Annotated in this window: 52 protein-coding genes, 1 tRNA gene and 1 riboswitch; of the genes, 28 read left to right on the top strand and 25 right to left on the bottom strand. The window is 72.3% G+C overall.

Translation table 11 applies throughout. The features are described 5' to 3' along the window. Positions 1-9 precede the first annotated feature (9 nt). The 3 genes from ABZ860_RS24595 to ABZ860_RS24585 form a co-directional block, all read right to left on the bottom strand. Positions 10-675: a response regulator transcription factor gene (locus ABZ860_RS24595; protein WP_357224216.1), complete on the bottom strand. Its 666-nt coding sequence runs from the start codon at positions 673-675 to the stop codon at positions 10-12. Positions 676-838: 163 nt separating this feature from the next. Beyond that, the gene (locus ABZ860_RS24590; RefSeq protein ID WP_357224215.1) at positions 839-2020 is read right to left on the bottom strand and encodes a histidine kinase; all 1182 of its coding nucleotides are present in this window, start codon (positions 2018-2020) and stop codon (positions 839-841) included. A gap of 174 nt (positions 2021-2194) precedes the next feature. Next, on the bottom strand, positions 2195-2482 hold the full coding sequence (locus ABZ860_RS24585; RefSeq protein ID WP_357224212.1) for a hypothetical protein: 288 nt from the start codon (positions 2480-2482) through the stop codon (positions 2195-2197). A 151-nt stretch (positions 2483-2633) separates the two neighbouring features. On the opposite strand from ABZ860_RS24585, the gene ABZ860_RS24580 reads away from it, so the two are divergent. Beyond that, positions 2634-3089 carry a hypothetical protein gene (locus tag ABZ860_RS24580; protein ID WP_357224209.1) on the top strand — a complete coding sequence of 152 codons (456 nt, stop codon included), beginning with the start codon at positions 2634-2636 and terminating at the stop codon, positions 3087-3089. 154 nt (positions 3090-3243) lie between these two features. On the opposite strand, the gene ABZ860_RS24575 is transcribed toward ABZ860_RS24580, so the two are convergent. From ABZ860_RS24575 to bcp, 3 genes are all read right to left on the bottom strand, one after another. Then, a complete protein-coding gene (locus tag ABZ860_RS24575; protein WP_357224208.1) occupies positions 3244-4452 on the bottom strand; it encodes an esterase-like activity of phytase family protein in 1209 nt (402 codons plus the stop codon). Positions 4453-4767: 315 nt separating this feature from the next. After that, positions 4768-4841: transfer RNA gene (locus ABZ860_RS24570), tRNA-Leu, on the bottom strand. Between the two features lie 528 nt (positions 4842-5369). Further along, the gene (bcp, locus tag ABZ860_RS24565; protein ID WP_357224205.1) at positions 5370-5837 is read right to left on the bottom strand and encodes a thioredoxin-dependent thiol peroxidase; all 468 of its coding nucleotides are present in this window, start codon (positions 5835-5837) and stop codon (positions 5370-5372) included. A 134-nt stretch (positions 5838-5971) separates the two neighbouring features. On the opposite strand from bcp, the gene ABZ860_RS24560 reads away from it, so the two are divergent. Continuing rightward, positions 5972-6298, top strand: a complete 327-nt coding sequence (locus tag ABZ860_RS24560) for a DUF3618 domain-containing protein (protein ID WP_183535463.1) — start codon at positions 5972-5974, stop codon at positions 6296-6298. 94 nt (positions 6299-6392) lie between these two features. Here ABZ860_RS24560 and ABZ860_RS24555 read toward each other — a convergent pair whose 3' ends face one another. Next, a complete protein-coding gene (locus ABZ860_RS24555) occupies positions 6393-7568 on the bottom strand; it encodes an amino acid deaminase/aldolase (protein WP_357224204.1) in 1176 nt (391 codons plus the stop codon). 201 nt (positions 7569-7769) lie between these two features. Here ABZ860_RS24555 and ABZ860_RS24550 point away from each other — a divergent pair, with 201 nt between their 5' ends. Further along, complete coding sequence (locus ABZ860_RS24550; protein ID WP_357224201.1) at positions 7770-8453, top strand: DUF6286 domain-containing protein; 684 nt, start codon at positions 7770-7772, stop codon at positions 8451-8453. Position 8454: 1 nt separating this feature from the next. After that, complete coding sequence (locus ABZ860_RS24545; RefSeq protein ID WP_357224199.1) at positions 8455-8946, top strand: hypothetical protein; 492 nt, start codon at positions 8455-8457, stop codon at positions 8944-8946. On the opposite strand, the gene ABZ860_RS24540 is transcribed toward ABZ860_RS24545, so the two are convergent. The 5 genes from ABZ860_RS24540 to ABZ860_RS24520 form a co-directional block, all read right to left on the bottom strand. After that, entirely contained in the window at positions 8875-10302 is a 1428-nt protein-coding gene (locus ABZ860_RS24540; RefSeq protein WP_357224196.1) for a hypothetical protein, read from the bottom strand. The two genes, ABZ860_RS24545 and ABZ860_RS24540, sit on opposite strands and share 72 nt — an antisense overlap. 98 nt (positions 10303-10400) lie before the next feature. Further along, a complete protein-coding gene (locus tag ABZ860_RS24535; RefSeq protein ID WP_357224193.1) occupies positions 10401-11774 on the bottom strand; it encodes an L-serine ammonia-lyase in 1374 nt (457 codons plus the stop codon). Between the two features lie 24 nt (positions 11775-11798). Next, complete coding sequence (gene gcvH / locus ABZ860_RS24530) at positions 11799-12191, bottom strand: glycine cleavage system protein GcvH (protein WP_357224191.1); 393 nt, start codon at positions 12189-12191, stop codon at positions 11799-11801. After that, on the bottom strand, positions 12188-13279 hold the full coding sequence (gene gcvT, locus ABZ860_RS24525; RefSeq protein ID WP_357224189.1) for a glycine cleavage system aminomethyltransferase GcvT: 1092 nt from the start codon (positions 13277-13279) through the stop codon (positions 12188-12190). Before gcvT ends, gcvH begins: the two co-directional genes overlap by 4 nt. Before the next feature lie 138 nt (positions 13280-13417). Continuing rightward, positions 13418-13515, bottom strand: a riboswitch (glycine riboswitch). A 98-nt stretch (positions 13516-13613) separates the two neighbouring features. Then, the gene (locus tag ABZ860_RS24520) at positions 13614-14396 is read right to left on the bottom strand and encodes an AfsR/SARP family transcriptional regulator (protein WP_357224511.1); all 783 of its coding nucleotides are present in this window, start codon (positions 14394-14396) and stop codon (positions 13614-13616) included. 508 nt (positions 14397-14904) lie between these two features. Between ABZ860_RS24520 and ABZ860_RS24515 the strand changes: the two genes are divergently transcribed. Continuing rightward, entirely contained in the window at positions 14905-15711 is an 807-nt protein-coding gene (locus tag ABZ860_RS24515) for a DUF4240 domain-containing protein (RefSeq protein ID WP_357224187.1), read from the top strand. A 49-nt stretch (positions 15712-15760) separates the two neighbouring features. On the opposite strand, the gene ABZ860_RS24510 is transcribed toward ABZ860_RS24515, so the two are convergent. The 9 genes from ABZ860_RS24510 to ABZ860_RS24470 form a co-directional block, all read right to left on the bottom strand. Then, the gene (locus ABZ860_RS24510) at positions 15761-16855 is read right to left on the bottom strand and encodes a TIGR04500 family putative peptide maturation system protein (RefSeq protein ID WP_357224185.1); all 1095 of its coding nucleotides are present in this window, start codon (positions 16853-16855) and stop codon (positions 15761-15763) included. A 49-nt stretch (positions 16856-16904) separates the two neighbouring features. Beyond that, complete coding sequence (locus ABZ860_RS24505) at positions 16905-17891, bottom strand: MvdC/MvdD family ATP grasp protein (protein WP_357224183.1); 987 nt, start codon at positions 17889-17891, stop codon at positions 16905-16907. Between the two features lie 201 nt (positions 17892-18092). Beyond that, positions 18093-18257 carry a hypothetical protein gene (locus ABZ860_RS24500; RefSeq protein WP_357224181.1) on the bottom strand — a complete coding sequence of 55 codons (165 nt, stop codon included), beginning with the start codon at positions 18255-18257 and terminating at the stop codon, positions 18093-18095. Between the two features lie 10 nt (positions 18258-18267). Then, positions 18268-18420 (bottom strand): hypothetical protein, encoded by a 153-nt coding sequence (locus ABZ860_RS24495; RefSeq protein ID WP_357224178.1) that lies wholly within the window; start codon positions 18418-18420, stop codon positions 18268-18270. A 135-nt stretch (positions 18421-18555) separates the two neighbouring features. Then, positions 18556-20721: a peptidase domain-containing ABC transporter gene (locus ABZ860_RS24490; protein WP_357224175.1), complete on the bottom strand. Its 2166-nt coding sequence runs from the start codon at positions 20719-20721 to the stop codon at positions 18556-18558. Positions 20722-20787: 66 nt separating this feature from the next. Beyond that, positions 20788-21477: a gamma-glutamyl-gamma-aminobutyrate hydrolase family protein gene (locus ABZ860_RS24485; RefSeq protein WP_357224173.1), complete on the bottom strand. Its 690-nt coding sequence runs from the start codon at positions 21475-21477 to the stop codon at positions 20788-20790. A gap of 10 nt (positions 21478-21487) precedes the next feature. Beyond that, positions 21488-22252 carry a 3-oxoacyl-ACP reductase gene (locus tag ABZ860_RS24480; RefSeq protein WP_357224171.1) on the bottom strand — a complete coding sequence of 255 codons (765 nt, stop codon included), beginning with the start codon at positions 22250-22252 and terminating at the stop codon, positions 21488-21490. A 4-nt stretch (positions 22253-22256) separates the two neighbouring features. Further along, positions 22257-23564: an aldehyde dehydrogenase family protein gene (locus ABZ860_RS24475; RefSeq protein WP_357224510.1), complete on the bottom strand. Its 1308-nt coding sequence runs from the start codon at positions 23562-23564 to the stop codon at positions 22257-22259. 44 nt (positions 23565-23608) lie between these two features. Continuing rightward, a complete protein-coding gene (locus tag ABZ860_RS24470; protein ID WP_357224168.1) occupies positions 23609-24946 on the bottom strand; it encodes a glutamine synthetase family protein in 1338 nt (445 codons plus the stop codon). Between the two features lie 146 nt (positions 24947-25092). On the opposite strand from ABZ860_RS24470, the gene ABZ860_RS24465 reads away from it, so the two are divergent. The 7 genes from ABZ860_RS24465 to ABZ860_RS24435 all read left to right on the top strand — a co-directional run bounded on the left by ABZ860_RS24465 (position 25093) and on the right by ABZ860_RS24435 (position 34520). Further along, positions 25093-25896, top strand: a complete 804-nt coding sequence (locus tag ABZ860_RS24465; protein WP_357224166.1) for an FCD domain-containing protein — start codon at positions 25093-25095, stop codon at positions 25894-25896. Between the two features lie 44 nt (positions 25897-25940). After that, entirely contained in the window at positions 25941-26810 is an 870-nt protein-coding gene (locus ABZ860_RS24460; RefSeq protein WP_357224163.1) for a hypothetical protein, read from the top strand. Positions 26811-26979: 169 nt separating this feature from the next. Then, positions 26980-30513, top strand: a complete 3534-nt coding sequence (locus ABZ860_RS24455) for a protein kinase (RefSeq protein WP_357224160.1) — start codon at positions 26980-26982, stop codon at positions 30511-30513. Positions 30514-30591: 78 nt separating this feature from the next. Continuing rightward, positions 30592-30786 carry a hypothetical protein gene (locus ABZ860_RS24450; RefSeq protein ID WP_357224157.1) on the top strand — a complete coding sequence of 65 codons (195 nt, stop codon included), beginning with the start codon at positions 30592-30594 and terminating at the stop codon, positions 30784-30786. 38 nt (positions 30787-30824) lie between these two features. Next, complete coding sequence (locus ABZ860_RS24445) at positions 30825-31526, top strand: hypothetical protein (RefSeq protein ID WP_357224154.1); 702 nt, start codon at positions 30825-30827, stop codon at positions 31524-31526. Between the two features lie 92 nt (positions 31527-31618). Next, positions 31619-33406: an ABC transporter ATP-binding protein gene (locus ABZ860_RS24440; RefSeq protein WP_357224152.1), complete on the top strand. Its 1788-nt coding sequence runs from the start codon at positions 31619-31621 to the stop codon at positions 33404-33406. A gap of 295 nt (positions 33407-33701) precedes the next feature. Beyond that, the gene (locus ABZ860_RS24435; protein ID WP_357224150.1) at positions 33702-34520 is read left to right on the top strand and encodes an alpha/beta hydrolase; all 819 of its coding nucleotides are present in this window, start codon (positions 33702-33704) and stop codon (positions 34518-34520) included. A gap of 13 nt (positions 34521-34533) precedes the next feature. On the opposite strand, the gene ABZ860_RS24430 is transcribed toward ABZ860_RS24435, so the two are convergent. The 3 genes from ABZ860_RS24430 to ABZ860_RS24420 are packed head-to-tail and all read right to left on the bottom strand — an operon-like array spanning position 34534 to position 36834. Then, positions 34534-35283, bottom strand: coding sequence for an ABC transporter permease (locus ABZ860_RS24430; protein ID WP_357224147.1), 750 nt, complete (start codon positions 35281-35283; stop codon positions 34534-34536). A 19-nt stretch (positions 35284-35302) separates the two neighbouring features. Continuing rightward, on the bottom strand, positions 35303-36268 hold the full coding sequence (locus ABZ860_RS24425) for an ATP-binding cassette domain-containing protein (RefSeq protein ID WP_357224144.1): 966 nt from the start codon (positions 36266-36268) through the stop codon (positions 35303-35305). Positions 36269-36285: 17 nt separating this feature from the next. Beyond that, positions 36286-36834, bottom strand: a complete 549-nt coding sequence (locus tag ABZ860_RS24420; protein WP_357224141.1) for a PadR family transcriptional regulator — start codon at positions 36832-36834, stop codon at positions 36286-36288. Positions 36835-36873: 39 nt separating this feature from the next. Between ABZ860_RS24420 and ABZ860_RS24415 the strand changes: the two genes are divergently transcribed. The 5 genes from ABZ860_RS24415 (at position 36874) to ABZ860_RS24395 (ending at position 41724) form a co-directional block, all read left to right on the top strand. Then, entirely contained in the window at positions 36874-37221 is a 348-nt protein-coding gene (locus ABZ860_RS24415) for a hypothetical protein (protein ID WP_357224138.1), read from the top strand. 40 nt (positions 37222-37261) lie between these two features. Then, a complete protein-coding gene (locus tag ABZ860_RS24410; RefSeq protein WP_357224136.1) occupies positions 37262-37948 on the top strand; it encodes an SDR family oxidoreductase in 687 nt (228 codons plus the stop codon). Positions 37949-38021: 73 nt separating this feature from the next. After that, entirely contained in the window at positions 38022-39365 is a 1344-nt protein-coding gene (locus tag ABZ860_RS24405; protein ID WP_357224133.1) for a formimidoylglutamate deiminase, read from the top strand. A gap of 53 nt (positions 39366-39418) precedes the next feature. After that, positions 39419-40567, top strand: a complete 1149-nt coding sequence (gene hutI, locus ABZ860_RS24400) for an imidazolonepropionase (protein WP_357224130.1) — start codon at positions 39419-39421, stop codon at positions 40565-40567. Between the two features lie 224 nt (positions 40568-40791). After that, positions 40792-41724: a sigma-70 family RNA polymerase sigma factor gene (locus ABZ860_RS24395; protein WP_357224128.1), complete on the top strand. Its 933-nt coding sequence runs from the start codon at positions 40792-40794 to the stop codon at positions 41722-41724. A 107-nt stretch (positions 41725-41831) separates the two neighbouring features. On the opposite strand, the gene ABZ860_RS24390 is transcribed toward ABZ860_RS24395, so the two are convergent. Next, entirely contained in the window at positions 41832-42698 is an 867-nt protein-coding gene (locus tag ABZ860_RS24390; protein ID WP_357224126.1) for an SDR family oxidoreductase, read from the bottom strand. 97 nt (positions 42699-42795) lie between these two features. Between ABZ860_RS24390 and ABZ860_RS24385 the strand changes: the two genes are divergently transcribed. From ABZ860_RS24385 to ABZ860_RS24335, 11 genes are all read left to right on the top strand, one after another. Continuing rightward, positions 42796-43215, top strand: coding sequence for a MarR family winged helix-turn-helix transcriptional regulator (locus ABZ860_RS24385; protein ID WP_357224123.1), 420 nt, complete (start codon positions 42796-42798; stop codon positions 43213-43215). A gap of 352 nt (positions 43216-43567) precedes the next feature. After that, the gene (locus ABZ860_RS24380; RefSeq protein WP_357224120.1) at positions 43568-44884 is read left to right on the top strand and encodes an ammonium transporter; all 1317 of its coding nucleotides are present in this window, start codon (positions 43568-43570) and stop codon (positions 44882-44884) included. After that, positions 44881-45219, top strand: a complete 339-nt coding sequence (locus ABZ860_RS24375; protein ID WP_030510869.1) for a P-II family nitrogen regulator — start codon at positions 44881-44883, stop codon at positions 45217-45219. Before ABZ860_RS24380 ends, ABZ860_RS24375 begins: the two co-directional genes overlap by 4 nt. 4 nt (positions 45220-45223) lie before the next feature. Then, positions 45224-47590, top strand: a complete 2367-nt coding sequence (locus ABZ860_RS24370) for a [protein-PII] uridylyltransferase (RefSeq protein WP_357224117.1) — start codon at positions 45224-45226, stop codon at positions 47588-47590. A 230-nt stretch (positions 47591-47820) separates the two neighbouring features. Next, positions 47821-51099 carry a nitrate- and nitrite sensing domain-containing protein gene (locus ABZ860_RS24365; RefSeq protein WP_357224115.1) on the top strand — a complete coding sequence of 1093 codons (3279 nt, stop codon included), beginning with the start codon at positions 47821-47823 and terminating at the stop codon, positions 51097-51099. 5 nt (positions 51100-51104) lie between these two features. Next, entirely contained in the window at positions 51105-51515 is a 411-nt protein-coding gene (locus ABZ860_RS24360; RefSeq protein WP_198167377.1) for a roadblock/LC7 domain-containing protein, read from the top strand. 15 nt (positions 51516-51530) lie between these two features. Continuing rightward, positions 51531-51890, top strand: a complete 360-nt coding sequence (locus ABZ860_RS24355) for a DUF742 domain-containing protein (RefSeq protein WP_030510865.1) — start codon at positions 51531-51533, stop codon at positions 51888-51890. 28 nt (positions 51891-51918) lie between these two features. Further along, on the top strand, positions 51919-52455 hold the full coding sequence (locus ABZ860_RS24350) for an ATP/GTP-binding protein (protein ID WP_260617195.1): 537 nt from the start codon (positions 51919-51921) through the stop codon (positions 52453-52455). 382 nt (positions 52456-52837) lie between these two features. Further along, complete coding sequence (locus ABZ860_RS24345; RefSeq protein WP_357224112.1) at positions 52838-56095, top strand: nitrate- and nitrite sensing domain-containing protein; 3258 nt, start codon at positions 52838-52840, stop codon at positions 56093-56095. Positions 56096-56103: 8 nt separating this feature from the next. Beyond that, a complete protein-coding gene (locus ABZ860_RS24340; protein WP_205825907.1) occupies positions 56104-56517 on the top strand; it encodes a roadblock/LC7 domain-containing protein in 414 nt (137 codons plus the stop codon). A 118-nt stretch (positions 56518-56635) separates the two neighbouring features. Further along, on the top strand, positions 56636-57006 hold a 371-nt coding region (locus ABZ860_RS24335), incomplete at its 3' end, for a DUF742 domain-containing protein (RefSeq protein WP_357224110.1).

Below are 57006 nucleotides of genomic sequence, written 5' to 3'. Positions count from 1 at the left end.
AGTCCGGACTCAGCCCCGCGGATGATCGGGGGAGACCACGCCCGTCTCGTACGCGTAGACGACCACCTGGGCCCGGTCGCGCAGCCCCAGCTTGGCCAGGATGCGGCCGAGGTGGGTCTTCACGGTCGCCTCCGCGAGATGCAGCCGCGCCGCGATCTCGGAGTTGGACAGGCCACGGGCCACGTGGACCATCACCTCCCGTTCCCGCGCCGTCAGCACGCCCGCGTCCTGCCGCCGCGCGTCCCCCTCCGGCAGGAGCACGGCGAAGCGGTCGAGCAGGCGGCGGGTCGTGCTCGGCGCGACCACCGCGTCCCCGGAGTGGACCGACCGGATCGCGTTGATCAGCTCGGCCGGCGGCACGTCCTTCAGCAGGAACCCCGCCGCGCCCGCCTTGATCGCGGCGAACGCGTACTCGTCGAGGTCGAACGTCGTCAGGATCAGCACCTTGGGGCCGTCCGGCGCCGCGCAGATGACCCGGGCCGCCTCCACGCCGTCCATCCGCGGCATGCGGACGTCCATGAGGACCACGTCCGCCTCGAGCGTCCGCAGCACCTCGACGGCGGCCAGCCCGTCCGCCGCCTCGCCCACGACCTCGATGTCCGGCTGCGCCCCGAGGACCATCCGGAACCCGGTCCGCACCAGTTCCTGGTCGTCGACCAGCATGACGCGTATCACTGCCGCTCCGCTCCGCTCGTCATCGCCGCGATCCCCGTAACCGTACGCGGTGGGGGACCAGCCGGGTCACCGCGGTCCGGGGACGACCGGTCGCCGGGGTCCTGGGACGGCCGGTCTCGGCGGCCGGGGAACGGCCGGTCGCCACGGCCGGGGGACGGCCGGGTCATGCGGCCAGCCCGACGGGAATCCGGACGACCACCCGGAACCCGCCGCCCGGCCGGGGGGCCGCCTCGACGCTTCCGCCGTACATCGCGGCCCTCTCCCGCATGCCGATCAGCCCGTGCCCGCCGGCCAGGCGCGGGGCCGCGGCGCCCCTGCCGTCGTCGCTGATCTTCAGCTCGATCTCGCCCCTGCCGTACGTCATCTCCACCCAGGCCCGCGCGCCCGGGCCGCCGTGCTTGAGCGCGTTCGTCAGCGCCTCCTGCACGATCCGGTAGACGGCGAGTTGCTCGCCTTCGGGCAGCGTCCGCGCGGTGCCGGACACGGTGAACTCGGTCGGCAGCCCCGAGTCCCTGACCTGCCTGATCAGGTCGCCGAGCTGGGCGACGCCGGGTTGCGGCGCGTACTCCTCCGCCGGGCTGCCGGCGTCCTGCCGCAGCACGCCCACCAGCCTGCGCATCTCGGCCAGCGCCTGCCGCCCGGTGGCCGAGATCGCCTGCATCGCGCGCCGCGCCTGCTCGGGGTCGCCGTCGATGGCGTATCCCGCGCCGTCGGCCTGGACGACCATCACGCTGACGTTGTGCGCGACCACGTCGTGCAGCTCGCGGGCGATGCGGGCGCGCTCGGCCGCGGCGGCGATCCGCGCCTGCTGGTCGCGTTCCCGCTCGGCCCGTTCGGCCCGTTCGACCAGGCCCTCCACGTAGCGGCGGCGGGTGTTGGCGTAGATCCCGGCGATCCAGACGGCGACGATGAAGGCCGAAGACGACGGCCACGCCTGCCCGGCGTCGGGCGACCAGCGCAGCATCGCCAGCAGCAGCCCGAACTCGGCGACCGCCCCGGCGGCCAGCGCCCACCGGAGCGTGCAGCGGGAGGCGACGCCGTACAGCGCGACGAGCACCGCGATGTTGGCGGGCAGGACGACGACGTCGAGCAGCCACTGGACGAAGCTGACGGCGGCGACCACCGCGAACACCTCACGGGGGTGGTCGCGGCGCCAGGTCAGCGGAACGATGAGCGCGGCCGACAACAGCAGCAGCCCGGGCACGTCGACCTGCCGCGCACCGAACGAGCCGGTCCGGCTGAACGTCTCGACGGTGATCAGGCTCAACAGCGCCAGCGGGGAGACCGTGAGCGCGTCCACGAGCTTGCTGTGGCGCCGGGTCCAGGCGCGCAGTCTGCCGAACACGTACCCAACCCTATGTATCGGCTGCTCAGGAAGGTCTCACCCTTGCGGCGGATACGGCGGTACGACTCAGGTCGCAGCCGGCCCGCCCGCTTACGCCGTTCTTACGGATCACGACGCATCCTTGTCCACGGGAACGCTTCTGTGAAGCGGGTAAAGGGAGATCGGGATGGCGGATCAGGACGCGGGGTCGCGCGGCGCAGGGGACGAGCCGCGCGGCCCGCGCCCGGAGCCGGAAACCGGGCCGGCCGGGTCGAGTGAGCCGACGGCGACCAGCGGATCGGCCGAGCCCGCTGCGCCGGGCGCGCCGATCGGGCCGGCCGGCACCGGGGTGGCCGCGTCACCAGCGGCGAGCGGGTCCACTTCGTCGACCGGGCCGACCGGGCCCAACGATCCGAACGGGCCGACCGCGCCGCCGCCGCCTCGGCCGAGTTTTGCACCACCCTGGACCAGCCCGGCGAACACGCCCGGGGCGGCAGGGCCCGGTTCGCACTGGATCGGCCCGGGAAACACGCCCGGGGCCGCAGGGCCGGGTTCCCCGTGGGCCGGCCCCGGGAACATGCCTGGCGGGGCAGGGCCGGGTTCGCCTTGGTCCGGTTCGGGCAGCACGCCCGGGGTGGCAGGGCCGTATTCGACCTGGGCAGGCTCCGCGAGGCCGGGCCGGCCAGGACCGGGACCCGCGGGCGCGCCCGGCAGCGGGTATGCCTTCGGCCCCGGCGGCGCGGGATGGAACGCCCCGGGCTGGCAGGATCCGCGGCCACGGGTCGCGTCCGCCCCGCGGCCCGGCTTCCCGCCGCGCCTGGCGGGCCGGCTTCCCCGCGGACACGCGGGGCAACTCGTCGCCGTCGGCGTCGCGTCCGCGATCGTCGGAGCGCTCCTCGGCGGTGGCATCGTGGCCGTCACCAGCATGGTCTGGGACCGGGCGGGCGCGGGGACGAGCTGGGACGGCGGAGGCGACCGGCAGCGCTTCTTCCCTCGCGGCTACGGGCAGGACGCGCCGCAGGCCCAGGACGGCCTGCCCCCCTGGTGCAGGCAGACCGACGCCGGGGTGCGCTGCCAGGCGCCCGGCTGAGGCGTGGCTTCCCGGTAGGCGCGCGCCGGCGGAGGGGCCGGCGCGCGCCTACGGGTTTTCCGCGCATTTTCACGGCGCCTACGGGATCGCCGCGTTCACGGGATCCGGGTGGTCACCGGATGGACGACGTGCCCGGTGTTCGTCGCCCGGCCGATCACTGGAGCGCGCGTCGATCGGCGTGCAGGTGACGCGCGAGCCGTACGGTGATGAACTCGTCGTCGTCGGCCTTGCCCGCCGTGCGGCCGGACGAGAACGGGAAGTTGTTGTCGTTCAGCACCGCGAGAGTGCGGTCGTCGAGCAGGGCCACGTCCTCGATCGTCTGGAACGGGAAGCGGAACGTCCGGCCGAAGCCGCCGACGCCCTTCGGGTCGGCGAGGTTCAGCAGGTCGGCGACGAGGGTCTTGTCCATGCGGCCGTCGTGGTCCCGGTCGGCGGCGTCGGCCAGGTAGATGCGCTTGAAGGCGGCGGCGTCGCCCTGCTCGTTGTCCCGCTCGATGACCAGGAACCGGTGCTCGTCGACCGCGATCGCGTCTCCGATGGCGTTCGAGGGCGACTCCAGCCGGTAGGTCCACCAGGTCGCGCCGTACCTGCCTGTACGCAGGTCGAAGTCGTACATGCGCAGGTCGCCGGGGGTGTCGCCGTCCACAGTCCCCTCAAGCAGCGGGTGGAGGCGGCGGCCGTCGACCGAGCGGGCCATGCCCTCGAACCCCTTGCTGCTGCGGGTGTTGGGCTGCCCGCCGTTCAGGTTCGGGTTCTCCGGCGCCATCACGCCGGGCAGCGGGATCGGGGCCTGGAGAAGCCGCCCGGAGGACGAGAAGTGCAGCAGGAACGGGCCGAACTCGTCGCCGATCCAGTAGGTGCCGTCGGACGACCGCACGATCGACTCCACGTCGAAGTCGGCGCCGGTGAGCACCCGATCCGCCCGGGTCAGGGCGAACGGCACGCGTCCGTCCGGGTCGCTCAGGCCGAACCCGCCGAGCACCTCAAGCTTCCCGGTCCGGAGATCGGGCTTGACGTGGTGGACGCGCAGCAGGAAGTCGGCGCTGTTGGCCTTGTTTCCATAGCCGTTGTCGGACAGCACGTCGTAGGTGCCGTCACCTCTTTTGACGACACCGCTGAAGCCCTGGACGGGCTGCCCCGGGAAAGGCGCGGTAATGCCGTTGAACGGTCCGGCCCCGATGGCCGAACCCGAGGGCTCGCTGCCGGGAACGAAGGTCTGGGCAGGCAGGACGGCGAAACCCGTGAGCGTCGCCTGGCCGAAGTCGGCGGGCCGAGGGGCGGCCTGCACCGGGGACGGCAGCGCGGATGTGGTCAACCCCACGGCGAGGGCCGCGGCACCCAAGGTGATCGAAAAGCGTCTCATGCCGGGCACCGTAGGGACATCGAGTGACAAAAGCCCCAACACCAGGCGGCCGCGGACGAACAACTGAGCCGCTCCGCGCCTGCGAAATCTCCGCAGGACGGTCACTCCCGCTCGCTCCGAGCACGGAGCAGAGCGATCGCCGTGCGGATGACGGAGGACCGCGACGGGGCGCCCTCTGTTGCCACGAAACGCTCGAGGAAGGCGAGGTCGTCCGCCGTGACCATCACGGCCATCCTCGCGGGCGCCCTCTGCTGGCTGAAAGAATTGCCTTCTTCGACGATAATCGGTGCGCCGTTATTCTCAGTTGATTTGTTGTGGGGCCGGCGGGATTCGAACCCGCACTGTACGGCACCTAAAGCCGCGGTCTCCTGCCGTTGGACTACGACCCCCTTTCCTCTTCCCTTCCCTGCGAAATTCTCAGTCTGAGAGTGACAGTTCGGGCAGAGGAACCTCAGGTTCTCTTTTCTGTTGTCCAGCCAGTTTCCGTTGATGTGGTCGATGTGCAATGTCAACGGCCGGCCGTGCCAAGTGCCGCCTATCTTACAGTCTGCGCAGCGGTAGGGGACTCCTACTTCGCGCAGTGCCCGCCGGAGCTTGGCCGGCTTCTCGCGGGGAGCGCCCGGGGAGTTCAGGACCAGCACCTCAGCCGGAAGGCTCCGTCGCGGCGACGTCTGCCCCCGCCTGTGGGCCTGGCCGAGGAAGTGGGATGTGTCGATGCCGAAGTGCTTGAGGCGGCGGCTGATGTGCGCGTGGGCGCCACCCGACCACGGGATGCCGAGATAGCGCAGCACGTCGGCGACGCTGCTCGCGGCGGCCGCCGCGTCGGCGAGCAACTCGGGGGTGTATTTGTACTTCGCCATGCCCCGGAATTTATCGGCCGCCGCCGACAATTCCGGGAGTGTGGCGAAAGGGGTATTTCAGGAAATCCCCAGCTCTTTCGTGAGCCGGGCGACGTGACCGGTGGCCTTCACGTTGTAGAGGGCCTTCTCGACCTTTCCGTCGGGGTCGATGACGAACGTGGAGCGGATGACGCCCATCACGGTCTTGCCGTAGTTCGTCTTCTCGCCGTACGCGCCGTACGCCTTGTGCACGTCCAGGCCGGTGTCGGACAGCAGCGGGAAGGTGAGCGCGTCACGCTCGCGGAACTGGCGCAGCTTGGCGGGCTTGTCCTTGGAGACGCCCAGCACCACGAAGCCCTGCTCGGTCAGCGCGCCGAGGTTGTCGCGGAAGTCGCAGGCCTGCTTCGTGCATCCGGGGGTCATCGCCGCCGGGTAGAAGTACAGGATGACCCGCCTGCCGCGGAACGACTCCAGCGAGACCTCATTGTCGTCGGCGTCGGTCAGGGTGAAATCCGGCGCGGCGTCGCCGGGCTCGAGCTTGCTCATCACGTCCTCCGGAAAAGGTGACCCGCGGCGATCGGCGGGCAAGCGTCAACCAAACTACCGGCTCAGCCGCTGTGCGGGGCGACCGCCGGACCTGGCAGACTGATCACACACGAATACCACAGGAGGGGGATCGCATGGCGGACACCGATCCCGATGCGCTGGAACGGAAGATCGAGCGCACGCGGGCGGAGCTCGCTCGCACGGTCGACGCCATCGCGGACCGGGTGAGCCCGAAGCGGGTCGCGGAGCGCGGGGTGGAGAAGGCGAAGGCCAACGCGCGCGACTTCGTCGCGTCCGTGGAGGACATGGTCCTGGGGCCGCGCACGTATGCCCCGGCCGACGGCGAGGGCGAGCAGCCCGCGGAGTATCCGGCGCCCAACATCGCTCCGGTGCTGATCGGGATCGGCGTGGTCGTCGTCGTGGGCGCGGCCATCGTGCTGCTGCGCCGCCGCTCCCGCTGACCCGCCCCGACCCGCCGCGGGACGACGCCGCCGTGACGCGGTTCACGGCGGCGTCCGCGTTCCCGCGGAGACGACCGCAGGGCCGGGCCGGCGGTCACAGGAAGGTTTTTCCCTCGCCGCGATAGGTCGGGACCTCCTCGGCCACCCGGTCGCCCTCCACCAGGTGCAGCGTGGCGAAGCGCTCGCACAATTCCCCGGCCTTCGCGTGGCGGAACCACACGCGGTCGCCGAGGCGGAGGTCGGCCGCGGCCTCGCCCAGAAGCGGCGTCTGCACCTCGCCCGCCCCCTCGTCCGGGTGATACCTGAGCCCCGGCGGCAGGTAGGGCTGGGGCAGCCGGGTGGGCCCGGGGGACCCGGAGGCGGGGTAGCCCCCTCCGAGCACGGTCACGACGTCCGGAGTCGGCTTGCGCACGACCGGCAGGGCGAACAGCGCCGCCGGGCGGCCGGTGAAGCCCCTGTAGAAGTCGAACAGCCGGGGGTGGAAGAACCCCGAGCCCGCCGCGACCTCGGTGATCGCCCGCTCGGTGGCGGTCTTCTCGATGCTTCCCGTGCCGCCGCCGTTGACGAACTCCAGGTCGGCGACCTGACGCACGGCCTGCACGATCCGGCCGCGCCGCACGATCAGCTCGCGGCGCGACCGCTCCTGCATCCAGCGCACCGCGCGGCCGTACGGTCCGGGAACGTCGTCGCCCACCCCGGCGATCTGGGCCTCGTACGCCATGAGGCCGGTCAGCCGCAGCCCGGGACGCTTGGCGATGTACGCGGCGATCTCGGCGGCCTGCTCGGGCTCGCGGATCGGCGACCGCAGCGCGCCCGCCCGGAACGCGCCGCCGAAGGCCACGAACCCCGCGTCGATGTCCAGGCACACTCGGATCCGGTGGGGGAGCCGCAGGCTTTCGATCAGGTCGAGGTGCTCGGGCGAGTCCACCATGACGGTGATCTCCCGTGCGGCGACCTCGTCCGATCCCAGGGCGCGCAGCGCGGTCCTGTCGGCCGTGGGGTAGGCCACGAGCACGTCCCGCAGGCCGGTGGACACCAGCCACAGCGCCTCGGGCAGCGTGAAGGCCATGACGCCCGAGACGCCGTCCATGGCAAGGATCCGTTCGAGCACGGCCCGGCAGCGGATCGACTTGCTGGCCACCCGGATCGGCTTACCCCGGGCCCGGCGCACCATGGCGGCCGCGTTCGACCGGAGCGCGTCCATGTCGAGGACGGCGAAGGGCGGCTCCAGGTGGGCCGTCGCCTTATCGAGGCGCTGTCGGTCGTCCATGGGCGCAGCCTAGTACGGCACCGCCGGGAAAGACATGAGTGCCGTTCACGTTAACTGGGCCCGGGCAAAATCTCCGCCGTGGAGCCGCCATGATCGCGCAAGGCGGCGGGTGACCCGCCCGTCCCGCCACCGCTCCGTGTACCCATGGTGAGGTGACTACCGAGCGGACCCGGCGCGGTGAGCGGGAAGGGTGAGCGGCTGATGAGCGTCGTGCAGGGAATCCTGGCGGGTTCGTCGGCAAGGAGCGCCAAAGGCGCCGGAAGCGGCTCAGGCGCCGACGGCGCCGACCGTGGCTTCAGCGCCGAGGGCGCCGGAAGCGGCTCGGGCGGCGTGCGCGGTGCGGCCGGCCGGCGCAGCGCCGTGCGCGTCCTGCGGCCGGGCCGGACCCCTGCCGCCGTCGTGGTCGCCGCCGTGATCGCCCTGCTCGGCTGGGTGCTCACCGCCGTGGTCGTGGCCGTCATGCTGGGCGTGTCACCGTCCTGGCGGCTGCCGCCCCGGCTGCTGAACCTCACGACGGCCGATCCCGTCGTCCCGGTCGCCGCCGTCGGCATGATCGTCTGCGGTGCGGGACTGGTGGCCCTCGCGCTCGTTCCCGGCCGTCCCCGGCTCGTGCCCCTGGAATGCCGGGACCCGCTGCTCGCGATGGGCCTGACCCGCGCCGGTCTGCGCCGGACGCTCGCCGCCTCGGCCCGCGAGGTCGAGCACGTCCGGCGGGCCGGCGTCCACATCCTCCGCGGGCGGATCGAGGTCGCCGTGGTGGCCGACGCGGACACGACCGGCGCCCTGCTGCGCGAGGTCGGCGCGGCGATCGGCGACCGGCTGTCGGGCCTCGGCGTCCGGTCCCGCCAGGAGGTGGTCGTACGGCTGCGCAGGAGAGGGGGCTGACGTGCGTCCGCGTTGGGGAAACCGCCTCGGGCTCCTGCTGGTGGGCCTCGCGCTGGTCGCGGGAGGCTTCGGCCTGCTGGCCGCCGCCCGCCGGCGGCCCGGTACGGCTCTGATCGACGCGGGCGTGGCCGACGCGAGCGTGGTCGACGGGAAACCGTGGGCGCTGCCCCTGCTGGCCGGGGCGGCCATCGTGCTCGCCCTGGTCGCGACCCGCTGGCTCTTTCTGGCGCTCGGCTGGGGCCGGGTCGGCAGCCGCACCGGCGCCGGCATCGCCATGCTCGGCGTGGCGCTGAAGGGAATCGACGGGATCGGCCGCATCTCGGTCAGGCTCGTGCGCGACGGCAGGGTGCGGGTGTCGGTGTCGCTCCGGCGGTCGGCCGACCTGGGGCAGGTGATCAGGCGGCTGGACGAGTCGGCGATCTCACGCGTTCGCCGCGCGGTCGGCCGCGACGACGCGCTTGCGGTCGTTCGCCTGCACGTCCGCCGCCGCTGACCGCCCCTCCCGCCGCCACGGCGCGGGGGTCGCGGGCGTGCCGAGGGCGAGCCCGGCGGCCAGGCAGGCGAGCGGCACGACGGGCACCACATAGCGGTGATCGAAGGCGGCGATCAGAGGCGGCAGCAGGAGCAGGACCGCCGCCGTGGCCCAGGGCAGCAGCGCCGTCCACCGCCGGGCCACCAGCCCGGCGAGCCCGGCCAGCAGGACCGCCGCGAGCAGCGGCCCGCGCAGGAAGCCCTGCTCCTGGTAGGCGCGCAGCCACCCCGCGAACGGCTCGGCCACCTTCGTGTCCCCGGAGCTCCCCTGGTATGCGGTGGTCAGCTCGCTCGCCGTACGGCCGCCGGAGGCCACCTTCGCGGTGAACGGCTTCACCGAGGCGGGGAACACGTACGCGCTCTGCGTGCCCGGGGCGGGGTAGACCTTCCGGTCCCATCCGAACGCCCACATGGCGTCGTGCAGCCCGGTCGCGAGGAAGTCGAGGGGCTGGCTGCGGATCGCCAGCGAGGCGAACTCGCTCGCCAGCCGGTCCTTGTCCTTCTTCACCCGCTGGATGGGCGAGCCGGCGGCCCAGATGTAGGCGGGCGCGGCGAGCCGGGGCTCCGACGGGCACAGCACCGCCAGTTCCTTCGGCGGCTCCATGACCGAGCAGTCGGCGAAGGTCATCGTGCGCGACCACAGCCACGTGCTGCTGCCGCCCATCCCGTACGACCCGTGGGCGTCGTGGAACCAGACGGCGTACCCGCCGAGCACGGCGGACGCGGCGGCGAGCCCGGCGAGCGCGGCCCTCCAGCGTCCGGCGAGCAGCACCGGCAGCAGCGCCAGCGCGATCAGGGGCAGCCCGAGGGTGCGGGTGACCGTGGCGAAGGCGAGCAGCAGCAGCGCCGCGACGACGGACCACGCGCCCGGGCGAGGGCGCCACAGCAGGATCGTCACGGCGGCCACGACCAGGGCGGTGAACAGCAGGTCCGCCATGACGAGGTGTTCGAGCTGGATCTGGTGGACGTCGAGCAGCACCGGCGCGGCCGCCAGCGCCGCTCCCCAGCCCGGCAGCCGTGTCCGGCGGCGCAGCAGCGCGTACACGCAGCCGGCCATGCCGAGACCGAGCAGGTGCTGGACGATCACGACGGCGGTGATGCTCCCCAGCGGGCTCAGCGCCGCCAGGAACAGCGAGTAGCCGGACGGCCGCGAGGGCAGCGGCCGCAGGTCGAGGGCCGAGCTGAGGTAGGCGAAGGAGTCGGCCCAGAACCACAGTGCGGGCCGGTAGCCGAGCACGGCGAGCGCGCGCAGTGCGACGCCCGCCGCCAGCACGACCAGGAACGCCCGATGCGGGCGCAGCGCCTCGCGCCACCTCACGTGACGGCCCTCCTCCTCGCGGGGAAGTCACCACGATATTGGTGAGCCGCACATGCGTCACATTCGAGACACCGGTGCGCTCGCCGGCGACGCCCGGCTCAGCACTCGATGACGTTGACGGCGAGGCCGCCGCGCGAGGTCTCCTTGTACTTGTCGAGCATGTCCCTGCCGGTGTCGCGCATCGTCTTGATCGCCTTGTCCAGCGACACGAAGTGGCGGCCGTCGCCGCGCAGCGCGATGCGGGCGGCGGCGATGGCCTTGATCGAGGCGACGGCGTTGCGCTCGATGCACGGGATCTGGACGAGTCCGCCGATCGGGTCGCAGGTCAGGCCGAGGTTGTGCTCGATGCCGATCTCGGCGGCGTTCTCGACCTGCTCCGGCGTCCCGCCGAGCGCCTCGGTGAGGCCCGCCGCCGCCATCGAGCAGGCCGAGCCGACCTCGCCCTGGCAGCCCACCTCCGCGCCGGAGATGGAGGCGTTCTCCTTGAACAGCACGCCGATCGCGCCCGCGGTGAGCAGGAAGCGGACGACGCCGTCCTCGCCGGCCCCCGGGAGGAAGCGCATGTAGTAGGACAAGACGGCCGGGACGATGCCGGCGGCGCCGTTGGTCGGCGCGGTGACGATCCGGCCGCCCGCCGCGTTCTCCTCGTTGACGGCCAGCGCGAACAGCGTGACCCAGTCCATCGCCCGCAGCGGGTCGGTCCCGTCGGTCTCGCTCTGCAGCCGCCGGTACAGCTGGTGGGCCCGGCGGCGCACCTTGAGGCCGCCCGGCAGGACGCCCTCGCGGCTGGTGCCCCGCCGCACGCACTCGGCCATCACTGCCCACAGGTGCAGCAGGCCGGTACGGATCTCCTCCTCCGTGCGGCCGAAGGCCTTCTCGTTCTCCATCATCAGCCCGGAGATCGACAGGCCCGTCTCGGCGCAGTGCGCGAGCAGTTCGTGCGCGGTCGTGAAGGCGTACGGCAGCACCGTGTCGTCGGGTTTGATCCGGTCGGCGCCGGTGGCGTTCTCGTCCACCACGAAGCCGCCGCCGACCGAGTAGTACACCTTCTCGCGCAGCACGGTGTCGTCGGCGTACGCCGTGAACCGCATGCCGTTCGGGTGGTGGGGGAGCGACAGCTTGCGCTCGAAGACGAGGTGCTCGCCGACCACGAACGGGATCTCGTGCACGCCGTACAACGTGACCGTGCCGCTCGCCCGCATCGCCGCCAGCCGCTCGTCGACGGTGTCGACGTCGACCAGTTCGGGCTTGTCGCCGGACAGGCCCAGCAGGACGGCCTTGTCGCTGCCGTGGCCCTTGCCGGTCAGCCCGAGCGAGCCGTACAGGATGGCCTCGACCCGGGTGACCTTCTCCAGCAGCCCGTCCTGGTGCAGCCCGCGGACGAACTTGTGCGCCGCCGCCATCGGACCGCCCGTGTGCGAGCTGGACGGCCCGATCCCCACCTTGAACAGGTCGAAGACGCTGATCGCCATTGACCGTCGCCTCTCAGCTGCTTGTCAGGACTCGCCGGAGGTCAGCGCGGTGTACTCCGCGGCCGACAGCAGGTCCTCCGGCTCCTCCTCCACGCGCACGCGGAACAGCCAGCCCTCGCCGTAGGGGTCGGAGCTGACCAGCGAGGGGTTGTCCACGACGGCGGCGTTGATCTCGACGACCTCGCCGCCGACCGGCGCGAAGATGTCGCTCACGGACTTGGTGGACTCCACCTCGCCGACCGCGTCGCCGGCCGCGACCGTCGCGCCGACCTCGGAGTGCACCTCCACGTAAACCACGTCGCCGAGCTGCTCGGCCGCGTACGCCGTGATGCCCACCGTCACGGTGAGGCCGTCCTCGAGCCCGGCCACCCACTCGTGTTCCTTGGTGTAGCTCAGGTCGTCCGGAATGGTGCTCACTTGCTCCTCCTGTAGAAAGGCAGATCGACGACGTCGACCGGTTCTTGGCTGCCCCGGATGTCCACGGCCAGGCCACCCTTCTCCAGGGCGCCCTCGTCGACGTACGCCATGGCGATCGGGCGGCCGAGGGACTGCGACGGGGCGCCGCTGGTCACCTCGCCGACGACGGCGCCCTCCCGGGTGACGGAGTAGCCGTGGCGGGGAACGCGGCGGCCGCGCGCCACCAGCCCGACCAGGCGCCGTTTGGTGCCGTTCTCCGCTGCCCGCTCGAGGGCGGCCTTGCCCACGAAGTCGCCGGGCTTGTCGAAGCGGACGACCCGGCCGAGGCCCGCGTCGAAGGGCGTGATCGCCGCGCTCAGCTCGTTGCCGTACAGCGGCATTCCGGCTTCCAGGCGCAGCGTGTCGCGGGCCGAAAGCCCGGCGGGGACGAGCCCGGCGTCCTTGCCCGCCTCGGCGAGGGCGTTCCACAGCGGCACGGCGTGCTCGTTCAGCACGAACAGCTCGAAGCCGTCCTCGCCGGTGTATCCGGTGCGTGCGATCAGGGCGGGCGTGCCCGCGACGACGCCGGGGACGATGGCGTAGTACTTCAGCTCGTCGAGGTCGGCGTCGGTCAGCGCGGCGAGGATCTCGGCGCTGCGCGGGCCCTGCACCGCGACCAGCGCGTACTCGTCCGACCGGTCGGTCACCCGCGCGTCGTAGCCCCGGACGCGGTCGGCGAGCTCACGGGCGACGAGGGCGTAGTTGGAGGCGTTGGCGACGACCATGTACTGGTCCTCGTCGAGGCGGTAGACGATGAGGTCGTCGAGGATGCCGCCGGTCTCGTTCACGATCATCGTGTAGCGGGCGCGGCCGGGCGCGAGGACGCTGAGGTGCCCCACGAGAGCGCGGTCGAGCGCCTCGCCCGCCTGTGCGCCGACGACGAAGATCTCTCCCATGTGGGACAGGTCGAACAGCCCCGCGGCCGTGCGCACCGCGTTGTGCTCGGCCGACTCGCTGCCGTAGCGCAGGGGCATCTGCCAGCCCGCGAAGTCGGTCAGGGTCGCGCCCAGGCTTTCGTGGACCCCGCGGAGCGGGGTGGATCGGGACATGCCCACCTCGGAAGGACGGATGCTGCGTTTGACTATCGGGCATCCTCCCCCTCTGTCATCGGCGCCTGAGAGCTTCGTCCGATCTTTGCCGGACTTTCACCTTCGGCGAGGCCTTACGGCCTTCTTTCCAGAGGTCACCTGGCCCGCACGGTCCTTTGCCTTGAGAGGTTCGCGGGGAGGGCTTGCTCCTTCAGGGGCCCTGACCGGATGCCAGGACGCTCTCCCGCACGGGATCACCGGTGGTGCTGGCAAGCCTAGTGGTTCGCCGCCATCCCCGTAACCGGCGGGATCGCCCCGATTTCCTCGATCAAGGTATCCGTTCTGCGGGCCTTCGTTACGAGCGGTGATCGCACTCACGCGCCGGCCGATGCCCCGCGCGGAGACACGTCAGCGCGGACGGAAGGTCGTCGCCCGTGAGGATCCGCTGGTGGAGGGCCTGGGTGTCGGGGGACGGCTCGGTGCCGAGACGGTCGACCAGGGTCCGGCGCAGTCGCTGATAGGACGCCGAGGCGTCGTGGGTGCGGCCCGACCGGTGCAGCGCCAGCATGAGCTGCCGGTGCGGTCGTTCGCGCAACGGGTGACGCCTCGCCCACTGGGCCAGGCCGCCGACGATCTCGTGGTGGTGCCCGAGCGCCAGCCGTACGTCGAAGAGGTCCTCGGTCACCGCGCGCCGGTCCTCGTCGAGCCGTTCGGCCCACGAGGAGAGCTCGTCCACGTGCCTCATGCCGAGCAGGGCGTCGCCCCGCCACAGGCTCAGCGCGTTCTCGAACATCCTCGCCGCATTGTGGTAATCGCCATTTTCGCGGGCGATTCTGCCCTGTGCCGCGAAATGGTTGAATACTGCAGCATCCACGGATGCCGGTGGGACGGAAAGAAGGTACCCGCCCTCCACTGTGTGCAGCGGGGAAAGGGCGGGGTCGCGTGGCGAGAGCCGCCGCCGCACCTGTGCGATGTAGGTGGTAAGATTACGCGGCGCCGATTTAGTGGGACGGCGATTCCACAACAGATCGATGAGCGTGTCCCGATGGACCGCGACGTTCGGGTTGAGCAGGAACAACGCCAGGAGTTGCCGGTGCCTCGGGGCGAGCCCGGCGATCACGTCCCCCGAGGGTTTCATGGCCAGGAACGGTCCGAGCACGGCGTATAACACGGTCTATCCCTCGCACGAAAGCAGCGTGAAACGTGCCGACGACGCGGCGATCATTGGTTAATTGACCATATCTCTCCCCGCTCGCATTCGTCAAAGAATGTGTCGTTTCTATGTGCGGGTGCGCCGTTCCTTTATCGCCAATGTGGGGCTGAACGCGCAGGTGGCGCGGAAGTGAAATCGGTTGCATTGCCCGAGCCTCCGCACAGGCGCTGTGGCGGGCGTCACAAGTGGAATCGCCGTTCTCGGGGGCGTCTCCGGCAGGCGAAGGCCTACTGCGCGACGCGCTGAGGAAGCGCCGCCGAGGCGGTTCGCCTCAGGCCGGCTGGAGCGCAGCCGTGATGCCGTGTCACCGTCCTCCGGACGAAGGCGTCGACGGCTGAAGACGACTCGGCTCGGCGGACGTCCTTCAACGGAAGGACCCGTGGTCACCCCCGGCCCGATTGTGTTCGGGGGTGAGAGCGTGGACGCTTGGCCGGTGACAGACGAGATCTTCTGGGAGCTGGTCGGCACGCTCGACGGGGTGATCGACGAGGACAGCGCCGATCTGCTGGGCGAGCGCCTGTCGTCGGTGGCCGCGGAGGAGGTGAAGGTCTTCTGCGGGCACCTCGCCGCGAAGGTGCGTGCGCTCGCCGGGCTCCCTCTTGAGGGACGTCCGGTCCCCGACGTCGGCGACGAGGGCCGCCCGCCGATCCCACTCGCCGGGGACGCGTACGAGAACCTGCTGTACGCGGTGATCGCCGCCGGGCGGGAGCGGTACGAGGCCGTGCTCGCCGATCCGGCGGCGGCCGAGGACGAGGAGTGGGACGCGGGGGAGGCCGAACTGCTCGTGGACGTCGTCGCGAACGTGCTGTGGGACGTCGCGGGCCTGGACTGGTACGAGGAGTTCGATCCCCTGCTGTCCGGCCTGCCGGCGGACGGCCGGTGGTACGACACACGCCGGGGCTCTGCCTGGAAAAGCGCGCCGCGGCAGTACGAGAACGCGGCCCACGCGCTGGACCGGGCCCTCAACGACTCCGAGGAGTGGCGCGCCTGGTGGAGCCAGACGGGGCTGCGGAAGGTCGAGGTCGGCGTCACCGTCAACGGGGACAGGGACGTCCAGAACGTCGAGCGCGGCACGGCGATCGCCAGGGCCGAGTTCAGGATGGGCCGCTCCTACTTCGGGGAGCGTGACGCAGCGGGACTGAGGGCGCTCGCGGTGGAAGAGGCCGCGCGCATCACGGGCGCGATCGCCCGGGCGCTGGACATGACGCCGCCTCCACCGCTTCCGTCCTCTTCCCGCTGACGTGCCCGCCGCTCTGCGGGGGTCCGGCGCTCTGAGGGGGTCCGGCGCTCTACCGGGCCGCAGCGGCGCCTGCGGTCGCGGGAGCCCGCAGGGCCTGGTTGACGGCGTCGGTGCGCCGGGCGTCGCCCCACACCCACTCCACGCGGGCTTCGCGCCGCCGCCCGGCGAGCCAGTCGTCGAAAAGCCGCTGTTCGATCTCTCGCCGGGTCGCGTCGTCGAAGACGGCGGGCCTGACCTCCACCACCTGGGTGACCACGGGCTCGGATCCGTATGGGCCGAGGACGTCACCGGGTGCGGCGTTCGCCGCCCCCAGGCCGAGTTCGGCGCGGAACAGGCGGCGCAGGCGGGCGTCCGCGCCGTGGTCGAGCGTCTCGGCGGCGGCCGAGGCGAGGGGGTCCGCCCCGCCGCTCCGCAGCCGGCCGGCGGCGGCCCGGGCTGCTTCCGGCCGGGGATACCGGAGGGACAGCGCGCACAGCCGGTCGTAGGAGCGGGGCTGGGCGGTGAAGAGGCCGTCCGCGCGGTCGCCGACGACGCGCCGGCGCAGCCGGGCGATCCCGGCCTCCTGGGCCACGATGTCCTCCAGGCCGGCGTGGTCGAGGCCGCGTTCGGTCATCCACGCGCGGGTGGCCTCGACCGTGAGCAGTCCCCGGGCCCGCCGGAAGGCGTCGAGGGCGTCCTGCAACTCGGCGGCGGACAGGTCCACCGGGTCGTCGGACAGCTCCTGCGCCACCAGGGCGGCGTCGACCAGCCTGCTCGCCACCGAGGCGTCGCTCCACAGCTCGTCCAGCACCGCCATGGCCTGCTCCATCGCGACTTCCATGCCGTTGACCCGGACGACGACCTGCTCGCCGGAGTTGCGGCTGCCCCGCAGCGGCCAGGGCAGCGCGCGGTCGGGGGCGAAGGCGATCGAGACCGTGCCGTCCGCCACCGGGATCAGCATGTCGTAGTGACAGCCGCCGCCGGGGTGGTCGCGCTGCCACACCAGGCGCATCGGCGCGCCCTCGTGCTGCGCCCGCAGGTCGCCCAGCAGGTCCCTGGCTTCGGCGGGTTCCAGGTCGCTGATCCGGCGCAGGTACGCCAGGACGTCGGCCAGCAGGCCGGCAGACGGAAGAACGCCAGTGTGGACAACGCTGTGCGACGGCATGTCGGGCTCCTCTGGGCGGGATCTGTCGGGCTCGTTCGCGAAGGGGACGTCAGGCCGGTTCGAGCAGGAGGTCGCAGAGGGCCTCGCTGATCGGCAGGCCGGTCATGTTCTCGACCCACAGCCACTGCGCGTTGGGGTTGACCTCAAGGAAGACGTGACGGTCGTCCGGCGTGACGATCAGGTCGACGGCGCCGTACAGCAGGCCGAGCCGGTCCATCAGCTCCAGGCACCGGTCGGCGATCTCCTCCTGCAGCCGATGGGGCCGGTGCGGGGTAGTCCGGGTGTCGTAGTACCGCCAGTCGAGGCTCGATCGGTTGGACGCCTGCGAGTGGATCTCGGCGGCGAAGATCCGCCGCCCGACGATGGTGACCCGCAGCTCGACGCGCTTCGGCACCATCTCCTGCACGATCACCGGGCAGAACCGCAGGCCGTCGGCGTACGCGAGGTCGCGCGGCGACACCGGCTCGGTGAGGCGGGTCGCGGTGAGTCCGCCCGCGACGCCCTCGATGAGCGGGACGTGGAAGGCCTTCGTGATGACGCGGCCGTCGTGCCGGTCGTGGAAGTCGAGGAACGACTCGGCGTCCGTGCTGATCAGCGTCTCCGGGATCGCGAATCCGAGCTCCGCGGCCAGGGCGAGCTGGGAGGCCTTCTGGCCGGAACGGCGGAAGACCGACTCGCGCGCGGGCACCTGGCGGCACGGCAGCTGCTCCCACAGATCGCCGAGCAGGCTCTTGCACTCCTGCACGGTGTGCGCGGCCACCGCCGGATCGGCGATCTCCGGGTGCGGGCGCGGGGGAGTCGGCCGGCGCCACCACACGGCGGTCACCGTGTCGAGGTCGATCGTCTCCTTATCGCCGCGCAGGATGCGGCGGGTGCCGAGGCCGGCGCCGTAGCCGAGGTCCACCTTGGCGTGGACCGGGAAGTCGCCGGGGTCGAAGACGCTGACGCGCGCGCCGCGCCGGGCGAGCAGACCGCTGACCCGCTCGGCGTGCGGGTCGTCCTCGCCGGTGAGCACGAGAACGTGAGAAGAGCGCAACGGAGGGCCTTTCGACGTGACCAAACAGACCTGGGCGCGGATTGGACGGAGGGGACTGGACCGACGGGGCCTGATCGTGCGGGCCTGGCGGGTGGGGGCGCCGCTACCGGGGCCACTGGGGCCACCGGGGCGGCGCCCCCACCTCGGCGTCACAGCCGTGCTTCACCCGATCGGGTCACGCCGTGACGCCGTGAGCATGTGTCAGACGGCGATGTCGTCGTACTTGCACATGTTGTCGGCATAGGAGCCGGTCCTGTCGAACTCCGGGGCCTGGCCGCCGGTCACGCCGCGCAGGCGCTCCTCGTCCAGTTCCTCGCCCACGGCGTCGATGGCGGTGAGGACCGTTCGAACGGTGCGAGCCGTCATGACCGCCCCCTCAGCACAGGTAGTCGTCGTAGCCCGCGCCCGACCGCGTGCGTGCGGCCATGGGGTCGGGCATCCCGCCGGTGATGCCCTCCAGCCGGCTCTCGTCCAGCTCGGCGCCCACCTCGGAAAGGTCCCGCAGCTCGGTCTTGGGCTGTGCGCTCATGGTCTTCTCCTTTCGGTCGCGTCGGGAGCCGGGCGGCTCCCCCCGTGTCCCAGAGCCTGCCTTGATCGTCTTGGAACCGGATTGCGTGACGGAGGTAAGCGACTTGTGGCCTGCTTAATTCGCAGTTCGTGAAGGTCAGGCGCCCAGCCGCTGCGCGGCGACGAGGCGCGCGTAGTGCCCGTCCCGGCTGAGCAGCTCGTCGCGGCCGCCCGCCTCCACGACCCGGCCCCGGTCCAGCACGAGGATGAGGTCGGCGTCCCGCACGGTGCTCAGCCGGTGGGCGATGACGACGCGGGTGCCCGCGAAGCCGCGCAGGCTCTCCTCGATCGCGGTCTCGGTCGCGGTGTCGAGGTGGCTCGTGGCCTCGTCGAGCAGCAGCATCCTCGGCTCCGACAGCAGGGCGCGGGCGAGCGCGAGCCGCTGACGCTGCCCGCCCGACAGCCCGCCGCCGTCGATGAGCAGCGTGTGGTAGCCCATCGGCATGGCCGAGATCTCCTCGTGGAGGCGGGCCGCCCGGGCTGCCCGCTCCACCTGCTCCCGGGTAGCGGAGGGAACGTTGAGCGCGATGTTGTCGAAGATCGTGCCGTGGAAGAGGACGGGCTCCTGCGGCACCACGCCGAACTGGCGGCGCAGGGCGCCGGGATCGAAGGCGGCGCCGGGCACGCCGTCGTAGCGGATCTCACCCTCGCTGGGCGTGAGCAGCCCCAGGATCAGCCGGGCCAGGGTGGTCTTGCCGGATCCGGAGGCGCCGACCAGCGCGACCTTCTGCCCGGGACGGACGGTGAAGGTGACGTCCCGCAGGATCCACGGGCTGTCCGGGCCGTAGCGGAAGCCGACGCGATCCAGCTCGATCCGTCCGGCGAGCGTACGGGTGACCGGGGCGGCGGGAACCGGCTCCGGCTCGGCGTGCCAGACGTCGGCCAGGCGCTCCACGTGCGGCCGGACCGTCTGGACGGCCTGCAGCCCGGCGACCAGCGAGCTCAACGGGGCCAGCGCGGCGCCCGCCAGAGCCTGCGACGCGAGCATCCCGCCGAGCGTCAGCGCTCCGTCCGCCACCTGGCGGGCGCCCACCCACACGAGGGTGAGCGGGGCGGCGAACTGCAGGGCACCGAGCAGGGCGTCCTGGAGGGCCTGCGCCCGGCCGCTTCTTCCCGACCGCTCGGCGACGGCGGCGACGGCCGTCGCCCATCTGCCGGCGATCCGCGGCTCGGAGCCGGAGGCCTTGACCGTCTCGATGCCGCGCAGGCCCTCGATCAGTCTGCTCTGCAGGTCGTTGCGGGCCTCCGTCTCGCGGTGGGCCAGGTCGCCGACGCGGCGCCGGGTGAGGAGCAGCAGGCCCACCTGGGCGAGGGCGAACGCGACCAGGCAGCCGCCGACCAGCGGGCTTCGCGCGCTGATCGCGACCAGGTATCCCAGGGCCAGCGGAGCCTCCAGGAAGGCGAGCGTCACCTGGTTGGTGAGGACCTCCCGGATCAGGGAGGTCGCCAGCACGCGGTTGACCAGGTCGGCGGAGCCGCGCAGCGCGAAGAACCGGTAGGGCGCCGCGAGGAGTCGTTCGCCCGTCACGCGGACCAGTTCGCCGTCCGCGCTCACCCTGAGCGCGACCACGGCGTATCCGCGCAGCGCCCGGACCAGTCCGTACGCGGCGACCAGGCCCACCATCCCGAGACCCGCGACGGCCAGCAGGTCGTGGTCGCCGGCCGGTAGCACCCGGTCGACGACCAGCTCGGTCAGCGCGGGGAGGGCGAAGCCGAACGCCTGCATGACGACGCTGAGCGCCACCAGCAGTGCGAGCAGCCGCCGGCGGCCGGTGAAGGCGACGGCGGCCGGCCACCGCCACCAGCGGCCCCGCCGCGGACGTCGGGTCCGCCGGAACCCGGAGCCCGGGGTGAAGACGAGCAGCACGCCGCTGTAGTCATGGGCGAGTTCGGCGCCGGTGACGCGACGACGGCCCGTCGCGGGATCGACGACCGTGACTGCGCCGGGCCCGTGGTGCTCGACGACGACGTAGTGGTCGCCCTTCCAATGCGCGATCGCCGGGAGCGGCGCGTGCGCCAGCCCGTCGGGAGGCAGGGAGAAGGCCCGTGCCTCCAGCCCTCGCCGCCTGGCCGCCTTGAGCAGGGTGAGCGCGGAGGTGCCGTCACGGCCGACGCCCATCTCCTCGCCGAGCTCGCGCACCTCCACGTGGTGTCCGTACGCGCCGAGGACCATGGCGAGGCAGGCGGGGCCGCACTCGGTGGGGGTGCGCTGATGGACGACGGGAACTCTGCCGCCGAAAACTCTGCCGTGATTGAGCCTCATGGTCCACGGAGTGTCGGCCACGAGGCTTGCCCATCGCTTGTGACCGGCTTCAATCCTCCTGAGCTGTCAGCGGCGGGCGGCTTCGACGAGGGCGTGGAAGAGCGGGCCGTCCTCGTCGGCCTCCGGGTGCCACTGGACGGCCAGGGCGAACGCCGCGCCCGTGACCTCGACGGCCTCGATCGTGCCGTCGTCGGAGCGGGCGGTGACCTCCAGCCCGTCCGCCAGACGGTCGATCGCCTGATGGTGATAGTGGGCGGGCGTCAGGTCCTCGCCGTCGTAGATCTTGGCCAACCCGGGCGAGAGCCGTACGGGGAGGCGGCCGAACGTCCCGGGGGCGGGGGAGTGGGCGGTGTGCCCGACCACGTCGGGCAGGTGCTGGTGGAGGGTGCCGCCGAGCGCCACGTTGAGCACCTGCAGGCCCCGGCAGATGCCGAGGAACGGCAGGCCGGTGCGCAGGGCGGCCTCCATCAGCCCGAACTCCGCCTCGTCGCGGAACTCCCGGACATATCCGGTCTGCGCCGCGGGGGGCGCGCCGTAGCGGGCGGGGTCGATGTCGCCCCCGCCCGCGATGATGAGCCCGTCCAGCCGCTCCACCAGCGCGGCCGGCTCCCCGGCGGGCGGCAGGATCACCGGCTGTCCGCCGGCCCGCGCGATGTGGTCGACGTACATGTACGGCAGCAGCGCCGCCGGCATGTCCCAGACGGTGAACTTCGCCGGCTCGACGTAGCACGTCACGCCGATCACGGGACGAGCCATGGCATGCCCCCTACAGCGGAGTGACGTAGGCGCCGGAGATGCCGCCGTCCACGAGGAACTCGGAGGCGGTGATGAACGACGCGTCGTCGGAGGCGAGGAACGCGACCGCCGCGGCGATCTCCTCGGCCCGGGCGAAGCGGCCGATCGGCACGTGGACGAGACGGCGCTGGGCGCGCTCGGGGTCCTTGGCGAACAGCTCCCGCAGCAGCGGGGTGTCCACAGGGCCGGGGCACAGCGCGTTGACCCGGATGCCCTCGCGGGCGAACTGGACGCCCAGCTCGCGGCTCATCGCCAGCACGCCGCCCTTGGAGGCGGTGTAGGAGATCTGCGAGGTGGCCGAGCCCATGACCGCGACGAACGACGCGGTGTTGATGATCGAGCCCTTGCCCTGCCGCTGCATGTACGGGATCGCGTGCTTGCAGCACAGGTAGACGCTGGTGAGGTTGACCTCCTGCACCCGGCGCCAGGCGTCGATGCCGGTCTCCAGGATGGAGTCGTCGTCCGGCGGGGATATGCCCGCGTTGTTGAACGCGATGTCGACGCTGCCGAACTCCTCGAACGCGGTCCGGTACATCCGGGCCACGTCGTCCTCGTCGGCCACGTCCACCTTGACGAACAGGCCGCCGACCTCCCCGGCCGCCTTCGCGCCGGCCTCCTCGTCGAGGTCGGCCACCACGACCTTGGCGCCCTCCTGGGCGAACCGGTGGGCCGTGGCCAGCCCGATGCCGCTGCCCGCCCCGGTGATGACGGCGACGCGGTCCTGCAAACGCTGCATTGATCTACTCCGTGGAGATGAAGACGTTCTTGGTCTCGGTGAAGGCCGACAGGGCGTCCGGGCCGAGCTCCCGGCCGAGGCCCGACTGCTTGAAGCCGCCGAACGGGGTCCAGTAGCGGACGCTGGAGTGCGAGTTGACCGACAGGTTGCCCGCCTCGACCGCCCGGGCCACGCGCAGCGCCCGGCCCACGTCGCGGGTCCAGATCGACCCCGACAGCCCGTACGCCGTGTCGTTGGCGATCCGCACGGCGTCGGCCTCGTGCTCGAAGGGGACGACGGACACGACGGGGCCGAAGATCTCGTCGGTGAACGCCCGCCGGAACGACTCCGAGGACGATCCGGCCAGCACGGTGGGCGGGAACCAGTAACCGGGCCCGCTCGGGCAGGTCCCGGCCGCGTACACGTCCGACTCCGTGACGAACGACGCGACCCGCTCCCGATGTTCCGCGCTGATCAGCGGGCCCATCTGGCTCGCCGGGTCGTTCGGGTCGCCGACCTTCACCTCCCGCACGGCCTGCGCCAGCCGCACGAGGAAGTCGTCGTAGACGGAACGCTCCACCAGGATGCGCGAGCGGGCGCAGCAGTCCTGGCCGGAGTTGTCGAAGACCGCCATGGGCGCCGACTCGGCCGCCCGGGAGAGGTCGGCGTCGGCGAAGACGATGTTGGCGCTCTTGCCGCCCAGCTCCAGCGTCACCCGCTTGACCTGCCCGGCGGCCTTGGCGCCGATCAGCTTCCCGACCTCGGTCGAGCCGGTGAACACGATCTTGCGTACGTCCGGGTGCTCGACGAGCCGGGCGCCGGCGACCTCGCCCTCGCCCGGGACGACCTGGAGCACGCCCTCGGGCAGCCCGGCCTCCAGGGCGAGCTCGGCCAGCCGCAGCGCGGTCAGCGGGGTCCACTCGGCCGGCTTCACGATCACCGTGTTGCCGGCGGCGAGGGCCGGGGCGACTCCCCAGGTCATGATGACCATCGGGAAGTTCCACGGCACGATGATCCCGACCACGCCCAGCGGCTCGGCGAACGTGACGTCCACCCCGCCCGGCACCGGGATCTGCCTGCCGTGGTTGCGCTCGGGCGCGCCCGCGTAGAAGTTCAGCACGTCGCGGACGTTGCCCGCCTCCCAGCGGGCGTTGCCGACGGTGTGCCCGGCTCCTGTGATCTCCAGCCGCGCCAGCTCCTCCGCGTGGTCCTCCACGACCTGCGCGAAGCGGCGCAGCAGCCGGGCCCGCTCGCCCGGGGCGACCGCCCGCCAGGCGGGGAAGGCCCGGGCGGCCCGCTCGACCGCGCGGTCCACCTCGGCGGCGTCCGCCATCTCGACCTCGGCGATCACTTCCTCGGTCGCCGGATTGACTATCTTCACAGCCGTTCGAACCCCCGATAGAGCTCCCAGTCGGTGACCGCCGCGTCGAAGGCGGCCAGCTCGACCCTCGCGTTGTTGGCGTAGTGCTCGACCACGTCCTTGCCGAACGCCTCCTCGGCGATCGGCGACCCCTCCCACAGCGCCAGGGCGTCGCGGAGCGTGGCAGGCACCCGCTCGGCCCCGGAGTCGTACGCGTTCCCGCCGAACGGCTCCTCCAGCTCCAGCCCGGCGTCGATGCCGCGCAGCCCCGCCGCGATCATGGCCGCGACCGCGAGGTACGGATTGACGTCGCCGCCCGGCACCCGGTTCTCGATCCGCAGGGAGGGGCCGTGGCCGACCAGCCGCAGCGAGCACGTCCGGTTGTCCACGCCCCACTTCACCGCAGTGGGGGCGAAGCTGCCGGGCACGAACCGCTTGTAGGAGTTGATGTTGGGGGCGTAGAGCAGGGTCAGCTCCCGCATCGCCGCGAGCTGCCCGGCCACGAAGCCGCGTCCGATCCGCGACAGCCCGTGCGGCTCGCCGCCCGCCATCACGGGGGTGCCGTCGGCGTCGCGCAGCGAGATGTGGATGTGGCAGGAGTTGCCCTCGCGCTGGTTGGGCTTGGCCATGAACGTGATCGACCTGCCCTCCTGGGCGGCGATCTCCTTGGCGCCGTTCTTGTAGAACACGTGGTTGTCGCAGGTGGTCAGCGCGTCGGCGTACCGGAAGGCGATCTCGTGCTGGCCGAGGTTGCACTCGCCCTTGGCCGACTCGACGTACAGCCCGGCGCCCTCCATGCCGAGCCTGATCTTCCGCAGCAGCGGCTCGATGCGGGAGGTGCCGAGCAGCGAGTAGTCGACGTTGTAGAGGTTGGCGGGGGTCAGGTCGCGGTAGCCCCGCTGCCAGGCCTGCTCGTAGCTGTCGTCGTAGACCACGAACTCCAGCTCGGTGCCGACGTACGCGGTCCAGCCGCGTTCGGCGAGCCGGGAGAGCTGGCGGCGCAGGATCTGCCGGGGGGAGGCCACGACGTCCGCGCCGTCCTCCCACACCAGGTCGGCCAGCAGCAGCACGGTGCCCTCGTGCCAGGGCACGCGGCGCAGCGTCGACAGGTCGGGCCGCATGACGAAGTCGCCGTAGCCGCGTTCCCAGGACGACATCGCGTAGCCGTCCACGGTGTTCATGTCGACGTCCACCGCGAGCAGGTAGTTGCAGCCCTCGGCGGCGTGGTCCAGCACCTCCTCCAGGAAGTACCGCGCCGACAGCCGCTTGCCCTGCAGCCGCCCCTGCATGTCGGTGACCGCGAGCAGGACCGTGTCCACGCGGCCCGCTTCGACGTCATCGCGGAGTCGCTCCACGCTGAGCACGGTGCCTCCCGTCCAAAAGTCTGGAATCAGACCATTGAGGGCATGCAAGCACCATGTTCCCCTCGTCGTCAACAATGTCCGGGGGGTTTAACCTCGATCTCAGGGACGGGGGACCCGCGGTGACGGGTGGAGGGACGATGCGCATGGAGATCACCCCGGCGGAGGCGTCCGTCTCCGCTCCCCGGACTCCGAGCGCGCCCGCGTCGCGGGACGCGGCCGTGGGGATCACCGGCGCGGTGTCGTTGCTCCGGCCGGTGCGGGCGGGCAACGCGTTCGAGGAGACCGTCGAGCGCCTGCTCCAGGCCATCAAGCTCGGCGTCGTCCCGCACGGCGAGAAGCTGCCGCCGGAGCGCGAGCTGGCCACCCGGCTCGGCATCAGCAGGGTCACGCTGCGCGAGGCGATCCGCGCCCTGCAGGAGGCCGGCTACCTCGACGTACGGCGCGGCCGGTACGGCGGGGCCTTCGTCGTCTACCGGCCGCCGAGCCCGCGCAAGGGCGACCTGCGCAGGGCCGTCACCCGCATGGGCGAAGACGATCTCGAGGACGCGCTGACGTTCCGGATGGCCGTCGAGTGCGGGGCGGCCCGGGTGCTCGCGACCACCGAGCTGACCCCGCTGCAGCGGGAGACGCTGGCGGCCCGGCTGTCCGGGGTGAACGACGCGGCCCCGGCCGACTACCGCCGGATGGACATCGCGTTCCATCTGGCGATCGCGGAGCTGAGCGGCTCGCCGCTGCTGGCCGCCGCCTGCGCCGACGCCCGGCTGCGGGTCACCGACCTGCTCAACGCGATCCCCGTGCTGCGGCCCAACATCGAGCACGCGGCGGTCCAGCACGCCGCCATCGCCGCCGCGATCCTGGACGGCGACCCCGAGGCGGCGGAACGGGCGGTCGCCGAACACCTGGAGGGCACGGCGGCCCTGCTGCGCGGCTTCCTCGCCTGACCACTCCCGCCGCCCCGTAGCATCGGAGGCCGGGGGATCGTTTGATGACCGACTGGTTTCACGAACGCATCATCGAGGCGCACCGCCTGCCGCTGTTCTGCTTCTTCGTCGCACTGATCACGGCGTTCGTCTTCACGCGGGTGAACGTACGGCTGATCAGGGCGCGGGCGCGGTGGCTCGGCAACGTCAGCGTGGGCGAGATGCACATCCATCACGTGGTGTTCGGCGTGGTGCTCACGCTGCTCGGCGGGGTGGCCGGGCTGGTCCTGTCGGGCGTGTCCACGGGGTGGTATTCCTTCTCCTCCGCCGTGTTCGGTGTGGGCGCGGCCCTCGTGCTCGACGAGTTCGCGCTGATCCTGCACCTGCGCGACGTCTACTGGCAGGAGGAGGGCCGCACCTCCGTGGACGCGGTCTTCGTGGCCATCGCCGCCACCGGCCTGCTGCTGCTCGGGCTGCGCCCGCTCACCTGGAACGGCGCGGACGGCGGCGGCCACTGGACGGCCCCCGCGTTCCTCTTCGTCAACCTCGTCTTCGCCATGATCACCCTGCTCAAGGGGAAGATCTGGAGCGGCCTGCTGGGGCTGTTCGTGCCGCCGCTGCTGTACGTGGGGGCGGTGCGGGTGGCCCGTCCCGGCTCGCCCTGGGCCCGCTGGTGCTACTCGGAGCGGGCGAGGCGGCCCCGGCCGCGGCTGATGGCCAAGGCGATCCACCGGGAGGAGCGCTGGCGCCGCCCGGTCATCCGGGCGAAGATCGCGGTGCAGGAGTTCGTCTCCGGCCGCCACGACCTGCCCGCGCCCGTGCTGCCCGTGCTGCCCGCCCGGCGCCACCGGCGGCGGGTCGTGTCGCCCCATCCCCGGCCGGGGGCGGACCACCCCGGGCGCCACTGGCGGTCGGGCCGGCCCCGTGCTCGCTGAGAACCGTGGCTCGCTGAAAACCATGGCCCGCTGAAACCAAGGCCCGCCGAGAACCGTGGCCCGCTGAGAACCGTGGCCCGCCGAGAACCGAAAGGCGAACCGAAGGCCGCTGAACCGACGCTGAACCTGAGCGGCCCCGCCCGCGTCCAATCCCGGCGAGAGGTGATCGATGACGGGGACGCTGCTGCCCGAGGATCCGGAGCGGCTGGGGGACTACTGGCTGGCGGGGCGGCTCGGCTCCGGCGGCCAGGGCGTCGTCTACGAGGCGTACGACGGCGACGGCCGCCGGGTGGCGGTCAAGGTGCTGCACGGCGACGCCGCGGCGGATCCGGAGCTGAGAGAGCGGTTCGGCCGGGAGGCCGCCGCCGCCCGGCGGGTGGCGTCGTTCTGCACCGCGCCGGTCATCGCCGCCGAGCTCGACGGGCCCAGGCCGTACATCGTCAGCGAGTACGTCGAGGGGCGGAGCCTGCGCCGGGCCGTGCAGGAGGGGCACGTCTTCGCCGGGGACGGCCTGCACCGGCTGGCAACCGCGATCGCCACGGCGCTGACCGCCATCCACGACGCCGGCGTCGTCCACCGCGACCTCAAACCCGACAACGTGCTGCTCGGCCCGGACGGCCCCCGTGTGATCGACTTCGGCGTCGCCAGGACCCTGGAGATGTCGCTGACCAGCACCGGCCTGGTGGCCGGGACGCCGACGTACATGGCGCCGGAGGTGTTCACCGGGCAGCGTGCCGGCCCCGCCGCCGACATGTTCGCCTGGGGCGGGATCGTGCTGTTCGCCGCCACGGGCGAGGACCCGTTCCGGGCGGAGAGCCTGGGCGGGGTGATGCACCGCGTGCTGTCGGCCGATCCCGACCTGTCCGTGCTGCCCGAGTCGCTCCGCCCGCTGGTCGGCGCGGCCCTCGTCAAGGACCCGGCCGCCCGCCCGTCCGCCCGCGACCTGCTGATGGCGCTGATCAGCGGGGGTTCCCGGGTGGACACGGCCCGGCTGCTCGCGGAGGGCAGCCGGGCGGCGCGGGCGGTGCACGCGCAGGGCGAGGCCGACCCCGCCCTGGACGCGCTCGCCGAGGGCGCGTACGACGCGCTCGGCCCAGCGGAGCGCGACCTGGTGCCGCAGATCTTCCTCCGGCTGGTCGCGGTGGGCCCGGAGGGCGAGCTCGCCACCCGCAGGGCGGCGGAGGACGAGTTGCCGCCCGGATCGGGCGAGGTGCTCAGGGTGTTCGCCTACGTGCTGTCGCGCAAGGACGGCGAGGTGGGCCTCGCCCGCCCGGCGCTGCTGCGCGCCTGGCCCAGGCTGCGGGCCTGGCTCGCCGACGAGTGGGACGGCCTGCCGGTGCACGCGGAGATCCGCGTGCGGGCCCGGCAGTGGGCCGCGGCCGGCCGCCGTCCCGCCGACCTCATGCAGGGAGGCCGCCTGGACGCGGCCGTGGGCTGGGCGGCCACCGGCCGGCGGCGTCTCGCCCTGAACGCCCTGGAACGCGAGTTCCTCGACGCGTCGGCCGCGCTGACCCGCCGGCGTGCCCGCGGCCGTCGCCTGCTCACGATGGCCCTGGCCGCGCTGCTCGCGCTGTCCCTCGCGGGCGGCGGCCTGGCGGCCTACCAGGGCAGCCGGATCGCCCGGCAACGCGACCAGATATCCGCCCAGCGCGACCGGGCCAACGGCCGGGAGGCGGCGCTGCGCGCCGGGACGTTGCGCACCACCGACCCTGCCGCCGCCATGCTGCTGAGCGTCGCCGCCTGGCGCCTCGACGGCGTCTCCGAGGCCCGGTCGAGCCTGATGTCCTCCCTCTACCAGCCGGAGGTCGCCGCCTTCCGCCCGCCGGGCGGCGGGCTGCGGGCGCTGAGCCGGGACGGGCGTACGGTCGTCGCGGTCTCGGACGACGAGATCGGCCTGTACGACGTGCGGAGCCGGCGTCTGGTGCGGCGGATCCCGCTGCCCGGCCCGCGCTCGGAGCCTCTGCTCGGCGTGGCGCTCAGCCCGAGCGGCCGGTCGGTCGCGCTGATCACCACGGCCAGGGCGATGGTGTGGGATCTGGCGGCCGGCAGGGTCCGGGCCGAACTCGCCGTTCCCGGCGCGCGGTCGGAGGGGCGGATCGAGTTCGCGGACGACGAGTCGAAGGTCGTCGTGCTGGAGGACCTGAACGGCTTCGTCTGGGACCTCGCGACCGGCCGGACGTACGGCCGGACGCACGGCCGGGCGGCGGGGAGCGGCTGGCCCGGCGACCTGCCGGCCGTGCCGCGCCGGGGACGGATCGCCGCGCTGCTGGACCCGCTGACCGGCGGGCTGGACGTGCGGCGGCTGCCCGGGCAGGACCGCGACCCGAGATTCCGGGGGGCCTGCCCCGGGAAGCTGGGGGCCGTCGCCTTCAGCCGGGACGGCGCGCTGATGGCCTGCGGGGGCCGGCAGATCACCCTCGTCTCGGCCGCCACAGGGCGGCGGGTCACCGAGGCGGGAGACGACTGGCCCTGGGCCGAGAGCGGGGCCAACGAGCCCGCCAACGCCGTCGACGCCGGCCTGAGGTTCAGCGCAGACGGGCGCTACCTGGCGGGGTTCGCCGACCGGTCCATCAGGGTCTGGCGGGTGCGCGACCACCGGCAGGTGTTCGGCTACCGGGCCGAGGACGACGTGGCGGACGTCCGCCTCGACCCCGACGGGCACACCCTGCGCTACCTCCTGGAGGAGGCCGTGGTCAGCGTGGACATCCGGCCCCGGGCCGAGCGGGTCCGCCCGCCGGGCCGGTTCTTCCGCGCGTCGCTGAGCCCCGACGGCCGCTGGATGGCGACGGAACCGGAGGAGTCCGGCCCCCTGCGGCTGTGGGACGTGCCCCGCCGCAGACAGGCCGGGTCGCTGCCGGGCACGGCCGGCTGGGGAGACCCGGTCTTCGACCGTACGGGCCGGACCATGGTGATCAGCGACGTCACCCTCGACCGGCTGCGCGCCTGGGACGTCGCCGGACGCCGACCGCTGTGGGACTACCGGGTGCCGCCCGGCCTCATGGTGGACGGTCACGCGTTCAGCCCGGACGGCGCGCTCTTCGCGGCCACGCTCACGCAGGCGGGCAACGGCTCCAGGACGCGGGGAGACCGCCTGCTCGAGTGGGACGCGCGCAGCGGCCGCCTGGTCAGGGACATCCGGCTCGACCGGCAGACCGGCGGCATCGCCTTCGGGGCCGGCGGACGGACGATCGTCTGCGGCGACGGGCGGATCCTGGACGCGGTCACCGGGCGGCAGCGGGGAAGCGCGTTCATGCCCTCGCAGTCCTTCGCGGTCAGCCCCGCCGGCGACAAGATCGCCGTGGGCGGCATCACGGGCCGGATCTTCCTCTGGGACGCCAAGGGCCCGTCCCCGGTGCCGCCGGCGCTGCACGGGACGATGGAGCAGATCAACGCGCTGGCCTTCTCCCCCAGGGAAGACGTCCTCGCCACGGTGAGCGAGGGCGGGACGGTGCAGTTGTGGGACGTGCGCGCCGGGCGGCGGCTGGGCGGGGCCGTCCCGCTGCTCGCCGACCTCGGCCTGACCCTGGCGTTCAGCGCCGACGGCGCGCGCCTGTACGTCGCCGACCAGAGCGGGGACCTGTTCGGGATGCCCGTGGACGGGGAGCTCGTGGCGCGGCAGGTGTGCGCTCGGGCGGGACGGACCCTGACCGGGCAGGAATGGGCGCGCTACCTGCCAGGGACGCCCTACCGGAACGTGTGCTGATCGTCAGCTGAGCATTTCGGGCGGTTCTGTGGGTATTTCAGGCTGTGTAAGAGCTGTTGGGGGGCGGGAGGGGCGGTTATGGAGTCTCGCGAGCGGTTCGTGTTCCAACGGATGGCGGCCCAGCTCAAACGGGAGGCGGCGCTGCTGACGGGAGACCGGCTGATGGCGGCGGAGGCACGCGGCGAGGAGGCCGAGGCCGAGCTGTGCCTCACGTGGTACGAGATCATGGACACCGTCCGGGAGATCCGCCTGGTCTACGGGGTCTCCGGATGAGGGATCGTCACGGTGGGTGCGCGGGCGATACTGAGGTGGTGACCGCGTCTTCCGCCTTCCCGGCGCCGCCGTTCCACCTGCGCCTCATCGAGGACGCGCGGCCCGTCCTCGACCGGTACGGCCTGCTGCTCGCCGGCGGCTACGCGCTGCTGGCGCACGGGTGCGTCTCGCGCTCCGTCGACGACCTCACCTTCGCCACCGGCGGCGAGGCCCCGCTGGCGGAGATCGGCGCGGCGCTGGCCGGGGCGTTCGGGAGCACTGGCCTGTCGGCCGAGGTGTGCGAGGCCGGCGCCCGCATCGGCCGCGTCGTCGTCACCGACGAGATCACCGGCCAGTCGTGCGAGGTCGCCCTGCTCCGCGAGCCGCTGCGCGACCGTCCCGCCGACATCGGCCCCTGCCGGGTGCTCGGCCTGGACGACGCCGTGGGCCTCAAGGTCCGGGCTCTGCAGGACCGCGGCCTGCCGCGCGACTTCGCCGACGTGGCCTCGGTGTCCGGCCTGTACTCCTTCCGCCTGCTCGAACAGCTCGGCGCGCGGTACGACGACGAGTGGCGGGTGGAGGACCTGGTCGAGCGGCTGGAGACCGTCGACCTGCTGGCCGACGAGGCGTTCGGCGGCCTCGACGAGGAGGGCGTGGCCGCCGTGCGGCGCTTCGCGTACGCCTGGGCGGAGGACATCAAGCTGCGCCGCGTCGACGACGGCGACGCAGAGTTCGACCTCGACGTCCCCGACGTGGACTGATCCAGGACGCGGAAATCCTCGCGCGCACCGGCGTTTCCGGTGGATTAGGGTCTCCGGAAGATCGCACGCCGGGTTCGCGCGAGGGGGACTCCATGGGGACGGAGGGCGACGGCCCTGACGGTGGCCGGCCCGCGCCACGGGGGAAGGCGTCCCTGGGGGAGCGCGCCTCATGGCGGCTGCTGCTCGGCCAGGTGCGCCCCCACCGGCGGGTGCTCCTCACGGGTGGCCTGCTCAGCCTCGTCGGCAGCCTCGCCGGGCTCGCCATGCCGGTCTTGGCCAAGCGGGTGATCGACGCGTTCGGCGCGGGCGGCGGGCTGGCCGGCCCGGTGCTCGGGCTGTCGGCCGCGGTCCTGGTAGGCGCGCTGATCTCGGCGGCCGGGCGGTTCCTCCTGGAGCGGATGGGCGAGACGATCGTGCTCGACTCGCGCCGGAGCCTGGTGGACCGCATCCTGCGGCTCACGGTGCCCGACGTGGACCGGCTCAAGCCCGGCGACCTGCTGTCGCGGGTCAGCTCCGACACGACCCTGCTGCGGGCCGTGTGCACGGACGCGCTCGCGTCCCTGGTCGGGGCGGTCTTCATGTTCCTCGGCGCCGCCGTGATGATGGCGATCATGGACGGCCTGCTGCTCGGGGTGACGCTCGCCGTCGTGGGCCTGGTCGCCCTCATGGGCGCGGCCATCGCCCCGCGCATCCGGCGGGCCTCGCTCCAGGCGCAGGTGGCGCTCGGCGAGATGAGCTCGATGCTCGACCGCGCCCTTCAGGCGTTCCGTACGGTCAAGGCCAGCGGCGCGGAGGCGCGGGAGACCGCGGTGGTGGGCGCGGCGGCCGTCGAGGCGCGCGACCGGGGTGTGGCCGCCGCCGCGTGGACCTCGCTGGCCGGGATCGGCGCCTGGATGTCGGTCCAGCTCGCGTTCCTCGCGGTGCTGGGGGTGGGCGGCGCGCGCGTCGCGTCGGGGGAGATGGAGATCTCCACTCTGATCGCCTTCTTGCTGTACCTGTTCTATCTGGTCTCCCCGATCGGCCAGATCATCCAGAGCCTCACCCAGATCCAGAACGGCCTGGCCGCGGTGACCCGCATCCAGGAGATCGCCACGTTGCGCACAGAACCCGCCGCCGCGCCCGTGGCGCGGGGCGGCGGCGAGCCGGTCGGGGTGACCTTCTCCGGGGTCGTCTTCCGGTACGGCGAGGACCGGCCGGTGGTCCATCACGACGTGACGTTCGAGGTGCCGGCCGGCGGCATGACCGCGCTGGTCGGCCCCTCGGGCGCGGGCAAGTCGACGGTGTTCGGCCTCATCGAGCGGTTCTACGAGCCGCAGGAGGGGACGATCGCCCTCGGTGGGCGCGACATACGCGACTGGCCGCTCGGCGAGCTGCGGGCCATGCTCGGGTACGTCGAGCAGGACGCCCCCGTGCTCGCGGGGACGTTGCGGGAGAACCTCGTCTTCGGCGCGCCCGGCGCGACCGACGAGGAGGTCGCCCGCGCCCTCGCCCGTACGCGCCTGGACGACCTGGTCGAGCGGCTGCCCGAGGGGTTGGAGACGCCGGTCGGCCATCGCGGCATCCTGCTGTCGGGCGGCGAGCGGCAGCGGGTCGCCATCGCCAGGGCGCTGCTGCGCAGGCCCAGGCTGCTGCTGCTCGACGAGGCGACCTCCCAGCTCGACGCGGTCAACGAGATGCGGCTGCGTGAGGTCGTGGCGGAGGTGGCGCGCGAGACGACGGTCCTGGTGATCGCCCACCGCCTGTCCACCGTGACCGGGGCCGACCGGATCGTGGTGATGGAGGCCGGTCGCGTGCGGGCCTGGGGCACCCACGACGAGCTGGTCGCGGCCGACGAGCTCTACCGCGAGCTCGCCGCCACGCAGTTCCTCGTCTCGTCCTGACCGGCGGGTCCGCGATCTCCGCAGACGCCGATGGCAAAGCCGTGAGCAGCCCTTACACCGGGCCACAGCTTCTTTCGACCGGGAACCGGGAACGTCGCTGATGCGTAACCTCTCCTTCACCACCGCCCGGTTGCCGGAGCCATCGCGCGTGCGGGCGCGTCCGGTGACCTCGGGTCGGAGGCGGGGCGCCCGGTCGCTTCGGCCGGGCGCCCCGCCGCTTATCTCTCACGTAATCGATCTTTTTCACGCGGTCCGCCAGGCTCGGACGTGTTCGACCGAGACCTGAGGAGTGCGGATGTTCTTCGAGACCGTTGACGGCACGCGGCTGGCCTACGAGGACTACGGGCAGGGCGAGCCGATCGTCTTCCTGGCGAGCTGGGTGCTGCACAGCGACATGTGGGAATACCAGCTGCCGTTCTTCGTCGAGCACGGCTACCGGTGCGTGACGCTCGACCGGCGCGGGCACGGCCGCTCCGACCGCCCCTCAGGCGGCTACGACCTGGACACCCTGGCGGACGACGTGGCCGCGCTGATCGAGCACCTCGGCCTGCGCCGGGTGACCCTGGTCGGGCACTCGGCGGGCGGCGCCGAGGTCGCTCGTTACCTGGCCAGGCACGGCGAGGAGCGCGTCACCCGGGTGGCGTTCGTCTCCGCCGTGCTGCCGTTCCTCAAGCGGACCGAGGACAACCCCGAGGGCGCCCCCGAGGAGGCGCTGCGGGCCACGCCCGCCCAGTTCGCGACCGACCGGCCGAAGTGGTTCGCCCGGCAGGCGCAGGTCTGGTTCGCCACGCACCTCGGCAACGACGTCTCCCCGGCGCTCGTCGACTGGACGCTCGCGCAGTGCCTGTCGACCTCGCCGTGGGCGACCGCGCGGGTGTTCGAGGCGCTCTACCACGCCGACCACCGGGACGGGCTGCGCGCGATCACCGTTCCCGCGCTCGTCGTGCACGGAGCCGCCGACATGTCGGCCAGAGTGGAGCTGACCGGCCGCCGTACGGCCGCGCTCGTCCCCGGGGCGGTCTACAAGGAGTACCCCACTGGCGGGCACGGCCTGTTCGTGACCCACAAGGACGCCCTGAACGACGACCTGCTGGACTTCCTCAAGAGCGGCTGACCGGCAGGAGCAGTCAGCCGGCGAGGTGGCGCATGGAGCGGACCGACCAGGCCAGGGCGGGCACCGCGAGCACCGCCATCAGGGCGAACGCGAGCGCCACGTGGCGGCCTGCCAGGTCGCCGGCGAACAGCGCGCGCCCGGCCTCGACCGCGTGGTAGAGCGGGTTGACCTGGGCCGCCGTCCGCATCCACTGCGGAGCGAGCGACATCGGCAGCAGGATGCCGGTGAACAGGATCAGCGGCAGCGCGAAGAACTGCAGAATCTGCGACATGCCGTTCTCGTCCCGCACGGCCAGGGCCAGGCCGTACGACATGCCGGAGGCGAACAGGCCGGTCAGGGCCATGAGCAGGAGCATCAGGGCGACGCCCGGCAGGCTGGGCCGCATGCCCATCAGCAGCGCCACCACGATGAGCAGCACCGCCTGCGCGACCAGCACGATCATGTCGCGCAGCGTCCGGCCGAGGACGATGGCCGGGCGGCTCGCCGGGCTCGCGGCGAGCCGTTCGAGCACCCCGGTGCGGATCTCGGCGATCATGCCGAAGCCGACGAACAGCGAGCCGAACAGCGCGATCATCACCATCACGCCGGGGGTGAACATGGCGAGCGTCCGCTCCTCCGGCACGCCGGGCCGGGTGTTGGCCAGCAGCGGAGCGAACAGCAGCAGATAGAGGACGGGCTGGAGGAGGCCGAACAGCGGCCAGACCGGGCTGCGGGCGGTGTTGCGCAGCTCGTAGGCCAGGAACAGGCCGGTGTGTTTCAGCATCGTCGGACCTTTCGAGGGTTCAGGCCGCGTCGCGCAGCGAGCGGCCGGTCTTGCGCAGGAAGACGTCGTCGAGCGTGGCCCGCTCGAGCGCGACGGACTCCAGGGTCAGGTCGTGCCCGGTGAGCGCGGCCAGCAGGTGCGGCAGCGCCCGCTCGCCGTCGTCCAGGTAGACCCGCAGCAGGTCGCCGTCGGCCCTGACCTCCCGCGCGTACGGCAGGCCGTCCAGCACGCGCGCCGCTCCACCTGGGTCGGACACCCGCAGGGACACCACGTCGCCGGCGATCTCCCGTTTGAGCTCGGCGGGCGTCCCGGCCGCGACGACGAGCCCGTGGTCGACGATGACCAGGCGGTCGCACAGCGCGTCGGCCTCGTCGAGGTAGTGGGTGCTGAGCAGGACGCTCGTCCCGCCGTCGCGCAGCGCCCTGATCCGGTCCCACAGGTTCGCCCGGTTGTGCGGGTCGAGGCCGGTCGTGGGCTCGTCGAGGAACAGCAGCGGCGGCCGGTGCACCAGGCCGAGCGCGATCGCGACGCGTCGCTTCTGGCCGCCGGAAAGGGTGCGGGCCGGCCGGTCGGCCAGGCCCGCCAGGTCGAACGCCGCGAGCACCTCGCCGGTGCGGGCGGCGGCCTCGGCCGCCGTCAGGCCGTTGACCCGCGCGGCGAGCAGGAGATTAGCCCTGGCCGTGTTGTTCTCGTCCACGCCGCCGGCCTGGCCGACGTACCCGATGTGGCGCCGCACCTGCTCGGGAGAGGTCAGCAGGTCGTGCCCGGCCACCGTCGCGGTGCCGCCGGTGGGCGCGACCAGCGTCGCCAGCATGCGGATCGTCGTGGTCTTCCCCGCGCCGTTGGGGCCGAGCACGCCGAAGATCTCGCCTTCGGCGACGTCGAGGTCGATTCCGCGCACGGCCTCCACGGGCTCTGCCGCCGGGCCGCCGCGGCGGCCGCGGGGGTGGTAGGTCTTGCGCAGCTCCCGCGCATGAATGATCACGTCCGGCTCCTCGTCGGTCAGGGGATGTCGTCGCGCTGGATGCGTTCGACGGCCTGTTCCAGCCACTCCAGCTGGGCGCGGTACTCGGCCGCGCTCAGCGCCAGGCACTCGTCCACGTGCCGCGGGGCGTCCGCCGCGCGCTTGGCGTCGCGGGCCCGCTCGAAGCTCGCGAACCCCATGCGCAGCCGCTCGGTCCTCTCCCGTACGACCGCCAGCAGGTCGGCCTTCGGCAGCCGGTCCATGAACGTCAGGGCGACCTGGAACGGGTCGACGATCGGCATGATCTCCGACCAGTGCTCGCGCAGCCGCCGGTCGAACTCGGCCCGTCCCTCGGGCGTGATGGCGTAGACCGTGCGCCCGCGCGCGCCGCCGCCGGGGGATCCGCCGTCGCCGACCACCTCCAGCAGGCCTTCCTGGGCCATCTTCCCCAGCGCGTGGTAGATCGAGCCGAAGGCGATGTTGGCCCAGTGCTGGGCGCCCCACAGTTCGAGCGTCTTGCGCACCTCGTATCCGTGCAGCGGCCCGTCCAGCAGCACGCCCAGGATCATCACCCGCGTCGATGTCATATTCAAATTTTTGTACAAATTTGAGTATGGTGGTCAACCATGAACCCCGACACAGACAGGCGAGAGATCCGCAGGGACGACGACGGCGCCCTGCTCGGCTACGTCCGGCGGGCCGGTGAGGAGTGGGAGCCGCTGACCGTCTTCGGCTACCCCATCGGCGCGGCCGGGCCGTACGAGCGGGCCGAGGAGGAGGTGCGCCGCGCCGGGCTCGACGTGCTCGCAGGGCAGTGGGAGTTCCTCGAGGACGGCGAGTGGTACCGCTGCGTGATCCTGGAGGCCGCCGCCGGCGAGGTGCGGGTGCGGCCGGCCGACCACCGCTACCCGCACCACCTCTACGCCCTGACCCTGGAGCGTCCCACCCCCGAGACGCTGCGCCCGCGGCGGTGACGCGCGCGCAAGATCCTCCGGACGCCCTAGGGTGAGGTCCATGCGACCCACGGCTCTGATCACCGGCGCCTCGCGGGGGGTGGGGGCGGCGATCGCCCGCGCCCTCGCCCCCACCTGCGAGCTCTTCCTGGGCGGGCGGGACGGCACGGCGCTCGACGCGCTGTGCGCGGAACTGCCGGCGGCCCGCCCCTGGGCGGTCGAGCTCACCGAGCTCACCCCCGCCGACGTGGAGGGGATCGACCGGCTCGACCTGCTGGTCCACAGCGCGGGCGTGGCCAGCGTCGGGTCCCTCGCCGACACCCCCGCCGACGAGTGGCGGCGGCTGATGGAGGTCAACGTCATCGCCGTCGCGGAGCTGACCCGGCTGCTGCTGCCCGCGCTGCGGGCGGCGCGCGGGCACGTCGTGCTGATCAACTCGGGCGCCGGGCAGCGGGCCAACCCCAACTGGGGCGCCTACGCCGCGAGCAAGTTCGCCCTGCGCGCGTTCGGCGACGTGCTGCGCGAGGAGGAGCACGCCAACGGCGTGCGGGTCACCTCGATCTTCCCCGGGCGGGTGGGCACGGACATGCAAAGAGGCATCCGGGCCCAGGAGGGAGGACCGTACGAGCCGGGAAGATACTTGGAGCCGGAATCGGTGGCGCGGGCCGTGCTGGCCGCGCTGACGGCCACGCCCGACGCCCACGTCACCGAGATCACCGTACGGCCGGCTGGGGGACCGACCCGCTGACGGCCGCACGAGGCGCGGGGGACGGACGTTCATTACAGTGGCATCACCGCCACGCCGCCCATCTGGAGGACCGGTGCATGTGACTTACTGGTGCGAGATGGCGTGGCTGCCGCCCGGCGAGGTCGTCGAGAGCGTGGTCGTCGGCGTCGAGGGCCGCCGCATCGTGGAGATCAGGCCCGAGGCGTCGCCTCCCCCGGGAGCCGTACGGCTGGCCGGGCTCACCCTGCCCGGCCTGGCCAACTGTCATTCGCACGCCTTCCACCGCGCCCTGCGCGGCCACACCCAGACCGGCCGCGGCAGCTTCTGGACCTGGCGCGAGCGGATGTACGCGGTCGCCGAGGCGCTCGACCCGGATCTCTACCTCGCCCTGGCCACCGCGACGTACGCCGAGATGGCGCTCGCCGGAATCACCACCGTGGCCGAGTTCCACTACCTGCACCACGGCCCCGGGGGCAGGCCGTACGCCGACCCGAACGCGATGGGCCACGCGCTGGTCGAGGCGGCCAGGCGGGCCGGGCTGCGCATCACCCTGCTCGACACCTGCTATCTGACCGGCGGCATCGGCGAGGCCCTCGTCGGCACCCAGCTGCGCTTCGGCGACGGGGACGCCGAGCGCTGGGCGGCCAGGGCCGACGACCTCGCCCGGGCGCACGAGGGCGAGGAGGACGTGGAGATCGGCGCGGCCATCCACTCCGTGCGCGCGGTGCCCCCCGAGCAGATGCACGTCGTCGTCGATTTCGCCCACCGGCACACCGGGCCGCTGCACGCGCACGTGTCGGAGCAGCGGGCCGAGAACGAGGCGTGCGTGGAGGTCTACTCGGCCACGCCCGTCCAGGTGCTGCACGACCACGGCGCGCTGGGGCCGCGCTCGACCGCGGTCCACGCCACCCATCTGTCCGACGTGGACGTGGCGCTGCTCGGCGGCTCCACCACCCACGTGTGCATGTGCCCCACCACAGAACGCGACCTCGCCGACGGCGTCGGCCCCGCCCGCAGGCTTCTGGAGGCCGGATCGCCCGTCACGCTCGGCACCGACAGCCAGGCGGTCATCGACCTGTTCGAGGAGGCCAGGGCGGTCGAGATGGACGAGCGGCTGGTCACGGGCGAGCGCGGGCACTGGCCCGCCGCGCAGCTCCTGCACGCCGCGACCGCCGCAGGGCAGGCGTCGCTGGGCTTCCCCGACGCCGGGTGCCTGGTGGCCGGGGCCTGGGCCGACCTCGTCTCCGTGCGGCTCGACTCGGTCCGTACGGCCGGCGCGACCAAGGCGTCGGCGGTGGAGTCCGTGGTCTTCGCCGCCACCGCCGGCGACGTGCACACGGTCGTCGCGGGCGGGCGGCGGATCGTGGAGGACGGGCGGCACGTGCTCGGCGACGTCGGCGCGTTGCTGCGCGACGCGCTCGCCCCGCTGCACCGGTGAGGTTTGCGCTGTTCGCGGTGTGGCGAGGATCAGGAGACGTGGGGCCGAGCGGCATGACATCAGTCGTTTTCACGGGGATCGGGCTGCTGTACACGGCGGACCCGGAGCGGGAGGAGATCGAGGACGCCGCGCTGGTCGCGGAGAACGGAGTGGTCCGGTGGATCGGCCGCTCCGCCGACGCGCCGCCCGCCGACGAGCGGGTCGACGTGGACGGACGCGCCGTCATCCCGGGATTCGTGGACAGCCACGCGCACCTGGTGTTCGCCGGCGACCGCACCGAGGAGTTCGCCGCGCGGATGGCCGGACGGCCCTACACCGCGGGCGGCATCCGCTCGACCGTCGCCGCCACCCGCCGGGCCACGATCCCCGAGCTGGTGTCCACCACCGCGCTGCTGGTCTCGGAGATGACCATGCAGGGCACGACGACGTTCGAGATCAAGAGCGGCTACGGCCTCACCGTGGAGGACGAGCGCCGCAGCCTGGAGATCGCCTGCCAGTTCACCGAGGAGACCACGTTCCTCGGGGCGCACGTCGTCCCGCCGGAGACGGCCGCCGACGACTACGTCAGGCTCGTGACCGGCCCGATGCTGGAGGCGTGCGCGCCGTACGCCAAGTGGGTGGACGTTTTCTGCGAGCGCGGCGCGTTCGGCGAGGAGCACAGCAGGGAGGTGCTCACGGCGGGCCGCAAGGCGGGGTTGCAGCTCAGGGTCCACGCCAACCAGCTCGGACCGGGGCCGGGCGTGCGGCTGGCGTGCGAGATGGGGGCGGCATCAGCCGACCACTGCACCCATCTCACCGACGCGGACGTGGACGCGCTCGCCGCCGGCGGGGTGGTCGCCACCCTGCTGCCGGGCGCGGAGTTCTCCACCAGGTCGCCCTACCCGGACGCGCGGCGGCTGCTCGACGCGGGCGTCGCGGTGGCCCTGGCGACCGACTGCAACCCGGGCTCCTCGTTCACCACCTCGATGCCGTTCTGCGTCGCCCTGGCCGTGCGGGAGATGGGCATGACGCCGCCGGAGGCCGTGCGCGCGGCCACCCGCGGCGGGGCGCGGGCACTGCGGCGCACCGACGTGGGCACCCTGTCCGTCGGCTCCCGCGCGGACCTCGTCATCCTGGAGGCGCCGTCGTACGTCCACCTCGCGTACCGGCCGGGGGTGCCGCTGGTCGCGCAGGTGTGGCGGATGGGGCGCCGCCTTGTTTGAGCGCCCGCAACCTGGGTAATCGCCTTTTTTCCCGGCCTCGCATCCTCCTTGGGGAGGAAAACGAAACCATTCCCCGGTCGTATCCGTTTGGGGAATCTTTGCCATGGACCGGCCGTTGTCCGGGTCAGAAGCAGGGAGCCGGGGGCCGTGCCGAGCGGGGCGGACACGTCCGGCCCACCGGCTCACATATTGCATATCGCGGCGGCGGAACGAGGTGCCATCGGATGGCGACGGGGAATCGGACGCAGGAACAGCACGTCTCTGACCGGGATCTGCTGGGGACTTATCTGGCCGAAATCGGCCGTGTCCCGTTGCTGACCGCGGAGCAGGAGGTCGAGCTGGCCAAGCGCATCGAGGCGGGGTTGTTCGCCGAGCAGTTGCTCGACAGCGGGCGGTCCGAGCCGAAGATCGCGGACGCGACCGACGAGGAGCTGGAGCGGATCGCGATCTCGGGGCGGCGGGCGAAGGACGAGTTCATCCAGGCCAACCTGCGCCTCGTGGTCGCGGTCGCGAGGAAGTACTCCGGACGGGGGATGCCGCTGATCGACCTGGTGCAGGAGGGCAACCTCGGGCTGGTCCGCGCCGTGGAGAAGTTCGACTACCGCCGGGGGTACAAGTTCTCGACCTACGCCACCTGGTGGATCCGGCAGTCGGTGGGCCGCTCGATCCACGAGCAGGCGCGGCCGGTGCGGCTGCCCACCCACGCGGGCGAGCAGATGACGCGGCTCATGCGGGTGCGCAGGGACATGCTGGCGGAGTTCGACGCTGAGCCGACCGACGCCGACCTCGCCGAGGTGCTCGACCTGCCGATCGAGCGGGTGCAGGAGCTGCGCCGCTGGGCCTCCGACCCGGTCTCCCTTCAGCTCGGCGTGGGCGACGAGGACGAGACCGAGCTCGGCGACATGATCGCCGACGAGACCTGGGCGGACCCCGAGCAGCAGGCTATGGCCACCCTGGAGAAGGAGCGCCTGGAGCAGTGGCTGACCGGCCTCGAGGGCCAGATGCGCGAGATGCTGCGCTGGCGGTACGGCCTGGTGGACGGCCGCGAGCACACCCTCACCGAGGTGGGGGAGCGCTACGGCATCGGCCGTGACCGCGCCCGGCGCATCGAGCGCGACGCGCTGGTGCGGCTGCGCAAGATGGCCAGCGCCGCGTAAGCGGCGGGCCCCCTCGGCCGAGTGACGAAGGCCGGCGCCCGCGGTCGTCCGTGGACGTTGTCGGTTCATCATGCGGAGAGGGGGTGCGCCCCGTCTGCCGGCCGCCTCTACTCGGGTGCGCCGTCGAGCCGCAGCGCGTCCGCATTCCGGGCGCACCAGTCGGAGAAGGTGCGGGGGCGGCGGCCCAGCAGGTGGCGCACGGTGTCGGTGCGGACTCCGGTCGTGTCCGCGCGCATGAGCGCCGCGGCTTCGAGGACCGCGTCGGCAAGGGGCTTCGGCGCGCCGTCGGGGTAACGGGACCGGACGATCTCCTCGGGGGTGGCGGCCGTACGGACCTCTATGCGGCGGCCGATGGTGGCGGCGATGATCTCGACCTGCTCGGCGATGGTGAAGGTCTCGTCACCGGTGAGGGTGTAGGTCCGGCCTTCATGGCCGTTCTCGGTCAGCACGAGGGCGGCGACGGCTGCAATGTCGGCCGGATCGATCGGCGCGGCGCGGCCCGGCCCGATCGCATCGAGGACGAATCCCTCCTCCCTGATGGACGGCATCCATTCCAGGACATTGGTCATGAAACCGCCGGGACGCAGGATCGTGGCCGGTATGCCGGACGCCCGCAGCAGCCGCTCGCGTTCGTGGTGCCAGCGGCCCATGGCGGGCACCGGATCTCCGAAGACCCAGATGGACGACAACAGCACGATGTGGCGCACTCCGGCGATGCGCGCGGCGGTGACGGCGTTCGCGGCCTGGTCCACGCCGATGCCCGGGGTGAGCAGGAAGAGCCGGTCGACGCCGTCGAAGGCGGGGGTGAGCGTCGAGGGCTCGTCCAGGTCGCCGAGCACGCGCTCGGCGCTTGCGGGCAAGCCGGCCGCGCGGGCGGGATCGCGGACGAGGATGCGGAACTCCGCGCTCCTCGCGTCGAGCTCGCGGACCAGCTCACGGCCGATTCTGCCGGTGGCTCCGGTGACCAGTAGCATGACACTCCTAATCGTTTGCCGTCTAGCGATTGACGCACGACGGAACGTTAGCCGGTAAATGATTAGCCGTCAATCGATCTGTCGTCCGGAGGTGGCGATGGCCGAGTTCCTCGACCTGCACAGCAAAACGACGAAGGCGCTGCGTGCGCTGGCCGAGACGGCCATGCGCCGCCATGGCCTGCATCAGGGGCAGGATCACCTGCTGGCGGCCCTGTGGGAGCGCGACGGCAGCACGCCCGGCGAGATCGCGGCCGCGTTGCACGTCACCACGCCCACCGTCGTCAAGATGGCCACCCGGATGAGCGCCACCGGTCTGCTCGTCCGTCGTCGCGACGAACATGACAGCAGGCTCGTGAGGCTCTGGCTGACCGACGCGGGCCGAGCGCTTCAGGGACCGGTCGAGGCCGAGCGCCGCAGCCTGGAAGAGAAGATCACCGCCGGTCTCACCGAGACCGAGCGCCGCCATCTGATGACCGCGCTGGCAAAGGTCTACGATTCGGCCAGAGATCTGCTGTGACCAGGGCGTTCGGGGCGGAGGACGGCAGTCCGGTCAGGGTCGGCGGTGGCGCATACGAATAGAACGCAGCCCTCGGCTACTTTGCGACCGGTTGCATCGACCTGAGTGGAGGGCCGACGACGCGCACTCCATTGCGGGGTGCGCGTTTTGTCATTCCCAGCACGTCCGAAACAGGCCCGAAACACGGTGGTGGCGAGTTTCACACATGTGAAACACACATGGTCGTGGGCTGAAACGGCGGAAGAACACGCTGTCGCCAACGTCAGTGCGCCAGCCGGCCAAGGTCGCCCGGGAGGAAGTCACTGCGGGAGCGATAACCGGCCACACGCCAAATGTAAGGAGGGCCGCGTCGGTGAAGATCGATACCGGCACCACCGCCTGGATGATCACAGCCACCGCTCTGGTGCTGCTGATGACGCCCGGGCTCGCGTTCTTCTACGGGGGCATGACCAGGGCGAAGAGCGTCCTGAACATGATGATGATGTCGTTCGTCAGCATCATCACCGTCACCATCGCCTGGGTTCTGTACGGCCACTCGCTGGCCTTCGACGCCTTCGGCGACGGGGACAACTTCGTCAACAAGCTCATCGGCGGCGGGGACGCCCTGGGTCTGCAGAGCCTCGTCGACACGGCCACCAAGGACGACGGAACCGGTATGCCGAGCCTGGTGTTCTCGGCCTTCCAGCTCACCTTCGCCATCATCACCGTGGCCCTCATCAGCGGCGCGATCGCCGACCGGGCGAAGTTCGGCGCGTGGGTCGTCTTCGGCCTCGCCTGGGCGACGCTCGTCTACTTCCCCGTGGCCCACTGGGTCTGGGGCGGCGGCTGGCTGGCCGGCCTCGGCATCGAGGACTTCGCCGGAGGCACCGTCGTCCACGTGAACGCGGGCGCCGCCGGCCTCGCCCTCGCGCTGGTCCTCGGCAAGCGGACCGGGTGGCGCAAGGACCCGATGCGGCCGCACAACCTGACCCTGGTGCTGCTCGGCGTCGGTCTGCTGTGGTTCGGCTGGTTCGGCTTCAACGCGGGCTCCGAGCTCGCCGTCGACGGCACCGCCGGTCTCGCGTTCATGAACACCCAGGTCGCCACGGCGGCCGCCGCCGGCGCCTGGATCCTCGTGGAGAAGCTGCGCGACGGCCACTCCACCACCCTCGGCGTCGCCTCCGGCGCGGTCGCGGGCCTCGTCGCCATCACCCCGGCCTGTGGTTTCGTCGACCCGTGGGCGGCGCTCGTGCTCGGTCTCATCGCCGGCGCGGTCTGCGCGTACGCCGTGGGCCTGAAGTACCGCCTCGGCTTCGACGACTCGCTCGACGTGGTCGGCGTGCACCTGGTCGGCGGCGCGATCGGCGCGGTCTCGCTCGGCATCATCGCCCGCTACCCCTTCGCGGACGGCCAGAACGAGGGCCTCATCTACGGCGGCCCGATCTCCCAGCTCGGCGTGCAGGTCCTCGGTCCTGTCGCGGTCGGCCTCTACTCCTTCATCATGGCGTATGTCATCGGAAAGATCATCGACAAGACGATGGGCTTCCGGATCAACCAGGAGGAGGAGGTCACCGGCATCGACATCACCACCCACGCCGAGACCGGGTACGACCTCGGCACCGTCCACTCCTCGGGAGTGGCCTCCGTCAACGGGCCCGTGCCCGCGCCTGCGAAGAAGGTCGACGCATGAAACTCATCACCGCAGTCATCAAGCCGTTCAAACTGGATGACGTGAAGGCCGCCCTGGAGCAGTTCGGCATCAAGGGCATGACGGTCTCGGAGGCCAGCGGCTACGGCCGCCAGCGCGGCCACACCGAGGTCTACCGCGGCGCCGAGTACCAGGTCGACCTGGTGCCCAAGGTCCGGGTCGAGGTGCTCGCCGAGGAGGACGACGCCGAGGACGTCATCGACGTCATCGTCAAGGCGGCCCAGACCGGCAAGATCGGTGACGGCAAGGTCTGGTCGGTCCCCGTGGACACGGTCGTCCGGGTCCGCACCGGGGAACGCGGGCCGGAGGCGCTGTAACCGGATGATGAGAGGGGAGGCGCGCTCGTTCGCCGCGATCCGCAAGGACCGGGCCGCGGACATCGACAGATGGCTCACCGATCTGTTCCGCACGGCGGCCACCCGGCCGTACGCGCGGGAGGGAGGATCGGGAGGGAAGGGCGGCTTCCCCGACGAGCGCGGCCCCGCCGCCTCTCACGGGACCGGCCTCACTGGAATCGAGCACAGTGGAATCGGGCACAGCGGGGCCGGCCCCGGCGGGATCAGCGGGGTCGCCCTGGTCGCGGTCGGCAGCCTGGGGCGGGGCGAGCTCGCCCCGGGCAGCGACCTCGACCTGGTCCTGCTGCACAACGGTCGCGACGACGTGGCGAGGATCGCCGACCGCATCTGGTATCCCATCTGGGACTCCGGGATCGGCCTCGACCACTCGGTCCGTACGGTGGACGAGGCGGTCAAGGTCGCCAGGGAGGACCTCAAGGCCGTGCTGGGCCTGATCCAGGCGCGGCACGTGGTGGGGGACCCCGAGCTGACCAGGGCCGTGCGGGAGGCCGTGCTCGCCGAGTGGCGGGCGGACTCCCGGCGCAGGCTGGCCGAACTGCGCGCGTCGGCCGACAAGCGCGCCGAGTCCGGCGGCGAGCTGGCCTTCCTGCTCGAACCCGACCTCAAGGACGCCAGAGGCGGGCTGCGCGACGTGCAGGCGATGCAGGCCGTGGCCGCCGCCTGGGTCGCCTCGGCCCCCGGCCCGCGGGTCCGCGAGGCGTACGAACTGCTGCTGGACATCAGGCACGGGCTGCACCTCGTCACCGCGCGCGGCACCGACCGCCTGGTGCTCCAGGAGCAGGACGCGGTCGCCGGCACGCTGGGGCTGCTGGACGCCGAGGCGCTGATGCGCCGCCTGGCCGAGGCGGGCCGGACCATCTCCCACGCCTTCGACGCCACCTGGCGGACGGTCGACCGGCTGCTCACAGGGCCCGCCCCCCGGGGCCGCAGGCCGCTCGCCGACGGCGTCGTGGAGCACGGCGGCGAGGTCGTGCTGGCCCGCGGCGCCAACCCGCGCACCGATCCCACGCTCGTGCTGCGCGCGGCCGCGGCCGCCGCCGAGGCCGGGCTGCCGCTCGCGCCCGCGACGGTCTCCGCGCTCGCCGCCCAGTCGCCGCCGCTGCCGGTGCCGTGGCCCCCGGAGGCGCGCGGCGCGCTGGTCGCCCTGCTCGGCGCGGGGCGCGCGGCCGTACCGGTCTGGGAGGAGCTCGACCAGGCCGGCGTGCTCGTGAAGCTCATCCCCGACTGGGAACGCGTACGGCACCGGCCCCAGCGCAACCCCGTCCACCGCTACACCGTGGACCGGCACCTCATCGAGACGGCGGCCGGGGCCGCGGCCTTCACCCGCGAGGTGTCCCGCCCCGACCTGCTGCTGATCTCGGCGCTCCTGCACGACGTCGGCAAGGGCTGGCCGGGCGACCACTCCACCACGGGCGAGGTCGTCGCCAGGGACATCGGCACCCGGATGGGCCTGCCCCCGGCCGACGTGGAGACCCTCGCGACCGTGGTGCGCCACCACCTGCTGCTGCCGGAGACCGCCACCCGGCGGGACCTGGACGACCCGGTCACCATCTCCCGGGTCGCGGAGGCCGTCGGGTCCAGGGAGGTGCTCGAACTGCTGTCCGCGCTCGCGGTGGCCGACGGCAACGCTACCGGCCCGGCCGCGTGGAACTCCTGGAAGGCGTCCCTGGTCTCCGACCTGGTCCGGCGGGTGCGGTCGGTGCTGTCCGGCACGCCGCCGGCGCCCGCGCCGTCCCTTTCCCCCGAGCAGGCGGCGCTCGCCCGGCACGGCGGCGGCGCGGTGCGCGTGAACGGGAGCGCGGTCACCGTGGTCGCGCCCGACCGTCCGGGCCTGCTGTGGCGGGCGGCCGGGGTGCTCGCGGCGCACCGCATGGCGGTCCGCTCCGCCTCCGCCGCGTCCGCCGGGTCGACGGCCGTCATCGAGTTCGTCGTCGTCCCCGAGTACGGCACGCCGCCCGACCCCGCGACGCTGGAGGCCGACCTGCGCCTCGTACTGGCCGGACGGCTCGACATCGAGCAGCGCCTGGCCCGGCGGGCGAGGTCGATGCGCCCGTCCCGGGTGCCGGTCGCGCCGCCCAGGGTCACCCTGGTGGACGACGCGTCCCTCACCGCGAGCGTGGTGGAGGTCCGGGCGCACGACAGACCCGGCCTGCTGTGGCGGATCGGCCGTGCGTTCGGCGAGTGCGGTCTTGACGTACGCGCCGCGCGTGTGGAGACTCTGGGCGCAGAAGCGGTGGATGTCTTCTATGTGGCGGATCGCACAGGTCGTCCCATCCTCGACGAGCAGCAGCGAATCCAGGTGCGAGAACACGTGCTCGCGGCACTCAGATGAAGTGGGTAACGATCCTCACCTCTTGGTAACAATTGGGGTGCTGCGGTAGGGGTAGGGCCGCTCGCCGTCGTGACCTTGTGGTCGAATTGTCCCCGCTTATACAGCTGTGTCACTTCATGCTGTCCAGACGCGTGAAGGCAGGCCGAACGATGGCGGGGCCGGTGAGCATGGAGCAGTCGAATACCGATAACCGCAGGCGGCGGAGTCGTCTCTCGCCGCGCAACTGGAGAGTGCCCACACGCCTGACCGCGCTGATCGTCGCCCCGACGATCGTGGCCGTGCTCCTCGCCGGTGTCCGCGTCGTGGGCTCGATAGACAGCCTGACGGCCTACCAGCGGACCAGGTCGGCGGCGGAATACTCGGTGCACCTGCGGGACCTGGCCGAGCAACTGGCTCTCGAACGCGACCTGTTCGTCTGGGGCGGCACCAGCAAGCGCAAGTTCAACATCGACGGGGAGACCGAGGTCACCCGCGCCCAGCAGCGCGCCGCGGTCGACCCGCTGATCCAGCAGGTGAAAGCCGACCTCGACAACATCAACGAGGACTTCGGCACGCGTGCGGTGGAGCAGGCGCAGCAGCTCACGAGCCGCATCTCCAGCCTCGCGGGCATCCGCGAGAACGGCGCGCCGGAGGACTTCAGCGCCGTGATCGCCAACATCCTGCGGCTGCACGACGAGCTGGGCAACAACGACGACAACGCCGCGATCGTGGGCAACCTCCGCGCTCTCAGCGCTCTCGCCCACGCCAAGGAGGAGGCGGCCCTGCAGCGGGCCACCCTCACCCGCGAGCTGCTGGAGCGCAACCAGACCTTCACCACGTTCGAGCTGCAGGACTTCCTGGCCTCCCAGTCGCGCCAGCAGAGCTACCTCGCGACGTTCTACACCGAGGCCCCGGCGACCGAGGCGAGCCGCCTGGTCACCCTCTTCGGCGACAAGGACGTGGTCAACAGCGAGCTGACCAAGTCGTGGGCGCTCACGCTCGGCCTGCAGAACCAGTCCCTCAGCCGCTACCGGGGCAGGGACAGGACGGCCCAGCAGTGGTTCCAGGACAGCACGAAGGCGATCGAGCAGATGGCGGCCGTCGAGGGCCGCGTGTCGGAGCTGGTGCAAAGCCGCGCCCGCGACCTGCAGTCGGCCGAGCAGCGCAACGCCCTCATCGCCGGCGGCTTGATCCTCGCACTCCTCGTGCTCGTGCTCGCCACGACCGTGCTCATCGCGCGGTCGATGGTCCGGCCGCTGCGCCGCCTGCGGGCGGAGGCGCTCGACATCGCCGGGCGGAGGCTGCCGGACATCGTCCGGCAGATGCGCGAGTCCGAGGACCCCGAGCGCGAGTCCCACGTGCAGCCGATCGCGGTCGACAGCAGCGACGAGATCGGCGAGGTGGCGCAGGCCTTCGACGAGGTCCACACGCAGGCCGTGCGCCTGGCCGCGGAGGAGTCCCGTCTGCGCGCCAACGTCAACGCGATGTTCGTGAACCTCTCGCGGCGTACGCAGACGCTGGTGGAGCGGCAGATCTCGCTGATCGACGGCCTGGAGCGGGGCGAGGAGGACGGCCGTCGTCTCGCCGACCTGTTCAAGCTGGACCACCTGGCCACGCGCATGCGCCGCAACAGTGAGAACCTCCTGGTCCTCGCCGGTCACGAGCCGCCGCGCAAGCGGAGCCAGCCCGCCCGGCTGGTCGACGTGGTCCGCGCCTCGCTGTCGGAGGTCGAGGACTACGAGCGGGTCGTCGTCCGGATTCCCCGTACGATCGCGATCGCCGGGCACGCCGCGAACGACGTCGTCCACCTGCTGGCGGAGCTGGTCGAGAACGCCATCGCCTTCTCGCCGCGCAACACCAAGGTCGTCGTCTCCAGCAGCCCCGTCGAGGGCGGCGCCGTGATGCTCGGCGTCACCGACGCGGGTATCGGCATGTCGCCCGAGGAGCTCGCGGAGATCAACCGCCGTCTCGCCGAGCCGCCCACGATCGACGTCTCGGTGTCCCGCCGCATGGGCCTGTTCGTGGTCGGCCGCCTGGCGTTGCGTCACGGCATCCGCGTGCAGCTGCGCCGGGGCGACGGCGCGGGCGTCATCGCGATGGTGCTGTTCCCCGCCCAGCTCATCTCCAACGCCGACCAGCCCGTGATGCCGCGGCCCTCCGTCCCGGTCGGGCAGACGGCGGCCGGACTGCCGACCCGGCAGGCGTTCGCCGAGCCTGACCCGCTCGGCTCCGCGCCGGCCGGCGGCTCGTTCGAACCCTGGAGCCCCGGCAACGGTGCGGCGGGCGGGGGCGTCGGGTCCCGCAGGCCCGCGGCCACCAGCGGGAACGGTCCCGGTGTGAACGGTCCCGGCGCTAACGGGCTCAGCGGAATCGGCGCCGGCGGCAACGGCACGGGCGGGTTCGCCGCGTTCGGCGCGCCGACGGCGGATGCGCCGCCCGCGCCGCCGGAGAACCCCTACGGGGAAAGCGCGTTCACCGAGTACTCGGGACCGCAGCCGGTGCCTGGCCTGCCCGGGAGGGCTCCGGAGGGCGACGCCCGCCGCCCGGCGTTCGGCGAGCAGCCCGACTCGTCGTGGCCACCGTCGACCACCGGGCCCTCGGCGTTGCCGCAGCGGGGATCACCGGCCGGATCACAGGGCGGAGCCGCGGGCGGGAGCGGTGAGCACCGCTCGGAGCACTCGTGGCCGTCGCTGCCCACCGGGCCGACGGAACTCCCGCAGCGGGGCGCGCCCTCGGGACCCGCGGCCTTCTCCCCGTCGACCACCGGGCCGACGGCGTTCCCTCAGCCGAGTTCCCCGTCCAGCACCGGACCCACGGCCTTCTCGCCGTCGAGCACGGGGCCGACCGCGTTCTCGCCGTCCAGCACCGGGCCGACGGCCTTCTCGCCGTCGAGCACGGGGCCGACCGCCTTCCCCGGCGCGGCGCCGCCCTCGGGACCGGCCGAGGACACCGCGTCGTCGACCGGGCCGCTGCCGTCGGTGGAGGAGTCGCCGCTTGAGCAGGGCGAGGAGTTCCTGCCGATCTTCGCCTCGGTCGAGTCGGCGTGGTTCCGGCGTCCCTCCGACACCGGCCCGCAGGCCGCGCCCGCGGCGCGGGCCGCCGCGGAGGCGGCTGCGCAGGCGGCAGGGGAGAAGGCCGGCGAGAAGCCCGGAGAGACCACCGGGGAGATCGCGAGGGTGCCCCGGTCCGCCCCCGCTCCGGGGCCCGTCGGCGCCCCGGAGGCGCAGAGCGGGAACCCCGGCGGGTGGCGGTCTCGGGCCGACAGCGGCTTCCAGGCCGCGGCGAGCGCCCGGGACCCCCTGCTGGGCGGCGTGACCGCGGCGGGCTTGCCGAAGCGCACGCCGAAGGCCAACCTGGTGCCCGGTTCGGTGGGCGCGGACGGTCCCGCCGCCGCCGCCCCGCGCCCCCCGGTCTCGGCCGATGCGGTGCGCAACCGCCTGTCCAGCTTCCAGCAGGGTGTAAGGCGAGGCCGGGCCCAGGCGGCCGGAGGTCTCGCCGAAGGGTCGGGTAAAGAGGAGGAGGGCTCGTGACTGAGCTGAGCGTGGAAGCACGCAGGTTCGACTGGCTGATCACCGAGTTCGTCGGCAGCACGCCTGGCGTGGCGCACGCGGTGGTGGTGTCGTCGGACGGCCTGCGGCTGGCCCAATCGGACGGCTTTCCGCCTGACCGCGCCGACCAGCTCGCGGCGGTCGCCGCCGGCCTGCTCAGCCTCACCGTCGGCGCCTCGCGGGTGTTCGAGGGGGGCTCGGTGACGCAGACCGTCGTCGAGATGCAGCGGGGACTGCTGCTCGTGATGGCGATCAGCGACGGCTCCTGCCTGGCCGTACTCGCCGCACCGGACTGCGACATGGGCCTGGTGGCCTACCAGATGACCCTGCTCGTCGAGCGGGCAGGTCAGGTGCTCACCCCGGCGCTGCGCGCCGAGCTGCAGACGTCGCGGCGATGACCAGGGGAGAGGGCCATGCGCGATCGTGACGGGACAGAGGACGAGCCTCTGTTCCGTCCGTACGCCGTCACCGGTGGCCGATCCGAGCCGCGTTACCACATGGCGATGGAAACCCTCGTATCATCGGTGACCTTGAAGAGCAACGATTATTCTCTGCTCAGCCCAGAGCAGGAATCGATCATGATGCTATGTCGTTCCGTACGATCGGTCGCGGAGATCTCGGCACTACTCCGGGTCCCGCTCGGCGTGGCCCGTGTGCTCATCGCCGACATGGCCGACGAGGGTCTGGTCCGCCTGCACATGCCGCAGCTGAACCAGGGACAGCCAGACCTCAACCTGCTCGAAAGGGTGCTCAGTGGACTACGCAGGCTCTAGCCGTGGTCTTACCTCGACGAAGATCGTCGTGGCGGGTGGGTTCGGCGTCGGGAAGACGACCTTCGTCGGTGCCGTCTCCGAGATCCTGCCGCTGACGACCGAGGCCGTGATGACCGACGCCAGTGCGGGCATCGACGACCTGGGGCTCACGCCGAACAAGACGACCACGACGGTCGCCATGGACTTCGGCCGGCTCTCGCTCGACCAGGACCTCATCCTCTACCTGTTCGGCACGCCGGGTCAGCACCGCTTCTGGTTCATGTGGGACGACCTCGTCCGCGGCGCCATCGGCGCGGTGGTGCTCGTCGACAGCCGCAGGCTCGCCGACTGCTTCCCGGCCATCGACTACTTCGAGGAGGCCCAGCTTCCCTTCCTGGTCGCGATGAACGGCTGGGAGGGGCAGTTCCTCCACTCGGAGGAGGAGGTCCGCGAGGCGCTGTCGCTGCCTCCGCACGTCCCGGTCGTCCGTACGGACGCGCGCTCGCGGGAAGCCGTCAAGTCCACGCTCATCAGCCTGGTCGAGTACGTGCTGACCGTCCGGGCCGCGTACGGCAGACAATACTGAACCCGGGAAAGGCTGTGTTCCCGATAGACCCCGCCCCGTCGATGGGGGCGGCGAGGGCGGTACCCCGGAGGGTGCCGCCCTCGCGGCGTCCGGTGCGCGCGCGCCGCCGAAGCGGCATTCTTTGCCCTGGGTGGCCCGATCCCCCGGACCCGCGCCTACCCGGCAGGGCAGAATTCGGTATTGATGCTGACCCGATATTTAACCAAATAACATCATCTACATGCCTGTCTAGGCTATTTGTGCACGGGTGTTCGGTTGGCCTCCCTGGTGTCGGTGTGCTGCAATTACCCTCGCCTGCAGGACGTCTCGCACGTCACGCCAGCCACATCCGTGCTGAGACACTTCCCCCTGTGCGCACATACGGCGAGAGGTTGCAAAGCCTGTGAGGACACAAGACCCCCGGACCGACGAGAGCCCCGGGACCGGGGTTCCGGCTGAGCAGGAGCCCGACGAGGGAAGTCGTTTACTCCTGCGCAACTGGCGCGTGCGCTCCAGGCTTGTGGCGCTGATCCTCATCCCGACGCTGGCGGCGCTGCTGCTGGGCGGCCTGCGGGTCGTCACCTCGGTCAACACGGCGTCCGAGTATCAGCAGATCAGCGACCTGGCGCGACTCGTGGACCAGGTCGCGGGCCTCACCCACGAGCTGCAGTCGGAACGCGACCGCGCCGCCTGGAACGCGACGCTCGGCCACCCGGCGAAGGCGACCGCCGCGGTCAAGGCGCAGACCCTTCTCACCAACAAGGCGGCCACCGCCGTACGCGACCTGGCGAACGAGGTCAGGACGAAGGTGAGCACCCGCGCCTCCGACGAGATCGACCACATCATCGGCAAGCTCGACGGCGTGGAGGTTCTGCGGAGCCAGGCCATGCAGGGGAACCTGCAACCGAGCGCCGTGCTCGACCAGTACACCCTCGTCATCGAGACTCTGATGGCCCTGCAGGACGAGCTGGCCAAGAGCACGCAGGACGACCGGCTCGCCGCCGCGGCCGTCACGCTGGCCGCGCTCGCCCGCGCGAAGGAGAACGCCTCCCTGCAGCGCGGCCTGCTGACCACGGTGCTGCCCAACACCCGCTTCGAGCAGGTCCAGCTGCAGAACTTCCTCGGCGCCGTGTCCGCCGAGGAGAGCGAGCTGCGCACCTTCCGCAAGAGCGCCACCCCCGAGGAACGCACCGACTACGACAACACGGTCACCGGCGGCAAGGTCGACCAGGCGGAGTTCATCCGCACGCTGGTGCTCGACCGTGCCAACGCGGGCTTCCCGCTCAAGGGCTTCGATCTGTCGGTGCGCGACGACACCCGCCTCTGGTACGACGCGATGTCGCAGCCCATCAACCGGATGCGCACCGTCGAGGCCAAGCTGACCTCCTCCATCGTGGCGCGGAGCCAGACGCTCAAGGACGACGAGCAGCAGCGGGCCATCATCGTGGCCGTCGCCGTCGCCCTCCTGCTGATCGCGGTCCTGCTCGTCACCACCGGCGTCGCCCGCTCGCTCGTACGGCCGCTGCGGCGGCTGCGCAGCGAGGCGCTGGAGATCGCCGGCAGCCGCCTCCCCGACACGGTCCAGAAACTGCGGGAGGCCGGCGACGCCGCCGAGGTCCCGCCCATCGCCCCGATCCAGGTGGTCGGCCGCGACGAGATCGGGGAAGTCGCGCGGGCCTTCGACGAGGTCCACCGCGAGGCCATCCGGCTGGCGGGCGACGAGGCCCGGCTGCGCAGCAACGTCAACGCGATGTTCGTGAACCTGTCGCGGCGCACGCAGACGCTGGTGGAACGCCAGCTGTCCCTGATCGACGGGCTGGAGCAGGGCGAGCAGGACGAGCAGCGGCTCGGCAACCTGTTCAAGCTCGACCACCTGGCGACCCGCATGCGCCGCAACAGTGAGAACCTCCTGGTCCTCGCCGGGCAGGAGCCCGCGCGCCGCTGGGGCCAGCCGGTGCCCATCGTCGACGTCGTGCGCGCCTCGCTGTCGGAGGTCGAGAACTACGAGCGCGTCGACATCCAGGTGCAGGCCGGAGCGTCGGTCGTCGGCCAGTCGGTCAACGACGTCGTCCACCTCGTGGCCGAGCTGGTGGAGAACGCCATCTCCTTCTCGCCCCGCGACACCAAGGTCATGGTGTCGAGCAACCGCATCGACGGCGGCGGCCTGATCATCTCCGTCAGCGACCAGGGCATCGGCATGACGCCCGAGGAGCTGGCCCAGACCAACTACCGGCTCGCCAACCCGCCGGTCGTGGACGTGTCGGTGTCCCGCCGCATGGGCCTGTTCGTGGTCGGCCGCCTGGCGCTGCGTCACGGCATCCGCGTGCAGCTGCGCCAGCAGGACACCGGTGGCCTGACGGCCATGGTGCTGCTGCCCGAGGCGCTGCTGGCCAACGCAGGCCCGGCGTTCCCCGGGGTGCCGGGCATGCCGCAGCCCGAGCTGACCAGCCCGATGCCGGCGGTCGGAACCGGGCCGCAGTTCGGCGCTCCCATGTTCGGCAACGCGCCGGCCCTCGCCAGCCCGACGCCGTTCGAGAACCCGCCGCGCACCCCGGTGTTCGGCGCGGACGCGCCCGGCGTCGGCACCCCCGGCGCGGACCCCTTCGAGCGCGGGCCCTTCGAGTCCTTCCCGCGGGAGACCGTCGGCTTCGACCCCGACCCGTTCACCCGCAACCCCTTCGAGCCGCCGCCGGGCCGCGGCGCCGACGGCGACCCGTTCGCGCGCAACCCGTTCGAGACGGGCGGTGCGGGGCGGCCGGGCGAGTCCGACCCCTTCGCCCGCAACCCCTTCGACACCGGCGGCTTCGGTCAGGGCGGGCAGCCCGACCCGTTCGCCCGCAGCCCGTTCGAGTCCGGGCCGTTCGACCGGGCGGCCTTCGACAAGACGCCGTTCGACAAGGCGCCGCCCGAGAAGACGGCGCCCGAGCGTGACCCGTTCGAGACCACGAACTTCGACTCGGGACCGTTCGAATCCAGCCCCTTCGACACCAACCCCTTCAGCCGGGGTCACGTCGGCGAGGCCCCCGTGGACACGCCCTGGCCGGGCCACCTGCCCCCTCCGGGAGGCGGCTCCTGGCCGGGCACCCCCCAGGACGACGGCGCCGGCTGGCCCGGACGGACCGGTCGCGGCGCCTTCGAAGGCGACGACAACACCGGCCCGCTGCCGGTGGTGCGGACCTCGCCGCTGGAGTCGGAGGAGGAGTTCCTCCCGATCTTCGCCGCGGTGGAGTCGGACTGGTTCAAGAAGGTCGACCTCCCGGCGGACGACAGCGACTCGGACGGCGAGCCCGCCGCGGACACCAGGACCTGGTCGTCCCCGGCCGACGCCGGCTGGCAGGCGGCCAAGGCGGCCAGCGAGCCGGCCCTGGGCGGGGTCACCTCGTCCGGCCTGCCCAAGCGGGTGCCCAAGGCGAACCTGGTGCCCGGCTCGGCCACGGCTCCCACCCCTTCCGCGGAGCCCGCCGCGGCAGCGGCGGCCGCCCCGCCGCCGCCCCCGCCCGTGCTCTCGCCCGAGCGGGTGCGCAGCAGGCTCTCCAGCTTCCAGCAGGGCATCCGGCAGGGCCGGGCGGTCGCCCGCGGGGAGGCTGGGGAGGAGCAGGGATATCCCGGGGCGGCGGCCCTGGGCATGCCTGATGCCCAGGACAGTGAGAAGGAGGACTGATGAGGGAAATGAGCCAGGCCGCGCGCGGCATCAACTGGTTGATCACGGACTTCGTGAACAACGTGCCGGGTGTGGCGCACACCGTGGTGGTGTCGGCGGACGGGTTGCCTCTGGCGTTCTCGGACGGGTTTCCGAAGGACAGGGCGGATCAGCTGGCGGCGGTGGCGGCCGGGTTGATCAGTCTGACGCAGGGTGCCTCGCGGGTGTTCGAGGGTGGCCCGGTGACGCAGACGGTGGTGGAGATGCAGCGGGGGTTGTTGCTGATCATGTCGATCAGTGACGGGTCCTGTCTGGCGGTGCTGGCGGCGGCGGATTCCGATCTGGGTCTGGTGGCCTATCAGATGACGTTGCTGGTGGAACGGGCGGGTCAGGTGCTGACTCCCGCGGTCCGCGCCGAGCTCCAGGCGTCCCACCCGCGGTGACGGAAGACTCCGCGAAGTGAGGCACGCGGTGGAGGACAGATCGGGGAAGACGCCCTGAGCGGGCGGCCGGGACGGCCGCCGGGTTCCGGAGCGAGAGCGAAAAGGTCAGGAGGACGCTGTGGCAGGCGGCGGCTGGAACAACGAGGCCTATCCGCCGGTGGACGACGCCCACCGGCAGTACGGCGGCACGAACCCCGTCCCGACGCCGGCGCCGACGGAGCAGAGCTCGCTGGTGCGGCCGTACGCCGTCACCGGCGGGCGTACGGCACCGCGGCTCCAGCTCGCCATGGAGGCGCTCGTGTCCTCCGCCACGGTGATGCATCAGGACCTTTCCACGCTCACCCCGGAACGCCAGGCGATCAGCACGCTGTGCCGTCAGGTGCGGTCGGTGGCTGAGGTGTCGGCGTTGCTGCGGATTCCGCTGGGTGTGGTTCGCGTGGTGATCGCGGACATGGCGGCGGAGGGGCTGGTGCATGTGCATCAGCCGCA

The sequence above is a fragment of the Microbispora sp. NPDC046973 genome, assembly GCF_040644495.1.
In the GTDB taxonomy this organism is placed as follows: domain Bacteria; phylum Actinomycetota; class Actinomycetes; order Streptosporangiales; family Streptosporangiaceae; genus Microbispora.
The sequence above is the reverse complement of the archived record's forward strand: the minus strand, read 5'-3'. Positions and strand labels throughout refer to the sequence as shown.

Bases quoted from the DNA above. Each gene is read 5' to 3' on its own strand.
- ABZ860_RS24510 (WP_357224185.1), bottom strand. From the start codon at position 16,855: ATGCCGTCGCACAGCGTTGTCCACACTGGCGTTCTTCCGTCTGCCGGC.
- ABZ860_RS24340 (WP_205825907.1), top strand. From the start codon at position 56,104: ATGAGCCAGGCCGCGCGCGGCATCAACTGGTTGATCACGGACTTCGTG.
- ABZ860_RS24440 (WP_357224152.1), top strand. From the start codon at position 31,619: ATGGGGACGGAGGGCGACGGCCCTGACGGTGGCCGGCCCGCGCCACGG.
- ABZ860_RS24485 (WP_357224173.1), bottom strand. From the start codon at position 21,477: ATGGCTCGTCCCGTGATCGGCGTGACGTGCTACGTCGAGCCGGCGAAG.
- ABZ860_RS24560 (WP_183535463.1), top strand. From the start codon at position 5,972: ATGGCGGACACCGATCCCGATGCGCTGGAACGGAAGATCGAGCGCACG.
- ABZ860_RS24495 (WP_357224178.1), bottom strand. From the start codon at position 18,420: ATGAGCGCACAGCCCAAGACCGAGCTGCGGGACCTTTCCGAGGTGGGC.
- ABZ860_RS24435 (WP_357224150.1), top strand. From the start codon at position 33,702: ATGTTCTTCGAGACCGTTGACGGCACGCGGCTGGCCTACGAGGACTAC.
- ABZ860_RS24475 (WP_357224510.1), bottom strand. From the start codon at position 23,564: ATGGCGGACGCCGCCGAGGTGGACCGCGCGGTCGAGCGGGCCGCCCGG.
- ABZ860_RS24370 (WP_357224117.1), top strand. From the start codon at position 45,224: ATGATGAGAGGGGAGGCGCGCTCGTTCGCCGCGATCCGCAAGGACCGG.
- gcvT (WP_357224189.1), bottom strand. From the start codon at position 13,279: ATGTCCCGATCCACCCCGCTCCGCGGGGTCCACGAAAGCCTGGGCGCG.
- ABZ860_RS24555 (WP_357224204.1), bottom strand. From the start codon at position 7,568: ATGGACGACCGACAGCGCCTCGATAAGGCGACGGCCCACCTGGAGCCG.
- ABZ860_RS24420 (WP_357224141.1), bottom strand. From the start codon at position 36,834: ATGACATCGACGCGGGTGATGATCCTGGGCGTGCTGCTGGACGGGCCG.
- ABZ860_RS24450 (WP_357224157.1), top strand. From the start codon at position 30,592: ATGGAGTCTCGCGAGCGGTTCGTGTTCCAACGGATGGCGGCCCAGCTC.
- ABZ860_RS24460 (WP_357224163.1), top strand. From the start codon at position 25,941: ATGACCGACTGGTTTCACGAACGCATCATCGAGGCGCACCGCCTGCCG.
- ABZ860_RS24500 (WP_357224181.1), bottom strand. From the start codon at position 18,257: ATGACGGCTCGCACCGTTCGAACGGTCCTCACCGCCATCGACGCCGTG.
- ABZ860_RS24520 (WP_357224511.1), bottom strand. From the start codon at position 14,396: ATGAAACCCTCGGGGGACGTGATCGCCGGGCTCGCCCCGAGGCACCGG.
- bcp (WP_357224205.1), bottom strand. From the start codon at position 5,837: ATGAGCAAGCTCGAGCCCGGCGACGCCGCGCCGGATTTCACCCTGACC.
- ABZ860_RS24385 (WP_357224123.1), top strand. From the start codon at position 42,796: ATGGCCGAGTTCCTCGACCTGCACAGCAAAACGACGAAGGCGCTGCGT.
- ABZ860_RS24415 (WP_357224138.1), top strand. From the start codon at position 36,874: ATGAACCCCGACACAGACAGGCGAGAGATCCGCAGGGACGACGACGGC.
- ABZ860_RS24480 (WP_357224171.1), bottom strand. From the start codon at position 22,252: ATGCAGCGTTTGCAGGACCGCGTCGCCGTCATCACCGGGGCGGGCAGC.
- ABZ860_RS24410 (WP_357224136.1), top strand. From the start codon at position 37,262: ATGCGACCCACGGCTCTGATCACCGGCGCCTCGCGGGGGGTGGGGGCG.
- ABZ860_RS24465 (WP_357224166.1), top strand. From the start codon at position 25,093: ATGCGCATGGAGATCACCCCGGCGGAGGCGTCCGTCTCCGCTCCCCGG.
- hutI (WP_357224130.1), top strand. From the start codon at position 39,419: ATGACATCAGTCGTTTTCACGGGGATCGGGCTGCTGTACACGGCGGAC.
- ABZ860_RS24355 (WP_030510865.1), top strand. From the start codon at position 51,531: ATGCGCGATCGTGACGGGACAGAGGACGAGCCTCTGTTCCGTCCGTAC.
- ABZ860_RS24535 (WP_357224193.1), bottom strand. From the start codon at position 11,774: ATGGCGATCAGCGTCTTCGACCTGTTCAAGGTGGGGATCGGGCCGTCC.
- ABZ860_RS24390 (WP_357224126.1), bottom strand. From the start codon at position 42,698: ATGCTACTGGTCACCGGAGCCACCGGCAGAATCGGCCGTGAGCTGGTC.
- ABZ860_RS24375 (WP_030510869.1), top strand. From the start codon at position 44,881: ATGAAACTCATCACCGCAGTCATCAAGCCGTTCAAACTGGATGACGTG.
- ABZ860_RS24575 (WP_357224208.1), bottom strand. From the start codon at position 4,452: ATGAGACGCTTTTCGATCACCTTGGGTGCCGCGGCCCTCGCCGTGGGG.
- ABZ860_RS24395 (WP_357224128.1), top strand. From the start codon at position 40,792: ATGGCGACGGGGAATCGGACGCAGGAACAGCACGTCTCTGACCGGGAT.
- ABZ860_RS24430 (WP_357224147.1), bottom strand. From the start codon at position 35,283: ATGCTGAAACACACCGGCCTGTTCCTGGCCTACGAGCTGCGCAACACC.
- ABZ860_RS24455 (WP_357224160.1), top strand. From the start codon at position 26,980: ATGACGGGGACGCTGCTGCCCGAGGATCCGGAGCGGCTGGGGGACTAC.
- ABZ860_RS24490 (WP_357224175.1), bottom strand. From the start codon at position 20,721: ATGAGGCTCAATCACGGCAGAGTTTTCGGCGGCAGAGTTCCCGTCGTC.
- ABZ860_RS24550 (WP_357224201.1), top strand. From the start codon at position 7,770: ATGAGCGTCGTGCAGGGAATCCTGGCGGGTTCGTCGGCAAGGAGCGCC.